The organism is Streptomyces sp. N35, assembly GCF_016464295.1.
In the GTDB taxonomy this organism is placed as follows: Bacteria; Actinomycetota; Actinomycetes; order Streptomycetales; family Streptomycetaceae; genus Streptomyces.
The window spans coordinates 77,576-126,918 of sequence record NZ_JAEIMH010000010.1 but is presented as its reverse complement, the minus strand read 5'-3'; the positions used below and the strand labels follow the sequence as shown (position 1 = coordinate 126,918).

53 protein-coding genes, 2 pseudogenes and 1 riboswitch are annotated in these 49,343 nt (G+C 70.6%); of the genes and pseudogenes, 26 read left to right on the top strand and 29 right to left on the bottom strand.

Annotated elements, in window-relative coordinates:
• Positions 1 to 60: 60 nt before the first annotated feature.
• Both JAO81_RS08495 and JAO81_RS08490 read right to left on the bottom strand, forming a co-directional pair.
• Positions 61 to 1,104, bottom strand: coding sequence for a hypothetical protein (locus JAO81_RS08495; protein ID WP_199547173.1), 1,044 nt, complete (start codon positions 1,102 to 1,104; stop codon positions 61 to 63).
• A gap of 116 nt (positions 1,105 to 1,220) precedes the next feature.
• The gene (locus JAO81_RS08490; protein ID WP_199547172.1) at positions 1,221 to 2,174 is read right to left on the bottom strand and encodes a triacylglycerol lipase; all 954 of its coding nucleotides are present in this window, start codon (positions 2,172 to 2,174) and stop codon (positions 1,221 to 1,223) included.
• A 177-nt stretch (positions 2,175 to 2,351) separates the two neighbouring features.
• Here JAO81_RS08490 and JAO81_RS08485 point away from each other — a divergent pair, with 177 nt between their 5' ends.
• On the top strand, positions 2,352 to 2,882 hold the full coding sequence (locus JAO81_RS08485) for a CchlQ (RefSeq protein WP_199547171.1): 531 nt from the start codon (positions 2,352 to 2,354) through the stop codon (positions 2,880 to 2,882).
• Positions 2,883 to 3,098: 216 nt separating this feature from the next.
• Entirely contained in the window at positions 3,099 to 3,332 is a 234-nt protein-coding gene (locus tag JAO81_RS08480) for a hypothetical protein (protein ID WP_199547170.1), read from the top strand.
• Between the two features lie 11 nt (positions 3,333 to 3,343).
• Here JAO81_RS08480 and JAO81_RS08475 read toward each other — a convergent pair whose 3' ends face one another.
• Complete coding sequence (locus JAO81_RS08475; protein WP_233415081.1) at positions 3,344 to 3,778, bottom strand: DUF2000 domain-containing protein; 435 nt, start codon at positions 3,776 to 3,778, stop codon at positions 3,344 to 3,346.
• Between the two features lie 49 nt (positions 3,779 to 3,827).
• Here JAO81_RS08475 and JAO81_RS08470 point away from each other — a divergent pair, with 49 nt between their 5' ends.
• Positions 3,828 to 4,685, top strand: a complete 858-nt coding sequence (locus JAO81_RS08470; RefSeq protein WP_199547168.1) for an AraC family transcriptional regulator — start codon at positions 3,828 to 3,830, stop codon at positions 4,683 to 4,685.
• A 16-nt stretch (positions 4,686 to 4,701) separates the two neighbouring features.
• Here JAO81_RS08470 and JAO81_RS08465 read toward each other — a convergent pair whose 3' ends face one another.
• Both JAO81_RS08465 and JAO81_RS08460 read right to left on the bottom strand, forming a co-directional pair.
• The gene (locus JAO81_RS08465; RefSeq protein ID WP_199547167.1) at positions 4,702 to 5,541 is read right to left on the bottom strand and encodes an SRPBCC family protein; all 840 of its coding nucleotides are present in this window, start codon (positions 5,539 to 5,541) and stop codon (positions 4,702 to 4,704) included.
• Complete coding sequence (locus JAO81_RS08460; RefSeq protein WP_199547166.1) at positions 5,538 to 5,855, bottom strand: helix-turn-helix transcriptional regulator; 318 nt, start codon at positions 5,853 to 5,855, stop codon at positions 5,538 to 5,540. Before JAO81_RS08460 ends, JAO81_RS08465 begins: the two co-directional genes overlap by 4 nt.
• A 198-nt stretch (positions 5,856 to 6,053) precedes the next feature.
• On the opposite strand from JAO81_RS08460, the gene JAO81_RS08455 reads away from it, so the two are divergent.
• Positions 6,054 to 7,268, top strand: a complete 1,215-nt coding sequence (locus JAO81_RS08455; protein ID WP_199547165.1) for a cytochrome P450 — start codon at positions 6,054 to 6,056, stop codon at positions 7,266 to 7,268.
• A 12-nt stretch (positions 7,269 to 7,280) separates the two neighbouring features.
• Positions 7,281 to 7,769 carry a nitroreductase family deazaflavin-dependent oxidoreductase gene (locus tag JAO81_RS08450; protein ID WP_199547164.1) on the top strand — a complete coding sequence of 163 codons (489 nt, stop codon included), beginning with the start codon at positions 7,281 to 7,283 and terminating at the stop codon, positions 7,767 to 7,769.
• A 10-nt stretch (positions 7,770 to 7,779) separates the two neighbouring features.
• Here JAO81_RS08450 and JAO81_RS08445 read toward each other — a convergent pair whose 3' ends face one another.
• A complete protein-coding gene (locus JAO81_RS08445) occupies positions 7,780 to 8,643 on the bottom strand; it encodes a hypothetical protein (protein ID WP_199547163.1) in 864 nt (287 codons plus the stop codon).
• A gap of 135 nt (positions 8,644 to 8,778) precedes the next feature.
• On the opposite strand from JAO81_RS08445, the gene JAO81_RS08440 reads away from it, so the two are divergent.
• Positions 8,779 to 9,666, top strand: a complete 888-nt coding sequence (locus JAO81_RS08440) for a helix-turn-helix domain-containing GNAT family N-acetyltransferase (RefSeq protein WP_199547162.1) — start codon at positions 8,779 to 8,781, stop codon at positions 9,664 to 9,666.
• 90 nt (positions 9,667 to 9,756) lie between these two features.
• Positions 9,757 to 10,824, top strand: coding sequence for a hypothetical protein (locus JAO81_RS08435; protein WP_199547161.1), 1,068 nt, complete (start codon positions 9,757 to 9,759; stop codon positions 10,822 to 10,824).
• A 67-nt stretch (positions 10,825 to 10,891) separates the two neighbouring features.
• Here JAO81_RS08435 and JAO81_RS08430 read toward each other — a convergent pair whose 3' ends face one another.
• Positions 10,892 to 12,955, bottom strand: a complete 2,064-nt coding sequence (locus JAO81_RS08430; protein WP_199547160.1) for an MDR family MFS transporter — start codon at positions 12,953 to 12,955, stop codon at positions 10,892 to 10,894.
• A gap of 177 nt (positions 12,956 to 13,132) precedes the next feature.
• Positions 13,133 to 15,376, bottom strand: coding sequence for an arylsulfatase (locus JAO81_RS08425; RefSeq protein WP_307813242.1), 2,244 nt, complete (start codon positions 15,374 to 15,376; stop codon positions 13,133 to 13,135).
• Between the two features lie 156 nt (positions 15,377 to 15,532).
• Here JAO81_RS08425 and JAO81_RS08420 point away from each other — a divergent pair, with 156 nt between their 5' ends.
• Genes JAO81_RS08420 through JAO81_RS08410 form a run of 3 tightly spaced genes read left to right on the top strand, consistent with a single transcriptional unit; the run spans position 15,533 to position 18,329 of the window.
• Positions 15,533 to 16,579, top strand: coding sequence for a type III polyketide synthase (locus JAO81_RS08420; RefSeq protein ID WP_199547158.1), 1,047 nt, complete (start codon positions 15,533 to 15,535; stop codon positions 16,577 to 16,579).
• On the top strand, positions 16,567 to 17,802 hold the full coding sequence (locus JAO81_RS08415) for a cytochrome P450 (protein WP_374194271.1): 1,236 nt from the start codon (positions 16,567 to 16,569) through the stop codon (positions 17,800 to 17,802). Before JAO81_RS08420 ends, JAO81_RS08415 begins: the two co-directional genes overlap by 13 nt.
• Positions 17,796 to 18,329 (top strand): cupin domain-containing protein, encoded by a 534-nt coding sequence (locus tag JAO81_RS08410; protein ID WP_233415096.1) that lies wholly within the window; start codon positions 17,796 to 17,798, stop codon positions 18,327 to 18,329. Before JAO81_RS08415 ends, JAO81_RS08410 begins: the two co-directional genes overlap by 7 nt.
• A 120-nt stretch (positions 18,330 to 18,449) precedes the next feature.
• On the opposite strand, the gene JAO81_RS08405 is transcribed toward JAO81_RS08410, so the two are convergent.
• The gene (locus JAO81_RS08405) at positions 18,450 to 19,418 is read right to left on the bottom strand and encodes an endonuclease/exonuclease/phosphatase family protein (RefSeq protein ID WP_199547157.1); all 969 of its coding nucleotides are present in this window, start codon (positions 19,416 to 19,418) and stop codon (positions 18,450 to 18,452) included.
• Between the two features lie 63 nt (positions 19,419 to 19,481).
• The gene (locus JAO81_RS08400; RefSeq protein WP_199547156.1) at positions 19,482 to 19,913 is read right to left on the bottom strand and encodes a nuclear transport factor 2 family protein; all 432 of its coding nucleotides are present in this window, start codon (positions 19,911 to 19,913) and stop codon (positions 19,482 to 19,484) included.
• Between the two features lie 98 nt (positions 19,914 to 20,011).
• Between JAO81_RS08400 and JAO81_RS08395 the strand changes: the two genes are divergently transcribed.
• Entirely contained in the window at positions 20,012 to 20,578 is a 567-nt protein-coding gene (locus JAO81_RS08395) for a PadR family transcriptional regulator (protein ID WP_199547155.1), read from the top strand.
• Positions 20,575 to 21,348: an SGNH/GDSL hydrolase family protein gene (locus tag JAO81_RS08390; RefSeq protein WP_199547154.1), complete on the top strand. Its 774-nt coding sequence runs from the start codon at positions 20,575 to 20,577 to the stop codon at positions 21,346 to 21,348. Before JAO81_RS08395 ends, JAO81_RS08390 begins: the two co-directional genes overlap by 4 nt.
• 35 nt (positions 21,349 to 21,383) lie before the next feature.
• Here the strand turns inward: JAO81_RS08390 and JAO81_RS08385 are convergent, their stop codons facing one another.
• Positions 21,384 to 21,812 (bottom strand): STAS domain-containing protein, encoded by a 429-nt coding sequence (locus JAO81_RS08385; protein ID WP_199547153.1) that lies wholly within the window; start codon positions 21,810 to 21,812, stop codon positions 21,384 to 21,386.
• A gap of 141 nt (positions 21,813 to 21,953) precedes the next feature.
• Here JAO81_RS08385 and JAO81_RS08380 point away from each other — a divergent pair, with 141 nt between their 5' ends.
• The 3 genes from JAO81_RS08380 (at position 21,954) to JAO81_RS08370 (ending at position 24,484) form a co-directional block, all read left to right on the top strand.
• Entirely contained in the window at positions 21,954 to 22,793 is an 840-nt protein-coding gene (locus tag JAO81_RS08380; protein ID WP_199547152.1) for an alpha/beta fold hydrolase, read from the top strand.
• Positions 22,794 to 22,807: 14 nt separating this feature from the next.
• The gene (locus tag JAO81_RS08375) at positions 22,808 to 23,629 is read left to right on the top strand and encodes an aminoglycoside 6-adenylyltransferase (RefSeq protein WP_199547151.1); all 822 of its coding nucleotides are present in this window, start codon (positions 22,808 to 22,810) and stop codon (positions 23,627 to 23,629) included.
• 108 nt (positions 23,630 to 23,737) lie between these two features.
• Positions 23,738 to 24,484: a maleylpyruvate isomerase family mycothiol-dependent enzyme gene (locus tag JAO81_RS08370; RefSeq protein ID WP_199547150.1), complete on the top strand. Its 747-nt coding sequence runs from the start codon at positions 23,738 to 23,740 to the stop codon at positions 24,482 to 24,484.
• 12 nt (positions 24,485 to 24,496) lie between these two features.
• On the opposite strand, the gene JAO81_RS08365 is transcribed toward JAO81_RS08370, so the two are convergent.
• The 4 genes from JAO81_RS08365 to JAO81_RS08350 all read right to left on the bottom strand — a co-directional run bounded on the left by JAO81_RS08365 (position 24,497) and on the right by JAO81_RS08350 (position 29,094).
• Positions 24,497 to 25,288, bottom strand: a complete 792-nt coding sequence (locus tag JAO81_RS08365) for a metalloregulator ArsR/SmtB family transcription factor (RefSeq protein WP_199547149.1) — start codon at positions 25,286 to 25,288, stop codon at positions 24,497 to 24,499.
• Between the two features lie 125 nt (positions 25,289 to 25,413).
• A complete protein-coding gene (locus JAO81_RS08360; protein WP_199547188.1) occupies positions 25,414 to 26,472 on the bottom strand; it encodes an enoyl-CoA hydratase/isomerase family protein in 1,059 nt (352 codons plus the stop codon).
• A 159-nt stretch (positions 26,473 to 26,631) separates the two neighbouring features.
• The gene (locus JAO81_RS08355) at positions 26,632 to 28,278 is read right to left on the bottom strand and encodes a GMC oxidoreductase (protein WP_199547148.1); all 1,647 of its coding nucleotides are present in this window, start codon (positions 28,276 to 28,278) and stop codon (positions 26,632 to 26,634) included.
• Between the two features lie 156 nt (positions 28,279 to 28,434).
• Entirely contained in the window at positions 28,435 to 29,094 is a 660-nt protein-coding gene (locus tag JAO81_RS08350) for a bifunctional 2-polyprenyl-6-hydroxyphenol methylase/3-demethylubiquinol 3-O-methyltransferase UbiG (protein WP_199547147.1), read from the bottom strand.
• Between the two features lie 244 nt (positions 29,095 to 29,338).
• Between JAO81_RS08350 and JAO81_RS08345 the strand changes: the two genes are divergently transcribed.
• Both JAO81_RS08345 and JAO81_RS43650 read left to right on the top strand, forming a co-directional pair.
• Positions 29,339 to 29,530: a hypothetical protein gene (locus JAO81_RS08345; RefSeq protein ID WP_199547146.1), complete on the top strand. Its 192-nt coding sequence runs from the start codon at positions 29,339 to 29,341 to the stop codon at positions 29,528 to 29,530.
• 70 nt (positions 29,531 to 29,600) lie between these two features.
• Positions 29,601 to 30,581, top strand: a complete 981-nt coding sequence (locus JAO81_RS43650) for a GNAT family N-acetyltransferase (protein ID WP_199547145.1) — start codon at positions 29,601 to 29,603, stop codon at positions 30,579 to 30,581.
• A gap of 84 nt (positions 30,582 to 30,665) precedes the next feature.
• Here JAO81_RS43650 and JAO81_RS08335 read toward each other — a convergent pair whose 3' ends face one another.
• A complete protein-coding gene (locus JAO81_RS08335) occupies positions 30,666 to 31,448 on the bottom strand; it encodes an alpha/beta fold hydrolase (protein ID WP_199547144.1) in 783 nt (260 codons plus the stop codon).
• A 191-nt stretch (positions 31,449 to 31,639) separates the two neighbouring features.
• On the opposite strand from JAO81_RS08335, the gene JAO81_RS08330 reads away from it, so the two are divergent.
• Entirely contained in the window at positions 31,640 to 32,212 is a 573-nt protein-coding gene (locus tag JAO81_RS08330) for a dihydrofolate reductase family protein (RefSeq protein ID WP_199547143.1), read from the top strand.
• Between the two features lie 17 nt (positions 32,213 to 32,229).
• Here the strand turns inward: JAO81_RS08330 and JAO81_RS08325 are convergent, their stop codons facing one another.
• The 4 genes and pseudogenes from JAO81_RS08325 to JAO81_RS42335 form a co-directional block, all read right to left on the bottom strand.
• The gene (locus JAO81_RS08325; protein WP_199547142.1) at positions 32,230 to 32,910 is read right to left on the bottom strand and encodes a GNAT family N-acetyltransferase; all 681 of its coding nucleotides are present in this window, start codon (positions 32,908 to 32,910) and stop codon (positions 32,230 to 32,232) included.
• 157 nt (positions 32,911 to 33,067) lie between these two features.
• Positions 33,068 to 33,382: a multidrug efflux SMR transporter gene (locus tag JAO81_RS08320; RefSeq protein WP_165331003.1), complete on the bottom strand. Its 315-nt coding sequence runs from the start codon at positions 33,380 to 33,382 to the stop codon at positions 33,068 to 33,070.
• A gap of 13 nt (positions 33,383 to 33,395) precedes the next feature.
• Positions 33,396 to 33,458, bottom strand: a riboswitch (guanidine-III (ykkC-III) riboswitch).
• A 137-nt stretch (positions 33,459 to 33,595) separates the two neighbouring features.
• Positions 33,596 to 34,140: pseudogene (locus JAO81_RS08315) on the bottom strand (NADP-dependent oxidoreductase); the annotation flags it as partial.
• Positions 34,141 to 34,177: 37 nt separating this feature from the next.
• Positions 34,178 to 34,306: pseudogene (locus JAO81_RS42335) on the bottom strand (short-chain dehydrogenase); the annotation flags it as partial.
• 43 nt (positions 34,307 to 34,349) lie between these two features.
• Between JAO81_RS42335 and JAO81_RS08310 the strand changes: the two are divergent.
• Complete coding sequence (locus tag JAO81_RS08310) at positions 34,350 to 34,910, top strand: TetR/AcrR family transcriptional regulator (RefSeq protein ID WP_199547141.1); 561 nt, start codon at positions 34,350 to 34,352, stop codon at positions 34,908 to 34,910.
• A gap of 205 nt (positions 34,911 to 35,115) precedes the next feature.
• Here JAO81_RS08310 and JAO81_RS08305 read toward each other — a convergent pair whose 3' ends face one another.
• Complete coding sequence (locus JAO81_RS08305; protein ID WP_199547140.1) at positions 35,116 to 35,562, bottom strand: MarR family winged helix-turn-helix transcriptional regulator; 447 nt, start codon at positions 35,560 to 35,562, stop codon at positions 35,116 to 35,118.
• A gap of 84 nt (positions 35,563 to 35,646) precedes the next feature.
• Here JAO81_RS08305 and JAO81_RS08300 point away from each other — a divergent pair, with 84 nt between their 5' ends.
• The 4 genes from JAO81_RS08300 to JAO81_RS08285 all read left to right on the top strand — a co-directional run bounded on the left by JAO81_RS08300 (position 35,647) and on the right by JAO81_RS08285 (position 38,642).
• Positions 35,647 to 36,792: a hypothetical protein gene (locus JAO81_RS08300; protein WP_374194270.1), complete on the top strand. Its 1,146-nt coding sequence runs from the start codon at positions 35,647 to 35,649 to the stop codon at positions 36,790 to 36,792.
• Positions 36,793 to 36,967: 175 nt separating this feature from the next.
• Positions 36,968 to 37,561 carry a DinB family protein gene (locus tag JAO81_RS08295; protein ID WP_199547139.1) on the top strand — a complete coding sequence of 198 codons (594 nt, stop codon included), beginning with the start codon at positions 36,968 to 36,970 and terminating at the stop codon, positions 37,559 to 37,561.
• 39 nt (positions 37,562 to 37,600) lie between these two features.
• Positions 37,601 to 38,128, top strand: coding sequence for a 2'-5' RNA ligase family protein (locus JAO81_RS08290; protein WP_199547138.1), 528 nt, complete (start codon positions 37,601 to 37,603; stop codon positions 38,126 to 38,128).
• Positions 38,129 to 38,162: 34 nt separating this feature from the next.
• Positions 38,163 to 38,642, top strand: a complete 480-nt coding sequence (locus tag JAO81_RS08285) for a GNAT family N-acetyltransferase (protein ID WP_199547137.1) — start codon at positions 38,163 to 38,165, stop codon at positions 38,640 to 38,642.
• A gap of 88 nt (positions 38,643 to 38,730) precedes the next feature.
• Here the strand turns inward: JAO81_RS08285 and JAO81_RS08280 are convergent, their stop codons facing one another.
• Genes JAO81_RS08280 through JAO81_RS08270 form a run of 3 tightly spaced genes read right to left on the bottom strand, consistent with a single transcriptional unit; the run spans position 38,731 to position 41,815 of the window.
• The gene (locus JAO81_RS08280) at positions 38,731 to 40,197 is read right to left on the bottom strand and encodes a serine/threonine-protein kinase (protein ID WP_307813238.1); all 1,467 of its coding nucleotides are present in this window, start codon (positions 40,195 to 40,197) and stop codon (positions 38,731 to 38,733) included.
• A gap of 59 nt (positions 40,198 to 40,256) precedes the next feature.
• Positions 40,257 to 40,739: a carboxymuconolactone decarboxylase family protein gene (locus tag JAO81_RS08275; protein WP_199547136.1), complete on the bottom strand. Its 483-nt coding sequence runs from the start codon at positions 40,737 to 40,739 to the stop codon at positions 40,257 to 40,259.
• Positions 40,736 to 41,815 (bottom strand): dihydrodipicolinate reductase, encoded by a 1,080-nt coding sequence (locus JAO81_RS08270; protein ID WP_199547135.1) that lies wholly within the window; start codon positions 41,813 to 41,815, stop codon positions 40,736 to 40,738. The genes JAO81_RS08275 and JAO81_RS08270 overlap by 4 nt, the downstream gene beginning before the upstream one ends.
• 193 nt (positions 41,816 to 42,008) lie before the next feature.
• Here JAO81_RS08270 and JAO81_RS08265 point away from each other — a divergent pair, with 193 nt between their 5' ends.
• Positions 42,009 to 43,316 (top strand): alpha/beta fold hydrolase, encoded by a 1,308-nt coding sequence (locus JAO81_RS08265; protein WP_199547134.1) that lies wholly within the window; start codon positions 42,009 to 42,011, stop codon positions 43,314 to 43,316.
• Between the two features lie 119 nt (positions 43,317 to 43,435).
• A complete protein-coding gene (locus JAO81_RS08260) occupies positions 43,436 to 45,025 on the top strand; it encodes an FMN-binding glutamate synthase family protein (protein WP_199547133.1) in 1,590 nt (529 codons plus the stop codon).
• Between the two features lie 56 nt (positions 45,026 to 45,081).
• On the opposite strand, the gene JAO81_RS08255 is transcribed toward JAO81_RS08260, so the two are convergent.
• From JAO81_RS08255 to JAO81_RS08240, 4 genes are all read right to left on the bottom strand, one after another.
• Positions 45,082 to 45,468, bottom strand: coding sequence for a VOC family protein (locus JAO81_RS08255; protein ID WP_199547132.1), 387 nt, complete (start codon positions 45,466 to 45,468; stop codon positions 45,082 to 45,084).
• Complete coding sequence (locus JAO81_RS08250; protein WP_199547131.1) at positions 45,465 to 46,202, bottom strand: class I SAM-dependent methyltransferase; 738 nt, start codon at positions 46,200 to 46,202, stop codon at positions 45,465 to 45,467. The genes JAO81_RS08255 and JAO81_RS08250 overlap by 4 nt, the downstream gene beginning before the upstream one ends.
• Before the next feature lie 279 nt (positions 46,203 to 46,481).
• Complete coding sequence (locus tag JAO81_RS08245) at positions 46,482 to 46,919, bottom strand: VOC family protein (protein ID WP_199547130.1); 438 nt, start codon at positions 46,917 to 46,919, stop codon at positions 46,482 to 46,484.
• Between the two features lie 94 nt (positions 46,920 to 47,013).
• A complete protein-coding gene (locus JAO81_RS08240) occupies positions 47,014 to 47,463 on the bottom strand; it encodes a hypothetical protein (RefSeq protein ID WP_199547129.1) in 450 nt (149 codons plus the stop codon).
• Between the two features lie 117 nt (positions 47,464 to 47,580).
• On the opposite strand from JAO81_RS08240, the gene JAO81_RS08235 reads away from it, so the two are divergent.
• Entirely contained in the window at positions 47,581 to 48,090 is a 510-nt protein-coding gene (locus JAO81_RS08235; protein ID WP_199547128.1) for an SRPBCC family protein, read from the top strand.
• 273 nt (positions 48,091 to 48,363) lie between these two features.
• Here JAO81_RS08235 and JAO81_RS08230 read toward each other — a convergent pair.
• Positions 48,364 to 49,343 (bottom strand): SMP-30/gluconolactonase/LRE family protein (locus tag JAO81_RS08230; RefSeq protein ID WP_199547127.1); only part of this gene is annotated, 980 nt, incomplete at its 5' end.

Sequence of the window (49,343 nt, the reverse complement as noted above, 5' to 3'; positions counted from 1 at the left end):
CGCCGCCCCCCGCACCCCCCCCACCCTTGCTGGGTCCGGGGGTCACGATCCGGCCGGGCCTCAGCCCGTCGGAGCCGCCTTGCGCAGCGCCTCGATGCACGCCGACAGGGCACCCTGCAGCTCCTCGAGCCGCTGCACCATGTCGTCCTCGTAGAACTCACCGGCGTCGGCGTCGTCGAAGGTCAGCTCCTCGAAGACCTTCGTCGCCTTGCTGAGGCTGGAGTAGAACTTCGTGCGCCGCTCGGCGACCCGCAGCTCCGGGTCCGCCTCGACGGTCTCCTGGATCAGCGTCTTCACCGTGCCGTACGCCTCGGCCGCCCACTCTCCGGCCTCGTCGCCCTCGTCCAGCTCGTCGAGCAGCGACAGATGGCGCTCGGCCTCCTGGCGGAGCTCGGCCGGGGCCTCGATGACCTGACCCGCGGGCGTCTTGACCTGACCGCCCTCGGCGACCTGGCGGACGAACTCGATCCGGTCGGACACCTTGGTCTCCCCGGCGACCGCCTTCTTCAGCTCCTCGCGCGCGGCCACATCACGGGCCAGGGCGCTGCGCAGCGCCTCGTCCTCCTCGATCCGGTCGAGCAGCGCCGAGCGGGCGGCCTGCGCGGTACTCGGGTCGGCGAGGATCGCGGCCCGCAGCGCGGTCGGGTTCTCGGCGACCTCGAGGGCCTTGGTCGGACGGATGCCCTCCGCCTCGGCGGCCGCGGTGATCGCGGTGCCGCGTACGGACGAGGCGCTGGAGCGGGAGCTGTAGTAGCTCAACCACACATCCGCTTCCGGGAGTTCCACGTCCACGCCCGGCTGGAGCGTCTCGAACTGCGGGACCAGACCGTCGTCGGCGGCGACGTCCCACGCCTTGTAGAACCGCATCACCCGCTCCGGCGAGCACCCCGCGAGCTCGGCGAAACGCTTCGCCGACACCTTGTCGCTGTCCTCGGCACTCTGCCCGCCGGGGCGCACGCTGCGCGCCACCTTCAGGGCGAAGGTCCAGCCGCCGGTCCGCGCATAGGCACCGAACTCCCGGGCGTCCTGCGCGATCGTCTCGGGTACGGGCGCGGCCTCGACCGTCTGGGCGGGCACTTCGGGGGCAGGAATGGCAAGGGTCACCGGTGCGTCTCCTGAGGGTCGCGGGGTTCGTGCACCCGCCGCCGCGGCGGGCAAACCCGCAGCATATCGGGCGCACGGGGCACGCCGCGCAGCCCGCGCCGCGTGCCCCGCTCCCGTCAGCAGCCGGGCTTCACCGCGTGCTCCGGATCCAGCGCGTTGAGTGCGAGCCGCAGGGCGAGGGGGTCCTCGTCGAGGTCGCTGTGCGACGCGAAGTTCCAGGGGCAGACGTTCTGCATCAGGATGTTGGAGACGCCCGGCCCCTTCAGGAACTGGCCGTTGTACGGGGTGACGCCCGTGTCGTAGCGTGAGGCGATCACCGTGTACTTGACGCCAGGCAGCGTGTCCCCGCCGGCGTTCAGCTTCTGCAGGAAGGGCGACCCGGCGATCTGGTCACCGCACGCCGGGCAGGTCACATCGGAGACCACACCGCCGATGAGATGGAGCAGCGCCGCCAGCCACGGCTGGTCCCTGAGGAGGCCCTCGACGACCGGCGACTGCGAACCGTGGTTGGACGGTCCGAGGCCGACCAGGGTGTGCACCTTCTGCTGACCGCCCTCGAACTTCATGTACTGGCGCGGCATCATCCCGCCCTGCGAGTGGCCCACGATGTCCACCTGCCGGGCCCCGGTGGCGGCGAGGACTCCGTCCACGAACACCGCGAGCTGCTTCGCGGACTTGGCGACGGGCGCGGTGCCGCCGCCGATGAGCTGGAGGAGGCCGCCGCCCTTGCCGTAGTCGAGGGAGAAGACGCAGTAGCCGGCCGCCTTGTACTGCGGGGCCGTCTTGGCCCACACGTGACCGTTCGCGAGCGTGCCGTGCGCGAGGATCAGCGGCCGCGGGTGCGCGGCGGAGGGTTTGCAGGCCCAGTCGTTGGCACCGGAGAGGCCGGACGTCGCGAGCTGCTTGGCATCGGCGATGGGGTCCAGCTGTCCACCGGCTGAGGACGAGGGCGAGGACGAGGACCAGGTGCCGGGGGCCGGCTCCAGGACCGATGCGGCGGCGGGCGCGGCGAGGGACAAGGACAGAGCGAGTGAGGTGGTGAGGACGGTGACGATCCGGGGGAGTCGCATCAGAGCTCCAGGGGCAGCGCGGGGACGGACGCGATCAGCCGTGGTCGGCGTGATCACCGCTCATCTATGTCCGCGTCGCTTCCCCGACCCGCACACTCCCCGCCCGGGCTGCTCCGACTGGCGGTAGATTCGCCCCCTGGATCACCGGCGGATCCGGGGTACGCGATCGGGGGACACGTGGACTGGGGCACGCTCATCGCCGCCGTCAGCGGCGGCTCGCTGGCCATGGCCGGCACCGTACTGGCCGACCATCTGCGTCACCGGCACGAGCAGGACCGGGGGTTGGGGGAGCGGCGCCGGGCCATCTACCTGGACTTCATCGCCGCCGCCGAGACCTGCCACTCGCGGCTGCGCGCTCTGCAGAGCACCGCGCGGGAGGAGCGTGCGGAGGAGTCGCGCGGAGCGCTCACCGCTTCAGGGATCTACGAGGCGCGCGAACGGCTCTTCATCGACGCGAGCACCCGAGTGGCCGGTGCGGGACAGGCCATGTTCGAGCAACTGCGCCGACTGCAGCGGACGGTGGGCGAGGGAGCCGAACCGGACTCGGCCGCGTACCACGACGCGTACCACTCCTACATCGGTTCCGTCTGGGACTACCGGGTGGCGGTCCGCGGCGAGTTGGACGGCAAGGCGCTCGCCCCGGCCGAGTTCGGCTGGCAGCGCTGGGACGGGCGCGACCGCTGCGAGCTGTGCACCTCGGCCACGTAGGCCCGGCCGCGCGCTTTGCGCTTTATTGCGTGGATATGCAAGTATAGGGATGTCGTCGAGCCCGAAGAAAGGGGGCGGTCATGGACTCCAGCAGTCCGAGTCGGCATCGACTCACCCATGTCACCCACACCCCGCTCCCGGCCGAGCAGCTCCCCTGAGCACCAGCACCTCCATGTGCGCCCGGCCGCGAGCCGCACGTACCACGGAGGTGCCGTCATGGCAGCTGTCTTCCACCACCCCGTACGCCTCAACTCCCTGCTCGCTCCCCGCGCTTGGCGGCGTGCCCTGGCCCGCGTCATCGCCCGTCTCGCCGACGCGCCGCTGGAGCAGAGCGTCGTCCGGTCGGTACCCGTCCGCCGCGGCTGCGGCAAGCCGGGGGCCCGCTGGCACACCGTCACCGGAGCCGACGGCCGCCCCCACCTCGTGGCCGAATGGCGCAGCCAGGACTGACGGGCCCGCCCTCAGGGGTGCATCTGAGCACCCTTGAGGGCCTTGTCCACCGCGTTGCGCGGGCCGTACACCGCGATCCCCACCAGATCGAGTTGGTCACGTGGCACGGCGCGCACGGCGGCGCGATTGTCGCGGTCGTTGCCGGTAGCGAACAGATCCGAGGTGAACACCGCGACCTTCAGGCCCCGGGCGAGCGCCTTGCCGTGTGCGGCGGTCATCGTCTCCTTGCCGCCCTCGAAGACCATGACCGGCTGACGGAACATGGGCAGATACGGGGTTGAGTCGCCGTCCTCGTACGGTTCGCCGATCACCTCGCCGGCCTCGCTGCCGAGCCCGCTCACCAGGAACGCGGTCACATTCAGCCGCTGCCAGGTCTCCAGGTCCTCCCGCAGCAGGACGGCGATCTTCGTGTCGAAACGCACGGGTGCGGTGGTGTCGTTGTCCATGCCATGAGACTGCCGAACGGCCCGCTGTCCGGTCTTGTACGTTCCTTGCATGGCGACCGGACCGCAGCCCTCGGCGCCGCCGCCGGCGGGACTCTCGCACCTGCCCCTTGACGCGGCGTCCGGACAGCACATCACCGCATGGCGCCCCCAGGTCGAGGGCGTGGTCGAGGTCTTCCACGCACGCTTCACCGAGCACGCGTATCCGATGCATGTGCACGACGCCTGGGCCCTGCTGATCGTCGACGAGGGCGCGGTCCGCTACGACCTGGACCGGCACGAGCACGGCATCCCCAGTGACACCGTCTCGCTGCTGCCCCCGGACGTGCCGCACAACGGCTCCGCCGCCACCCCGCAGGGCTTTCGCAAACGCGTCCTCTACCTGGACGAGTCCCACCTGGACCGCTCGCTGATCGGCGCCGCGGTGGACAGCCCTGATCTGCGCGACCCCGTGCTGCGCCGCCGCATCGGCCAGTTGCACATCGCACTCGGCCGCCCCGGCGACGAACTGGAAGCCGCGAGCCGGCTCGCCCTGATCGGTGAGCGGCTCCGCGGCCATCTGCGCCCCCACCTGCTCCCCGCCCCCCGTCCCGCCGACCGCACCCTCGCCCACCGGCTGCGCGAACTCCTCGACGCACGACATGTCCAGGGCATCGCCCTGGACGAAGCGGCGCGACAGTTCGGCGTCCATTCCACCCATCTCATACGGGCGTTCAGCGGCGCGTTCGGCATCGCCCCGCACCAGTACCTGATGTCCCGCCGCATCGACCACGCGCGCCGGCTGCTCCTCGCCGGCCACCCTCCGGGCGAGACCGCCGCGGCAGCCGGCTTCTACGATCAGCCCCATCTCACACGTCACTTCAAACGCGTGGTGGGGACGACCCCGGGCCGCTACGCACGGTCGCGCTGAACCAGGCGGACTCCGGTCAGGAAGCGGCGATGTCCAGCATCCGCGCCGCGAGCCGCTCGATCCGCTCATGCCAGGCGTCCCGAGCGCGCCGCGGATCCCCGGACCCGTCCACGGTGAGGGTCAGCCGAGCCCCGTGGCCGGTGCCCGCGCCGAACTTCCAGCGGACCAGCTCACCCGACGGCGTCCGGTAGGCGAGCACCTCCGGCTCCCGTACTTCGGTCACCTGACCTTGTTCGTACGCGGGCGCCGTGAAGCCCCGCGGAACGGCGGACCCTTCCGGCACCGGAGCCCCGCCGGCGAGCTCGGACCAGACGTCGTCCGCGGGCCGCAGCAGCTGACGCTCGAAGCGGACCGTCGTGCCGTCGATCTCCCCGCGGCCCAGATCGAACTGCTCCAGATACGCCTCGTGCAGCTCGCCCCGGTCCGGCTCGATGTCCACGGGCACTCCGTCGAGGACCTGGCCGAGCGCGGTGAGGCAGAGATGCCAGCCGGAGGCGAAGCTCGCGCCGCCGAAGCGGTCGCCGAAGGTATGGGTGAGCGTGAGCAGCGAACCCTCGCCCTCGGGTGTGATCTCCCAGCGCAGATGGTCCTCGCCCCAGGTGAACGCGAACACGTGCGGCTCGTCGGCGTCGGTGACCCGGCCCGTCATCCCGGGGCCGTCCTCGCCGGGGAAGTGGAATCCCACCGTGCCGCCGGGCTTCAGCTCGACGGAGACCTCGGACGGGAACCACTGCGCCAGCTGCTTCGGTTCGGTGACGGCCGCCCAGACCGCAGCCGGGGGATGGGCGAGCCTGCGCCGCATCACCAGGGCGTTGCGGCCGTCGGCGGTGGTGAGGGTGTCGGCTTCGGGGTTCATGACGGATCGTCCTTCAGCTGGTCGAGATGGCGTTCGAGGCGGTCGAAGCTCGCCGACCACAGGTGCCGGTAGTGAGCGAGCCATGCGTCGAGTTCGGCGAGCGGCTCGGGGCGCAGCTCGTACCAGCGGCGCTGCGCGTCCTGCCGTACGCGCACCAGACCGGCCTCGCGGAGCACCCGCAGGTGCTTGGAGGTGCCGGGCTGGCTCAGGCCGAGCTCGGCGGTCAGCTCGCCGACCAGGCGGGGGCGCTCCAGGAGCAGGTCCAGGATGCGTCGGCGCTGGGGTTCTGCGAGCACATCGAACGGTATGGGCATCTCTCGAAAATACCTCTTCGGTTATATAGCCGCAATGGCATGTACGGCATGTACGGCAGGGGGTCGTCTTCCGGTGGGCGGCCTCGTCTTCCGATGCCCGGGGATGTACTGCGGGCCCATCCGGCGTAACTCAGCGCGAGCCGCACCCCGGGCGCGCGGGAGCGTGAGGGGACCACGGATGAACGGACGGAACCCGCCATGATCGACGACGCCCCCGCAGCACCCCCGGTACGCGACTGGCCCGCGCAGCACCTCGACGGCATGGACTTCGACCCGGTCCTCGGTGAACTCATGGACGCCGGTCCTGTGCACCGCATCAAGCTGCCGCACGGTGAAGGCTGGGCGTGGCTCGTGACCCGGTACGAGGACGTGCGGATGGTCACCAACGACGCGCGGTTCGTCCGCGGGCCCGTGACCGAGCGTCAGATCACGCGGCTCGCCCCGCACTTCAAGCCCAAGCCCGGATCGCTCGCCTTCGCGGACGGCGCCGACCACCACCGGCTGCGGCGCATCGTGGCCCCCGCGTTCACGGCTGCGGGCGTCGAGCGCGTACGGGTCAAGGCGCAGCCGATGCTCGACGGCCTGATGGACGCGCTCGTCGACGAGGGCCCGCCCGCCGACCTCGTGGCACGGGTGCTCGCACCGTTCCCGGTCGCGGTGGTGTGCGAGGCGATGGGAGTCCCGCCGGCGGACCGGGCCCAACTCACTCAGTGGACCGACCGGATCGTGTTCCCGTCCGCCGACCCGCGCGCCACCGGCCAGGTCAAGGAGCAGCTCTACGCCTGGCTCGCCGAGGCGATCCGTATGCGCCAGGACTCCGAAGGTGAGGACATCCTGTCCCTGCTCGGCGCGGCCGTGGCCCGCGGTGAACTCACCGCCGAGGAGGCCGCCGGTGTGGCCGGGCCGCTGCAGATTGGCGGAGAGGCCGTCACCAACAACACCGGCCAGATGCTGTACCTGCTGATGACCCGCCCGGCACTGCTCGCCCGTCTCGCGGCCGACCCGTCCCTGCGTCCCCAGGCCCTCGATGAACTCCTGCGCTACATCCCGCACCGCAGCGCGGTCGGCCTCGCCCGGATCGCCACCGAGGACCTCGACCTGCGCGGCCACCGCATCCGGGCCGGCGAGCCCGTCTACGTCTCCTACCTCGCCGCCAACCGCGACCCCGACGTCTTCCCCGCCCCCGAGGAGATCGACTTCGACCGCAGCCCCAACCCCCACATCTCCTTCGGTTTCGGCACCCACTACTGCACCGGCGGGCTGCTGGCCCGCCTCCAGATCGACCTCCTGATGAACGCGGTCCTCGACCGCCTGCCCGGACTCCACCTGGCGGTCGCGCAGGAGGAAGTCACCTGGCGCCGCAACGCCCTGATCCGCGGCCCCGAGGCGCTGCCCGTCGCCTGGCGGGCGTAGGGTCCGGCCATCATGGAGATCAGCCGACGTCCCACACCGCCGACCGGGCTGCGCCGCGCGGCCTTCCGTGCCCCGATCCGCCTCTACCGCATGGGACTTGGCGCCCTGGTGCCCAGCCGTCTGCTGTTGCTCAACCACATCGGCCGCGTGTCGGGACAGCCGCGGCAGGTGGTGATCGAGGTGGTCGAGCACGAGCGCTCCAGCGGCTCGTACATCGTCTGCTCCGGATTCGGGCCGAACGCACAGTGGTACCGCAACCTGCTCGCCCACCCCGAGGTCACCATCCAGGTGGGCGCCCGGCGGCTGCCCGTCACGGCCGAGCCCCTGAACGCCGAGGAAGGAGGCGCCTTCATGGCCGGCTACGCGGCACGCCACCCTCGCGCGGCCCGCAAGCTGGTGAAGTTCATGGGTTTCACGGTGGACGGCACCCTCGCCGACTACCGCGCGGCAGGGCGGGAGCTGCCGTTCGTGCGGCTGGCACCGCGGGGCGCGCTCAGGTGACGCCGCGCGGTCACGCGCACGCCATTCCCTTGCGCACCGCCGGCCACTTCTCCACGCCGTCCGTAGTGCGCACGTACACGGCGGACTTGCTGCCGGTACGCCACAACTGCCAGTCGTCCAGGCGGTAGCCGCTGTCCTTCGCGTCTGCGGGCAGCTCGACGTCCTTCTCGTACGGGGAGGTCAGCATGGTGTCCGGAAGGATGGTGTGCGGGTCGCGGGCGTACAGGACACGTTTCACGCCCGAACCCATCTCCAGGAAGTGCGCCCGCTGCCAGTCGCAGTGGCCGGAGCCCTCGCTGCTGGTGATGATCGCTGTCGGTACGCGCCGTCCGTCGAGGTCGTGCCAGATGTCGTCGGCCAGGTCGTCGGTGAAGTTCTCCGGGAGTTCGGCGACATCGCAGTGTGCCGAGGTGTCAGGGCCCCAACCGGGCCGCCTCGGCTGGTCCTTGGCGACGATCACCGCGACCTTGGTGCGGCCCTGCACGTCGTACGAGAAGAGGACGCGTCCCTTCTCCTTGTGCTCGATCCGATAGCCGGACGTGGGGAGGCCGGGCTGGTAGATCTCGAAGTAGAGGCGGAGTCCGTCCTCGGGTGTGCTGCCGCCGTCGGACTTGCTCCACCGGTCGCCTCTGCCGCCGCTCATGACCTCCCAGTCGCACTCCAGGGCGCGGCCCGCGGACCCGAGTGACTCGACGGGGGTGTACGCGTCGTCCGCGTCCTCGTCCGGGACCTCCTTGACCGGCAGGTCCAGCGGCCCGTCGTACGGCGACTCCGGCGGCGAACCCTCGACCGTGAGGTCGTCCGGGCTCTCGCCGCACGAGGTGAGCGCCAGGACCAGGAACACCGTGGTGGCGCAAAGCAGTCGTCGTCCCATTCCCCACCCCGATCCGATGGAGGATCCACTCGATCCACTCGATCCACTCGATCTGCTCGATCCACTCGGCCAAGTGTGCCTCCGATTCCCGCAATTGGGCTGCGTTCCGCAAGAGTCTCTGACTAGAGTCAGAGAATGGATGCTGAGTCAATCGCCCAAGTCCGGCGCTTCAACCGCACCGTCGGCGAACGCATCGGAGTGCTGCACGACCACTTCCTCGGTACGGACCGTCCCGTCGGTGAGGCCCGGCTGCTGTGGGAGATCGGAGTCGAGGGGCGGGACGTGCGACGGCTGCGGGACCGGCTCGGGCTCGACTCCGGATACGTGAGCCGGCTGCTTCGGTCCCTCGAGCGGGACGGACTGGTGACCGTGGAGCCGCAGAAGCGCGACCGGCGGGTGCGCACTGTGCGGCTCACGGCGGCCGGGCGGAAGGAACGGGCCGTACTCGACGAACGCAGCGACGAACTGGCCGAGTTGATCCTCACCTCGCTCAACGAGCGGCAGCGCACCCGGCTCACCGCCGCCATGGCCGAGGTCGACCGGCTGCTCACCGCGGGGACGGTGAGCGTGGAGGAGCTGGATCCGGCGCATCCGGACTCCGTGGCCTGCCTGCGGGCGTACTTCGACGAGCTGCGCGGACGTTTCGAGGAGGGCTTCGACGCCGCGCTCAGCGCGGTGCCGGATGCCGGTGTCCTGGGGCCGCCGCACGGGGTGTTCGTGGTGGCGCGCCTGCACGGGGAGCCGGTCGGCTGCGGCGGCATCCACCTCGGCGGGGACGAGCCGCCGTACATCAAACGCATGTGGGTGGCGAAGTCCGCCCGCGGCCTCGGCCTCGGACGCCGGCTGCTGGCCGAACTCGAGGCGTACGCGGTGCGATCCGGTGCACGGTCGGTGCGTCTGGAGACCAACGGGGAGCTCCGTGAAGCGATCGCGCTCTACCGGTCGGCCGGTTACGAGGAGGTCCCGGCGTTCAACGACGAGTACTACGCGCACCATTGGTTCGAGAAGCGCCTCGACGGCTAGGGCCTGCTCTCCCGACGGGCAGCCGCGAGCGGAAGGCGGCGTCGCCCGAGCCCTGGGGAACTGTCAGTGGCGGGTGGCAAGATCGGCGACATGGTTTTCGTACGCACCACTCCACCACGGCCGTTGGATGTCGCCGCGGTCTTTCCGGAGCTCGCTCCGCTGGCGCGGACCGCGATACGGCTGCACCCGCGTGCCGGGACGCCGTCGGTACGGGACAGCTCGGTCGGAGGGCCGCTGCTGTGGCCCGCGGATGAGCCGTGGCCGCACTGTGAGAGCACCGGGCACTGGGACAGCGGCTCCCGCACGTATCCGGCGGCAGTCCGGCTCGAAAGGCGCAGGCTGGAGCGGCTGCACCGTGATCCCGATGGCCCGGAGTTCACACCGGAGGAATCGGCGATCAAGGAGCGCAACGACGCGGTGCTCAGGGAACGGCTCGACGCGGGTCCTCCGCCCGCGGAGTGCCCGGTACCGATGCTTCCCGTGGCTCAGCTGTACGTGCGTGATGTCCCGCTGTTGCGGCCGCCCGGACAGGCTGACCTGCTCCAGGTGTTGTGGTGCCCTTACGACCATGAACCGGATGCCAAGCCATCGACCGCGCTGTTCTGGCGGCGCGCTGCGGAGGTCGGTGAAGTCCTCGCCGCGCCGCCAGAGCCGTATGAGGCGGACTGGCGAGGCGACTACGTTCCGGAGCCGTGTCTGCTGGCACCGGAGCAGATCACGGAGTACCCCAGCACCTTCGATCTGAGCCCGGAGTTGAGGCAACAGGTCGAGGACTGGAGCAGATGGCAGGCGGCCGGCGACGCTGTGGACAGTTCGTACGCGGATGATCCGAAGGAGTTCTACGACGCCGAGCTGGCCGACGCGCCCGGCTGGAAGGTCGGCGGCTGGCCCCCGTGGGGCCGCACCGACTCGATTCCCCGTTTCTGCACGGTCTGCGAGGCACGGATGGTTCCCCAACTGGCCATCGCCACCTTCGAATGGGACGGCGAGTCGGGCAGCTGGATCCCATACGAGGACCAAGCCGCCGAGTCCGCGGGCAGCGCCGTCGGCCGGAGCCCCGAGCAGCCGACCGCGATCCAGGTCGGCAGCGCCGACACCATGCAGCTGTACGTCTGTCCGCAATCGCCGACCCCCCCCCAGCGGCCCCGAGCCCGGTGAGTTGGGGGGGGCGCCGCCCCCCGCTAGGCCGTACACCCCGCCGGAGCCTTCACTCCCCGGGCAGTGCCTAGCGCACCCCTGCCGGCTCCTGCTCCAGCAGGCTCTGCTGCAGATCCTCTGCCAGCATCCGCTTGGCGATCGTGTCGACGGCCGTGCGCAGTTCGGGGCCCGGGGGGCGCCCGTTGCCGGCTTCGCCTTGCCCGCCCAACCAGCCCGACCAGGCCTTGCCGATGGCCCCCGCCCCTCGCCCCCGGGCGGCGGTGAGCGAGAGGAGGCTGCCGTCGCGGGTCACGAATCCCTCGTCGACCATGCGGTCGAACACCGGCAGCAGCACCTCCGGTGGCACGTGCTTGGTCCGGCCGACCAGACCCAGGCTCGCGTGGCCGACCATCCGGTGCAGCAGCGACACCTGCATGACCGCCCAGGCACCCGCCATGTCAAGGCGGGTGTCCGAAGCGGCCACCACCTGGCGGGCGTCCGAGAGGCCCTTGGTCTTGAAGACCTTGCCGACGGCGAGTTCGAGGAGCCGCTGGGAGTCCGCGTTGGCGGCGGGGGAGGAGAAGCCCTCGCCCATGTCGGCGGAGGAGGAGCGTGCGGAGTCCCGCAGCCGGACCTCCTTGAGGAACAGGGCCACGAGGAAGCTGAGCACCGCGACCGGCACGGTCCACAGGAACACGGTCTGCACGGTGTCCGCGTACGCCTCGATGATCGGCGCGGCCTGTTCGGCGGGCAGCCGGTGCAGGCCCTGTGGACTCTCCGCTGCCTGCGCGGCCTGCGCCGGATCGGCGCCGAGCCGTGCGGCGGCCGCGATGCCTTCCTCGAGGTTGGGCTCCAGGGTGTTGGCGTAGATCGTGCCGAACACCGCCGTGCCGAAGGCGCTGCCGAGCGTACGGAAGAAGGTCACGCCCGATGTGGCGGTGCCCAGATCCGCGTACTCGACCGTGTTCTGCACGGCGATGGTCAGGACCTGCATGCACAGACCGATGCCGACGCCGAGCACGAACATGTACAGGGACTCCAGCCAGGCGCTGGTGTCGGCGGACATCCGCGACATCAGGAAGAGGCCGAGCGTCATCACCGCCGAGCCGACGATGGGGAAGATCCGGTACCGGCCGGATTTGCTGACCACGTTGCCGCTGAAGACCGACGCGATCAGCAGGCCGAGGACCATGGGCAGGGTGCGGACGCCCGACACGGTGGCCGAGTCCCCGTCCACGTACTGGAGATAGATCGGCAGGAACGTCATCGCGCCGAGCATCGCGAAGCCCACGATGAAGCTGAGCACCGAGCAGACCGTGAAGACGGGATTGCTGAACAGGCGCATGGGCAGCATCGGTTCGGCCGCGCGGGTCTCCACCACGGCGAACGCCGCGAGCGCCAGCGCACCGCCGACGAACAGGCCGATGATGATGCCCGAGCTCCACGCGTACTCGTTGCCGCCCCAGCTCGTCGCCAGGATCAGGGCGCTCGCTCCGGCCGCGACCAGGGCGATGCCGAGATAGTCGATCGCCGGTTTCGCGGCCGAGCGGACGCTGGGAATGGTGCGCGCGGCCGCGACGACCACGGCGATGGCGATCGGCACGTTCACGTAGAACGCCCAGCGCCACGACAGATGGTCCGTGAACAGGCCGCCGAGCAGCGGCCCGATGACCGTCGAGACGCCGAAGACCGCGCCGATCGCGCCCTGGTACTTGCCGCGTTCGCGCAGCGGGATCACATCGGCGATCAGGGCCATCGCGGTCACCATCAGACCGCCCGCGCCGATGCCCTGGATACCGCGGAAGAGCACCAGCATCAGCATGTTCCCGGCGAGGCCGCACAGGAACGAGCCGAGGATGAAGACGATCGCCGACACCTGGAAGACGATCTTCCGTCCGAAGAGGTCGCCGAACTTGCCGACCAGAACCGTCGAGACCGTCTCCGCGAGCAGATAGGCCGTGACCACCCACGACATGTGCGCACCGCCGCCGAGATCCGAGACGATCGTCGGCAGCGCGGTGCCCACGATGGTCTGGTCGAGTGCGGCGAGCAGTACGCCCAGCATGATCGTCACGAAGACGATGTTCTTCGTCCGGTTGTCGAGCACCGGGGGCGCGGACGCCGGAGCTGCGGAATCGGTGGCTGTGGTCACACCTGTCACTGTCGTGGGGGTGGCAGGCGGGTGCATGCGCGGTAGGCCGAACAGGCGACTCGGATGAGGTCGGCGCATACGGCTGCGGGGCCGGAGGGGGGATGACACTCCGGCCATTCCGTCGGGCGCCGCGGCCACGGGCGCGGGGGCGGGACGCCGGACGCGGTGAATGCCGCCTCAGTCCGCGTGGATCGCCGCCTCGATCTCGTCCTTGAGTGCGCGCCGAGCGGCACGCCGTCCATGAGGCGTCTCGATCACCACCTGATGCAGCACCCCGGTCCAGGGGTACGGCGGCCGATAGCCGTCTTCCACCGGCAGCCCCCGGTCCCGCCCGACGCACAGCCCCGTACCGCCGTGCTGGAAGGTGAACGGGAACGGGCCGCCGAGCGCGCGGCTCGCCACCTCCTTCTCGTCCACGAGGAGGGCATACGTGCCCGTGGCGACGTCGAAGCGCACGGCGAGTGACTGCCGGCCGGGCGTGAGCGGCTCGGGCGCGGCCACCCGGTCCAGGTCCCCGGCGCGAGAGCAGGCGAAGGTGAGCCGCCCCGCGTCATCGGCGTACAGGACGAAACCGCCGGTCAGATCGCCGAGCGCGCATAGCACCCCGCGCGCTCCGGCCGTCGGCACCTCGGCGTCGGCGCTGAGCGTGAACCCGCCGAAGAGCAGCGGCAGCGCCTCGTCGTGCACGGGCGAGCCGCCCGGCAGATACACCCCCCGGCCGGGCAGCGGCCAGGCAGGACCGATCATCGCGCTCAGCCGCTCCTGCATCCGGTCGTCCAGCGGAAGCACCTGGTTCGCGGCCGCCTCCGCGTCCCAGCGCGCCGCCAACTCCCGTACAACCTCCGGGTGTTCGTCGGCCATGTCGTGCGCCTCGGCGAAGTCCTCGGCGAAGCGGAACAGGGACCAGCGGTCCGCCGCGAAGTCCCGGCTGCCCGGCAGCAGCCGCTCCTCGTCCGCCACCCCGTGCGAGACATGGTCGGTCGTGGCCTTCCAGCCGCCGTGCACGATCGACCGGGACCCCAGCATCTCGAAGTACTGCGTGCCGCGCGGCGCGGGCGCCTCGGAATCGTCGAACACGCCCAGCAGACTCCGCCCGTCGAACGGCTCCTGCTCCACTCCGTCCACCTGCCCGGGCCGCTCCACCCCGCACGCGTCGAGAATCGTCGGCATCAGGTCCACGGCATGCGCGAACTGCCCCCGCAGCGCGCCCTGTTCAGCGATCCGGCGCGGCCAGTGCGCGATGAGTGGCGCACGGGTGCCGCCCAGCCAGGTGTAGCGCTTCCACAGCCGCAGCGGCGTATTGCCCGCCCAGGCCCAGCCCCACGCGTAGTGCGGATACGTGGCAGGGCCGCCCCAGTCGTCGTACGCGGCGAGATTGGCATCCACGGTGTCGCCCGAACGGGCCGTGAAGCGGTGCTCGTTGGGGGTGCCGAGCTGCCCGCCCTCCGCGCTCGCGCCGTTGTCGGAGAGCAGCAGCACCAGGGTGTTGTCCAGGCGCCCGATCCGCTCCAGGAAGTCCAGGAGCCGGCCGATCTGCGCGTCGGTGTGGCTGAGGAACCCCGCGTACACCTCCTGCATACGGGAGAACAGCCGCCGCTGGTCCGAAGGGAGTTCACGCCAGTCGGGGATCCACGGCGGACGCTCGGACAGAGTGGTTCCCGCAGGGACGACACCTGCTGCCACCTGCCGGGCGAAGGTCTCCTCGCGCCAGCGCTCCCAGCCCTGGTCGAAACGGCCGCGGTAGCGCTCGATCCACTCGGGCGCGACATGGTGCGGGGCATGCATCGCGCCGAGCGGGAAGTACAGGAAGAACGGCTTGTCGGGGGTCGCCTGATGCTGGTCGAGGACCATCCGCATCGCGCTGTCGGCCAGGTCCTCGCTCAGGTGGTAGCCCTCGTCGGGGCCCGCGGGCGGCTCGGTGTAGTGGTTGTCGCGGACCAGATGGGGCGCCCAGTGGTTCGTGTCGCCCTGCAGAAAGCCGTAGTACCGCTCGAAGCCGTAGCCCAGTGGCCAGCGGTCGAAGGGCCCCGAGGCCGTGCGCTCCCAGCGCGGGGTCAGATGCCATTTGCCGACGGCCAGCGTCGAGTACCCGGCGTCGCGCAGGACGCGGGGGAGCGGGGCCGCGGATTTCGGCAGCCGGGCCGTGTAGCCGGGATACGCGATCGGCAGGTCGACGAGGAAGCCCATGCCCACGGCATGGTGATTGCGGCCCGTCAACAGGCTCGCCCGGGTCGGGGAGCACATCGCGGTGACATGGAAGCGGTTGAACCGCAGCCCGCCCGAGGCCAGGCGGTCCATGTGCGGGGTCTCCATGTCGGATCCGTAGCTCCCCAGTTGGGCGAACCCGAGGTCGTCGAGGACGATCACCACGACGTCGGGGGAGCCGGGGGCGGGACGCGGGGCGCTCTCAGGCCGGTGCACGGCGGCAGTGTGGGCCGCAGGGGCGGACAAGGCAAGAGCCATGTGCGGCCGGGCGCGTCACCGGTTCGGCCCAGTTGAACTGGGGGCCGACCCGGGGCCGGGGGACATGGTGAGTGCACGCATCTCGCGCACCTCGGCGACACAGAAGGGCCCCCCATGGCGACGATCTGCAGACCGGCGGTCTCCGTACCCGAGCACGTGATCACCATGGAGCAGACTCTCGATCTGGCGCGTGAAGTGCACGCCGACCATCCCCAACTCGATCTCGCACTGCGCCTGATAGAGAACACCGGGGTCAAGGAGCGGCATATCGTCCAGCCGATCGAGGAGACGCTGCGCCACCCCGGTTTCGAGGCCCGCAACGCCGTCTACGAGGCCGAGGCCAAGCGGCGCGTGCCGGAAGTCATACGCAGGGCGCTCGCGGACGCCGAAATCCGCGCCCAGGACATCGACGTGATCATCTACGTGTCCTGCACCGGCTTCATGATGCCGTCGATGACGGCCTGGCTGATCAACCGCATGGGGTTCCGCAGCGACACCCGCCAGATCCCCATCGCCCAGCTCGGCTGCGCCGCGGGCGGTGCCGCCGTCAACCGGGCCCATGACTTCTGCACGGCCTACCCGAAGGCCAATGCGCTGATCGTCTCCTGCGAGTTCTGCTCGCTGTGCTACCAGCCCGCCGATCTCGGCGTCGGCAATCTGCTCTCCAACGGACTCTTCGGCGACGGCATCGCGGCCGCCGTCGTCCGCGGCACCGGAGGCACCGGCATCACCCTGGAGCGCAACGCGTCCTACCTGGTGCCCGACACCGAGGACTGGATCTCCTACCAGGTCCGCGCCACCGGCTTCCACTTCCAGCTCGACAAGCGCGTACCCGGCACCATGGAGCCGCTTGCCCCCGCGCTCAAGGAGGTCGCCGGTCAACACGGCTGGGACGCGGCGCAGTTGGACTTCTACATCATCCACGCCGGCGGTCCGCGGATCCTCGACGACCTCAGCAAGTTCCTCGGCGTCGCCCCCGAAGCGTTCCGCTTCAGCCGGGCCACGCTCACCGAGTACGGCAACATCGCCAGCGCCGTCGTCCTGGACGCGCTGCGCCGGCTCTTCGACGAGGGCGGCGCCCACGAGGCGGCCACCGGAATGCTCGCCGGATTCGGCCCCGGCATCACCGCCGAGATGTCCCTGGGGAGGTGGTCGCGGTGACCACGGTCACGGGGCTGCCGGCGGCCTCGGACAAGGGCGGACTCTCTCCCGTACGGGAGTGGCCGGCGCCCGAGCTCAACGGCACCGAATTCGACCCGGTGCTCGCCGAGTTGATGCAGGAGGGCCCGGTCACCCGGATCCGGCTCCCGCACGGTGCGGGCTGGGCCTGGCTGGTCACCCGGCACCAGGACGTCAAGGCGGTCACCAACGACCCGCGGTTCAGCCGCGCCGCCGTCATGGACCGTGATGTCACCCGGCTCGCGCCGCACTTCATCCCGAGCAAGGAGGCCGTCGGGGTCCAGGACCCGCCGCACCACACCACGCTGCGCCGCACTGTCGCCCCGGCGTTCACCAGCAGGGGAGTGGAGCGCCTGCGCGCCCGCGCCCAGGCGATGCTCGACGAGCTGATCGAGCCGCTGCTCGACGAGGGCCCGCCGGCGGACCTCACCGAGCGGGTCCTCGCACCGTTCCCGCTGGCCGTGGTGTGCGAGGTGATGGGCGTCCCCGAGGCGGACCGGCCGCGGATGCACGAGTGGACCGTGCGCATCCTGTCCTCCGCCGAGGGCGCGGAGCGCAGCGAAGAGGCCAAGCGCGCCATGTGCGGGTACTTCGCCGAACGACTGCGCGCACAGCCCGCCGGCGAGGACGTCACCAGCCTGCTCGCCGCCGCCGTCGCACGCGACGAGATCAGCGAGTCCGAGGCCGTGGGCCTCGCCCTCCTGATCCAGATCGGCGGCGAAGCAGTCACCAACAACACCGGAAACATGGTCTATCTGCTGCTCAGCCGCCCCGAGCTGTGGGACCGGCTGCGCACGGACCCCGGCCTGCGCCCTGGCGCCATCGACGAGCTGCTCCGCTACATCCCGCACCGCAACTCCGTGGGCCTGTCCCGTATCGCCCTGGAGGACGTCACCGTCAGCGGTGTGGACATCGCGGCGGGCGACGCGGTCTACGTCTCCTACCTGGCGGCGAACCGGGACCCCGAGGTCTTCCCCGACCCCGACACCATCGACTTCACGCGCTCACCCAACCCGCACGTGGCCTTCGGACACGGACCGCACTACTGCGTGGGCGGCATGCTCGCCCGCCTGGAGTGCGAACTGCTCGTCTCCACCCTGCTCGACCGTCTCCCGGACCTGACGCTCGCGGTCCCCGTGGACGAACTGCGCTGGCGCCCCGGCGCGTTGATCCGCGGCCCCGAGGGATTGCCGGTGACCTGGTGACGGCGGCGATCCCACGCGACGGTCTCCTCGTTCCCGCCGGCCAGGGGCGCACCCTGCAGGTCCCGGCGCACGAGGTCACCTTCAAGGTCACCGGTGAGCACTCCAGCGTCGCGTCCAGCTTCGAGGTGGTCGTACCGCCCGGGTTCGATGTGGGCGCGCATCGGCACACTCGCAGCGAGGAGCTGTTCTACGTCCTGGAAGGCGAACTGGACATCCTGGCCTTCGAACCCCTCGTCCGTACGCCCGACGACTGGCGCGACTGGCGCTCGCTCAGCGGCGCCGGCACGGTACGGGCCACGCCGGGCACGGTCATCGTCGTTCCGCCGGGCTGCCCGCACGCCTTCGCCAACCGCACGGACACCCCGGCGAAGATGTTCTTCCAGGCGTCCCCACCGCCCGACCACGAGCGTTACTTCGAGGAACTCCTCGAACTCCTGCGCTCGGGCGCACCGGTGGACGACACGGCGATCGCCGAGCTGCGGGCGCGCTACGACATCGAGCAGCTGACACCGCTGCGGCACGCGTGATCCGAGGGCGCGCAACCTGATGCGCGCCGTCGGAGTCCGATGCGCGCCCTCGGAGTCCGATGCGCGTCCGCGGACTCGGCATCTGATCGTCGTGCGTCGTGCGTCGTGCGTCGTAGGTCGTCAGAATCTGATGCGTGCCGCGATCGGCAGATGGTCGCTCCCGGTGTCGGGCAGGGTCCGTACGCCGACCACGCGCGCGCCCTTGGCGAGCACCTGGTCGATCCGGGCCACGGGCAGGGAGCTCGGCCAGCTGAACGCGAACCGCTCGTCGAGGGCGTCGAGCCGCCCGAGCACGGGATCGAGACCGCGGTCGTCCGTGGTGCTGTTGAGGTCCCCGAGCAGCAGCACGCGCTCCAGCGGTTCGCTGTCGAGCGCCTCGCCGAGCAGCCGGGCGCTCGCGTCCCGCAGGTCCGTCCCGAAGCCGGTGGCCCGGAACCGTACGGACGGCAGATGGGCGACGTACACGGCCGTCTCGCCCTGCGGCAGCCGGGCCGTCGCGCGCAGCCCCCGCTCCCAGCCCGCCGGGATCCCCGGCGGCCGCAGATCCACCCGGCGCACATCGCTCAGCGGGTGGCGGGAGAAGAGGTCGACGGTGCCGATGTGGGCGTGGTGCGGATAGGTGTCGTCCAGGACGCCGACGAAGGCCTCGCGTGCGGTCGGTGTGACTTCCTCCAGGGCGATCAACTCGGCCCGGCTGTCGAGGAGATGACGGGCGAGGCGGGCCGGATCGGCGTGCGTGTCGCTCACGTTGTGCTGCACGACTTCGATGTCGTACGAGTCCTCGCCTGACCACCCGGCGAAGACCTCCAGCCAGACCAGGACCAGTACGAGGGCCGACGCGGCCACGGCGGGAGAGCGGCGGATCAGGGCGAAGAGCAGCACCGGCAGGACCGCGAGCCCGAGCCACGGGCGGAAGGTCTCGACGAAGCTCCCCAGCCGCGGCCCGGCGTTGGGCAGCACCGCGGGAACGGCGATGACCAGTGCGGTGAGCAGGCAGAACAGCGTGAGCAGCAGGGTGGTGCGGGCCGGGCGGCGCACGGGGGCGCGCCAGTCGATCCGGCGGGCACGCGCTATGACGCTGGAATCCATCGCGTGATCCTATGCGTCGTGGCCGCCCGGCCCTCAGTCAATTACGCGCGGGGCCGGACCCGTTCAACCCTGCGCGGGCGCCGGCGCCAGACCCGCCTCGACCAGGCCCGCGTACACCGCCTGCTGCACGGCCTGCGCCGCCGACTGCGGCCGCACCATCACCGTGAACTCCATGATCTTCCCGTCCTCGTCGAACTGCAGCAGATCCATCCCGTGCACCTGCTTGCCGTCGACGACCGTACGGAACAACAGGGCCTCGGCCGGGGCGGTTTCGTCGTCGGAGTTCGTACGGGCGGCGCCTTCGAGCTCGCCCACGTAGTGGAAGTCCTCGAAGGTGCGCAGCAGCACGCCGAAGAGTCCGAGCACCATCTCGCGGCCTTCGAACGGCCGGAACTTCACCGGGCTGTACAGCCTGACGTCCTCGGTGAACAGCGCTTCCAGAGCGGCGAGATCGCCCGCCTCGACGGCGGCGCGGAACGGGGTCGACTGGGTCATGGGGTCCTCCATGCTCGCGTGCATAATCACGTATAGGAATAGTCAGATTCTTGAGTATCATGGCGAGCGCTGACTGCAACAGAGGGAGAGGGAGCGAAATGGCTCTGCGCCATGCGGTGCTCGCGGCGCTGCTCGACGAGGAGCTGAGCGGCTACCAGCTCGCCAAGTCCTTCGACCTGGGCGTGGCCAACTTCTGGCACGCGCTGCCGCAGCAGCTCTACGCCGAACTCGCGAAGCTGGAGGCGGACGGGCTCGTGGCCGGCCGGGAAGTGGTGCAGGAATCCCGGCCCAACAAGCGCCTGTTCAAGGTCACCGACGACGGTCTCGCCGAACTGGAGCGTTTTGCCGCAGCGTCCGCGAAGCCGTCGATGCTCCGCGACGACCTCGCGGTCAAGGTGCAGTCGAGCGATCTCGTGGACACGGCGCCCGTGATAGCCCAGCTGCGCGAGCGGGCGACGTTCGCCCGGGCCAAGATCGAGCTCTTCGAATCGCTGCTGCTCAAGTTCCGCAGGGGGCTCGGCGAGGAGGAGTTCCTTCGGGGCGGCGAGCGTATCGGCCCGTATCTGACCTGCCTCGGCGGTCTGGTCTTCGAGCAGGGCTATCTGGAGTGGTGCGAGCGCATCGCCGGAATTCTGGAGGCGCGCAGGAGTGGGGGGGCGGCATGAGTGACGGTGACCTCGTGTACGGGCGGTACGTGGCGCTCGGTGACAGTCAGACCGAGGGGGTGGGCGACGGTGACGACACCGGTGGACTGCGGGGCTTCGCGGACCGGCTCGCCGAGCAGCTCGCGGGACTCAACTCCGAGTTCCTGTACGCCAATCTGGCCGTACGGGGACGTCTGGCCGGACAGGTCCGTGCCCTGCAGCTCGATGCGGCGCTGGCGCTGAAGCCCGATGTCGCGACGGTGGTGGCCGGCGTGAACGATCTGCTGCGGCCGAAGTTCGACGCCGATGAGGTGGTCGGCCATCTCGACGCGATGTTCGCCGCACTCACCGCTCAGGGCGCCCGGGTGGCGACCGTGACCTATCCGGACATCACCCGGATCGTCCCGCTGGCCAAGCCCTTGGGCGGCCGGGTCGTGGCGCTGAACGCGGGCATTCGGGAAGCGGCCCGGCGGCACGGCGTGAGCCTCGCCGAGACCAACGTGCACGAGGTCGTCACGGACGCCCGGCTGTGGTGCGCGGACCGGCTGCACGCCAGTCCGCTCGGCCATGAACGGATCGCCGCGTCGCTCGCCCAGGCACTCGCGCTCCCCGGCAGCAGTGACGCGTGGACGCAGCCGCTGCCGCCCGCGGTCGGTCCGGTGGGCGGCTGGGGTGCGGAGCTGCGCTGGGCGGGCGGCTTCCTCGGTCCGTGGCTCGGCCGCCGGCTGCGCGGCAGGTCCTCGGGAGACGGCCGGGTGGCCAAGCGGCCGGAGCTGTTGCCGGTGCTCTGAGCGACTCGCTGTCCGGGTTCGTTGCGGAACGACCGTCAGCCGGCGTCCAGTTGGTGTTCCTCGCCCGGCCGCAGCGGGGGCCAGGGCGGACGGTGGCGCGGCGGCAGTGTTTCCAGCGCGCGGCCCACCGAGGGGTGCATCGGCAGCATCTCGGCGCTGCCCGTGCCGGCGAGCAGCAGGGCGAGACGGCGCCCGACGCCCGCGAGCAGCAGGACTCCCTGGCGGCGCTGCAGCAGCCAGCTGATCGCGAGCAGGCAGTTGAGGCCCCGGGAGTCGCAGAACACCAGCGCGGTCACATCGAGTACCACATGCTGGCGCCCGGATTCGATCACGGAACCGAGGGTGCGCAGGAAGAAGTCCTCGCCGGAGTGATCGAGTTCGCCGCTCACGCGCAGCACGGCGCTGTCCTCGCCCCAGGCGAGTTCGGTGATGGTCAGGTGGGGTGGTTCGGATGGTGTGTGCATCGCACCTCGCTCCGGGGCGCGGACCGGGTGAGCTGCGGGTTCCCCGTCCGAGGGGAAGCATTCCCCGCGGAGCGGGGGTGCGTACCGCCGTGCGGAAAACCCGTTTGCCCGCACCGATCAAGGTTGAGAGGCTCGGAGCCTATGACTGTCACCTTCACCGCGTACGACGGCAGCAAGCTCGCCTTTCACACCCAGGGAAGCGGCCGTCCGCTGATCTGTCTGCCCGGCGGCATGCAGGCCTCCGCCTATCTGGGCGACCTCGGCGGCCTCACCCGGCACCGTCAGCTGATCACCCTGGATCTGCGGGGCACCGGCGACTCGGCGGTTCCGCAGGACCCGGCCACGTACCGCTGCGACCGGCTCGTCGACGATGTCGAGGCGCTACGAGAGCACCTGGGCCTGGAGACGGTCGAGCTTCTCGGCCACTCGGGCGGGGCGAACCTCGCGAGCCTGTACGCGGCGCGGCACCCCGAGCGCATCGCGCGGCTGCTGCTCATCACTCCGGGCATGTTCGCCGTGGGACTGCCGCCCAGCGGCGATGAGCGCCGGGCTTGCGTACTGCGACGCCGCGACGAGCCGTGGTTCGCCGAGGCGTACGCGGCCTTCCAGGCCATCGCTGCGGGCAAGGCGGAGCCGGAGCACTGGGAGGCCATCGCCCCGTTCCATTACGGGCGTTGGGACGAGACGGCCCGTGCGCACCACGCTCGCGAGGCCACTCAGCGCAACGTGGAGGCGATGGCCGTCTACGGCGGCGAGGGTGCTTTCCAGCCGGACGCCACCCGTGCGGCACTGAGCGCCCTGCACGCACCGGTGCTGCTGCTCGCCGGCGAGGTCGACCCGGGCGCTCCGCCGGCCGCGGTGCGGACCTTCGCCGACCTCTTCCCGGCCGCCGCCTACGTGGAGCAGCCCGGAGCCGCCCACTTCCCCTGGCTCGACGATCCGGAGCTGTTCGTCGCCGCCGTATCCGACTTCCTCGCGTAAGGAACCACTCGCTGATGCCCCAGCACGCGGCGCTCGACGAGCGCATCGCCCGTCTCCGCGAGCTCGCCGAGGCCGACGAACGCCTCGAAGGAGTCCTGCTCTACGGGTCGTGGACCCTCGGCGAGGCGGACGAGCACTCGGACATCGAGGCGTATCTGTACGTCCGCGACGAACACCTCGACACCTTCGACGGCGAAGCCTTCCTCGGCCGGCTCGCGCCGCTGGAACTCGCGTACACGAACATGTTCGGCATCCTCGCGGTGGTCTTCGACGACCTGATGCGCGGCGAGTTCCATCTGACAGCGGCCGGCACCGGGATCGACGAAGTCCCCGGCTGGGCGGGCCTGGTCCACCTGCCGCGCCCCGAGGCGGCCGTCCTGCTCGACCGCACCGGCCGCCTCACCGAGGCCGCCCGCGTCCTGGCCGAACGCCGGGAACCGGAGGCCGCGGTCACCGCGCAGCAGCGGATCGACGAACTCACCAACTGGACCCTGGCCCTCGCCCACATCCTCGCCCGCGGCGAACTGGCCCGCGCGCACAACCTGTTGACCGCGATGATCGCGCCCCAGCAGCTCCAGTTGCTGCGTGTCCTTCGGCAGAGCACCACCCACTGGCTCACCCCCAGCCGCGCCCTGGAACAGGACCTGCCGGCCGAGGACATCGCCCGCTACGCGAGGACAACGGCCCCGCTGGAGGAAGAAGCCCTGCGCGACGCGGCCCGCAACAGCTGGACCTGGACGCGGGAGTTGGCCGCCGAAGCGGCACGGCGGTGGGACTGCCAGGTGTCCGAGCGGCTCCATGACAAGATCGCTGATCGGTTGAACGTGCAGGGCTGATCGGCTGATCGCGCAGAACTGACCGGTTGAGCGTGCGGAACTGACGGGCTGATCGCGCAGAGCGGATCGGCCGAACGTGCAAAGGCGATACGGAAGACGGGGGCCGGGATGCTGAGCACCGAGCAGGCGATCGATCTGGCGGAGGGCGCGGCCGAACGATTCGTCGCGGCCGTGAGTCCGCTCGGCGAGCAGGAGCTGCGAGCCCCGGCGTCGCTCCCGGGATGGACGCGGGCCTACGGGGTCGCGCATGTGGCACAGGCCCTCGGTGCGTACATCCGCATCCTGAGCGGTGCGGCGCGCTCCGACCGGGATGCGGGGGCTTGCGACCCGACCACCGCCGCGTACAGCCGCCCCGTCGAGGAGACGGCCGCGTTGCCGGGGCCCGCCCTCGTGCGCGAACTGAGCGAGGGCGCCGAGGAGTTCATCGCCCGGGCGCGGTCGCTGACCGCCCGGGACTGGGAGCGCGAGGTCACGTCGGGAGGCGGCTGGCAGCACACTGCCCGCTACACGCTGCTGCGCTGTCTGCGCGAACTGGAGACCCATCACACGGACCTGGGCATCGGCTATGACAGCGACAAGTGGCCAGCCCCGTACGTGCGATGGGCATTGGACGACACGCTGCACACCCTGCGGTCCCGGAACTTCCCGGTCACGGCCGTCGAGGCAACCGACCTCTGCGTACGGTGGGAGATCTTCTCGCACGGACCGGTCGTGGCCGGCCCGTCCCGGCTGCTCCTCGGCTGGCTCGCGGGCCGTGTCCCGGCGCAGAGCCTGTCCTCGGTGGCGCAGGTCCTGTCGTCGGCGCCCGTGCCCGAACCGCCGCCCTGGCCCCAGCCGCCCGTGAAGGGCTGGTAGCCGCCCCGTCGTTCACTGCTCGCGCGGCAGCGTCTCGCCGGTCTCCAGGAGTGTCTTGAGGTCGGAGATCAGATGCGGCCAGCCGCCGGAGATCATCTGCTGCAGGGTACTGCCCGGCTCGAAACCGTCGTGGACGACGGTCAGTTGGACGATCTCACCCTGCTGCTCGAGGTCGAAGGCCACCTTGGAGCGCGGCTCGGCCGCCAGCTTCTCGTAGGTGCCCTCGTCGACCCCCACCGCCTCGGCCCACTCGGGCGTGAAGGTGTGCCAGGTGTACGAGAGCCGGCGGTACGGATCCGCCTCGAGGACCACCTGGGCCGGGTCCGCCCCCGACAGGCCCTCGCCCTCCCAGACGACCGGGGAACCGGGCGTCCAGTCGGTGCGCAGCGAGATGCCCCAGTAGCGGCTGGTGAACGCCGGGTCGGTCAGGCCCTGCCAGAGCTTCTCGGGCGTCGTACGGATGTAGGTCGTGTAGACGAACGCGTTGCTGTCCATGGGGGAGTGCTCCAGTGCTGTCTTGAGGTCGGCGAGTGCCTGCACCCGCGCGCGGTCGTAACGGCTGATCCAGCGGTCGGCGATGGCGTTGATCGGCTCGGCGTTGAGGTAGTGGAGCTTCTCGCGGCCCTGCTTCACCGAGGTGACGAGATGGGCCGCTTCGAGCAGGGCGAGGTGCTTGCTCACCGACTGGCGGGCCATGTCGAGCCCCGCACACAGCTCGCGCAGGCTCTGCCCGCCTCGCTCATTGAGACGGTCGAGCAGCCGGCGCCTGCTCGGATCCGCCAGCGCCTTGAAGACCTCGTCCATCGCCTGCTCCGACCCCCGAGCCAATACGCAGGCTTTTGGCTGCCTAAAAACGATAGGCAGCCAAAAGGCTGCATGTCAAGGTGACCGCCGCCCCGCAGGGGGCGGCGGGGGTTCCGGCTAGAAGGTCAGCTCTTCGCGTACGGCGGTTCTGGCCGGAAAGTCAGCTCTTCTCGTACGGGAGCGAAGAACCGCTCCACATCAGCCGCCGTCACCGAGGCCAGATCGGCAGGGGACCACTTCGGCGACCGGTCCTTGTCGATGACCTGGGCGCGCACGCCCTCCACGAGATCGGGCATCGTCACGGCGGCGCACGAGACGCGGAACTCCTGGACGAGGACTTCCTCCAGCGAGCCCAGCCCGCTTGCCCGCCGGACCGCTTCGAGGGTCACCTTGAGCGAGGTGGGCGACTTCGACTGGAGCGTGACCGCCGCCTCCTTCGCGGCCGGCACGCCCCTGTCGAGCAGGCGCTCCAGGATCTCCTCGACGGTGTCCGCGGCGTAGCACGCGTCGATCCACTCACGGGCCTCGGCCAGCTCTCCCTCGGGTGCGGGCCGCGCCCACCGGGCGAGCGCCTCGTGCGCGGGCAGCCGCGCGAGATCCGCCTGGAGCCCGGGCAGCAGCTCGGAGGGAACGAAGTGATCGGCGAGCCCGCACAGCCGCGCATCCGCCGCCCCGACCGCCGCACCGGTCAGCGCCAGATGTGTGCCGAGCAGGCCGGGAGTACGGGAGAGCAGATACGTACCGCCCACATCCGGTACGAAGCCGATGGTCGTCTCCGGCATCGCGACCCGCGAGCGCTCGGTGACGACACGCAGCGCACCATGCGCGGACAAGCCGACACCGCCGCCCATCACGATGCCGTCCATGAGGGCCACGTACGGCTTGGGGAAGCGGGCGATGCGCGCGTTGAGCCGGTACTCGTCGCGCCAGAAGGCGGCGGAGGCGCCGCCGCCCGCCTTGGCGTCGTCGTGGATGGCCCGGATGTCCCCGCCCGCGCAGAGCCCGCGCTCGCCGGCGCCGGACAGGACGACGGTCTCGATCGAGGGGTCCGACTCCGCGGCGGTCAGTGCGGAGTCGATGGCGCCGACCATCGCGTGGGTGAGGGCGTTGAGCGCACGCGGCCGGTTGAGCATGATCTGGGCGGCGTGGCCCTCGGTCCGTACCAGAACGTCGTCGGTCACCAGGGTGCCTTTCCTGCGGTGGAAGATCCGCTTCCACCGTACGCCGGTGGCCCGGCACTATGGCCGGGCCACCGGGGTGGATCCGTTGAGCGGCGGAGCATGCGGTTCAGCGGAGCGGCGGAGCGTGTCGATCAGCAGAGCAGCAGTTCAGCAGTACGGGCCTCACAGGTCGGTCGCGATGATCCTTTCGATGTTGCGCTCGGCGAGCGCGGTGATCGTGACGAAGGGGTTCACGGCCGTGTTGCCCGGGATGAGGGCGCCGTCGATGACGTACAGGCCCGGATAGCCGTGCAGGCGGCCGTAGTTGTCGGTGGCCTTGTTCAGGACCGCGCCGCCCAGCGGGTGGTAGGTGAGGTGGTCGCCCCAGACCTTGTTGGAGCCGAACAGGTCGGTCCGGTAGATCGTCCCTTCCTTGCTGTTGATCTTGTCGAAGATGGTCTTCGCCATGTTGATCGAGTCCTGCTTCCAGGCGCGCTGCCAGGACAGATCGACCTTCTGCGTGGCCGGGTTGTACGTGAACTCGGCCCGCCGTGTGTTCTTCGTGATCGACAGATAGAACGAGGCGAAGGTCTCGATCCCCGTCGGCAGCGGCGCGACCTCGGCGAAGGCGCCGCCGCCGTCCCAGTTGTCGATGCCCGAGCACGGGATCGTCGACTGCACGTCGCCGGTCGGGTCCCACAGATGGTTCGCGCGGCCGACCATCACGTTGCCGTTCTCGCCCCAGCCCTTGCCGACCTCGGCGTTGAGCTGGGGGAGCGCGCCGGTGGCCTTCAGTTTCACCAGGAGCTTGCTGGTGCCGACGCTGCCGGCCGCGAAGAACACCTTGCCCGCCTTGACCGTCTTGGTGGCCACGGTGGCGCCGCTGGTGTCGATCTGCCGGATGGCGACCGCGTAGTCCCCGCCCGTCGCCGGAGTGACCGAAGTGACCTCGTGCAGCGGCGAGATAGTGACCTTGCCGGTGGCCTTGGCCTGGGCGAGATAGGTCTTCGGCAGGGTCCGCTTGCCGTAGTTGTTGCCGTAGAGGATCTCCTGGCCGAGCGCGGACTTGGGCACCGAGCCGTTGTCCTCCGCCTCCATGTACGCCCAGTCGTATACGTCCGGGACGAACGTCCAGGCGAAGCCGGAGCGCTGGGCGTGCTTGCGGCCTACCCGCGAGTACTGGTAGTACGACGTCCGCTCGAACCATGCGGGGTTGATGAGACCCACGCCGAGGCCGGAGTTGGCCCTCGGGTAGTACGTCGCGTACATCTCGTCGGCGTTCACTGACGGCAGCACCGAGGCGAAGTGCTGGCGGCGCGGGGTCACGGCCATACCGCCGTTGACCAGCGAACCGCCGCCGACTCCGCGGCCCTGGTAGACGGAGATCCCGGCGAAGTCCTCGGCGTCCAGGATGCCGGCGAACTTCGGCACGTCCTTGTCGATCGGGAATCCGAGGAAGTTGCTGATCGGCGCTTTGGTTCTGGTGCGCATCCAGAACGAGCGGTAGTCGGGGCTGGTGACCTTCGGGTGGATCTTCCCGTCCGGGCCGGCGGGGGCGGCTCCCCAGTCCTGGCCCATCTCGACCATGTGGACGTCGATGCCGGCCTGGGCCAGGCGCAGTGCCGCCACCGAACCGCCGTATCCGGTGCCGATCACCAGGACCGGAACCCGTCCTCCGTCGGGTATGTCCGCTGCAGCCAGGGGGCGGGCGTGCGCCGCGGTGGCCTGGGAGGTCAGGGTCACGGCGCCGAGAATAGAACCTGTTCCAGCGAGGAGTCTTCGACGGGAGATCCCATCAGAACCGTTGGCACGCTTGGGAGTTGAGTGCATGTGATCTTCCTCACCTTCTGTGGGGTGAGGACAGGTTCTACTGTTACCGGGTCGTAAAGTCACGCTAAACCGATAGGTAACTTCTGCCCGATCTTGTTACAGGGGCGGTCCGCTGCCCCGTACGCCCGGGACAAACCGGAACGCCCCTGCCGCCTGTCAGGCGCTCAGCCGGCGCACCTTGAGGATGTTGTTGGCCCGGGTCATCACCCGGCCGTCGACGAGCGTCACCTCGTGTGTGTAGAGCCGTTCGGTGCGCACCTCCCACTGGCAGTGGTTCAACTGCAGCCCCGCAAGGACCTCTTGCGTGCTCGGGAAGTGCACGTCGGGGTGCGGACCCGGCTCCCAGGAGGGGAAGCCGGCGTGATCGACGACGAGCAGCGTGCCGCCGGGGGCGACGGCCGCGGCGGCGGTGCGCAGGATGGCGTCGCGGGGCAGCGCGATGAGCGACTGCAGGAAGTGCGCGGAGATCAGGTCGAACACGCCGGACGGGAAACTGGTCGCGAGGTCGTGGCGCTCGAAACCGATCCGCTCGGCCACACCCGCCTCCTCGGCGTGCCGCGCGGCACGCTCGAGTGCCACGGGGGAGACATCGCTCGCCGTCACCTGCCAGCCCTGCCGCGCCAGCCAGATCGCGTCGCCGCCTTCGCCGCAGCCCAGATCCAGGGCGCGGCCCGGCGTGAGGCTCTCGGTCTCCTCGACCAGTTCGAGATTGGGCCGGCCGCTGAAGAGCTTCTCGCTCTGCCGATAGCGCCCGTCCCAGAACTCCTGGGCGCTCGGCGACGCTTCGCCGGTCGTGGTGCTCTGTGTCTCGGTCATCGTGTGGCCCTTCCGCTCGCGGTGCACGGGGGGCCAGCGTGTGCCCGCTGGGCGCACAGGGGCAAAGCCTGTTGCCGAAGCGGCAATCTCACCCGGTCGCGCCCTCTGCGGTACAGGACTTTGGACCCTGCCGGTGCGGGACCTTTGCGGGCCCGAAGGACCCGGTTGCCTCCATAACCTGGCGGCACAAGCAGCGTCCCGCTTCCGGGGCGCCACAGAGCATGCGAAGGGGGAGAAGGCGCCCGTGCGTTTTCATTTCGGGCTGCGCGTCGTGAGCTACCGGCCCGACGAGGAGGGCCCGCTGTGCGGTGAGCGCATCGAATCCGTCCCGAACGGCCCGTACTACTGCGGCGAGCGCAAGATGGCCATCCGCTGCCCGGCCCACACGGGCCAGACCGCGCGCAGACCCGCACGCCAGGCGCACGCGTCCCGCTGAGCACCGCGGGGAAACGGGGCGGGCCCGGGCTGCAGGGGCGAGATCCGGCCATCCGTATGACGATGGTGCGGTGAACGAAGCGCACACGGGCGCCCGTACCGAGCGCCCCCTCGACAAGAGCGATGTCCCCGCCTGGCTGCGCCTGCGCGACGATATCGAGGCGGTCGACCGCACCGGGCACCACCGGGACGCCGACGATCTCGCCGAGGAGCTGTCCGATCCCAAGCTCGACCTGGCCACGGACACCCTGGCCGTGTTCGACCACGATCAGCTCATCGCGTACGCCATCCTCCACACGCCCGAGGGCGCCGTGGACGCGGCCCGTTTCGACGGTGACGCGGGTGTGCATCCGGCATGGCGGCGCGAGGGCGTCGGCGCCCGGCTCGTGGACTTCCTCGACCAGCGGGCCAAGGCCCTGCACGCCGAACGATTCGCGCCACTGGAAGGCCGGTTGATGATCACCGGCAAGTCCGGTGACGAGAACCTCGAGGCGCTCACCGCGGCGCTCGGCTTCGAGCCCGAGCGCTACTGGTTCGAGATGGCCCACCCGCTGCAGCACGGCAGGCCCGCACAGGTTCCCGCCCCCGAGGGCCTCGAGATCGTTCCGTACGACAAGGCCCTGGACGAGGCGACGCGGCTCGCGCACAACGACGCCTTCCGCGACCACTGGAACTTCACGGTCATGGACGAGACGGACTGGCGTACCTGGGTCACCGGCTCACGCTCCTTCCGGCCCGAGATGACGCGGCTCCTCGCCGACGGCGACCAGGTGGCCGCCTATCTGATCGCCGAGGAATCGGACGCCGACACCGAGGCCTTCGGCGTCCGCGACTGCCACGTCGGCTATCTGGCCACGCGCCGTGCCTACCGGGGCCGGGGTGCGGCGCCCGCGCTGATGGCGGCCGCTCTCGAGGCCGCGTACGAGGCCGGGTACGACACGGCATCGCTCACCGTGGACACGGTGAATCCGTCTGGTGCGCTCGGGCTGTACGAGCGGCTCGGGTACACGGTGGCGCGGGAGTTCGTGACGTATGGGCGGGCGCTGGGCTGAGTCCGCGACGGGTGGTTCGGCGCTGGGCCGAGTGCTCGCACGCGTCGACAGGGCCCGGCCAAGTGCCGGGCCCTGTCGGTGCGTTCAGGACGCCGGGACCAGCCGATGGCCGTCACCCGCAGCGGCTCGGACCAGTACCTCGGCAAGCTCGCCGGGCGCCGACAGCATCGGCCAGTGGCCGGTCGGCAGGTCGTGGAGGGTGACCTGCGGGTCCAGGAGGCGCTGGGCGCGGCGGTCACCGGCCGCCACGACGGCCTCGACCAGGGCGATACTCATCCCGTTCGCGGTGCAGAAGACACCGGACGCGGGCAGTTCGAGGGCCTTGCCCGTCAGCCGCAGCGGCTGGGTCAGGGTGCCGATGGGCTGCGGTGCGGCCAGGCGGGCGAGACGTTCGAGACCTGCCTCGTCGATCCCTTCCAGGCTGCCCCACGTCATCGTGTCAGTGAACGGCGGCGGCTCGAGGGTATGGCCGTCCTCGCTCCGCGCGATGCGCCCGGTGACGTGGTCCGACGCCTCGGCGGGTGCGATATCGAGCACCGATTCGCCGTCCTCGGGCATCCCGGTGTCCATGTACACGATCCGCTCGACACGTTCGGGCCTGCGGTCCGCGGCGCCGAGCACCGGGAAGATGCCGTAGCAGTGACCGACGAGGACGAGTTTCGGGGCGTCCGCATGCTCGATCAGCTGCACCACGTCCTCGACATGGGTCTCCAAGTCGGTGGCCGGACCGGCGAGATGGCGACGGTCCCCGTAGCCCGTGAGGGTCGCCGGATGCACCTCCGCGCCCCCGCCGCGCAGCTGCGCCGCCACATCCCGCCAGATCCAGCCGCCCGTGTAACCGCCCGAGACCAGGACGTATCCCGTCATGACCGTGCTCCTTTCCCGCGGCGCCCGGTCCGTCGGGCCGGCCGCGTTCCTCCGTACCGTAGGAACTCCACCTGGGGGAGGTTCAAGGCCGCGCGCCGGGAGTGCGCGCTGCCGTGTGGGTGCCGGGCGTTGTCACAGGCGGCGGGTAGCGTCGAACGGGACGATCTGCCCCCAGCGACGAGGAGTCCGCGATGCGGAGGATCATCCTGTCCCTGTCGGTGTCCCTCGACGGCTACTTCGAGGGACCGGACGGCAGCCTCGACTGGCATCTGGTCGACGACGAGCTGCACCAGCACTTCAACGACGAGCTGCGCACCATGAGCGCCTTTCTCGACGGCCGGGTCTCCCACGAGCTGATGTCCGCGTACTGGCCGACGGCCGACGCGAACCCCGAAGCGTCGCCCGCCGAGGCCGAGTTCGCCGGAATCTGGCGCGACATGCCCAAGTACGTGTTCTCGCGCACCCTCACCAAGGCCGACTGGAACACGACGATCCTGCGTGAGGTCGACCCGGACGAGATCAACGCGCTCAAGGCCCGGCCGGGCGGCGACATGGTCATCGGCGGCGCGACCATCGCCGACGAGTTCCGCCGCCTGGGCCTCATCGACGCCTACCGCCTCTACGTCATGCCCGTCGTCCTCGGCGCCGGCCGCCCCCTGTTCCCGCCGTCCGGCGTGCGCAGCGATCTGCGCCTGGTGCGGACACGGAGCTTCTCGAACGGTGTGGCGCTGCTCGGCTATGAGGCGGGGACGGCGCGCGAGTAGTCCCGCCGGCGGCTCCCTCAGGCGAGGGTGACCGGATCGGGGTGGGGCGAGGAGCCCTGGCCCTGGCCATCATGGTGACCGGGGCCGCGAGCGATGCGCCGTTCGAGCTCCGACCGGCAGGCCGGCCACTCCGCCGCGGTGATCGAAAAGATCGCCGAGTCGCGGAGCCGGCCGTCCTCGCCCGGCGCCCAGGACCGCGACCAGTTGCGCAGCACACCTTCGAAACGTGCGCCCGCTTTCTCGATCGCGGCCCGCGAACGGATGTTGCGCGCGTCCGTCTTCAAGTCGACGCGTGCCACGCCCCAGTTCTCGAACGCGTGCCGGAACAACAAGTACTTGGACTCGGTGTTGAGGCCCGAACCCTGGGCCGATGCCGCGAGCCAGGTGAAACCGACCTCGATCGCGCACAATCCGTCTCCTGTCGGCCACAGCCGCGGATCCCAGTAGGCCGTGGCCCCGACCGCCTTGCCCGAGGCCCGCTCCACTTGCGCGTACGGGGCCATCTTCCCGGCAGCCGCGCGGGCGAGTTGAGTATCGATGTACTGCTCGACCTCGGACTCCTGAGGGACCCAGGTGAACCGGTACGAACCGCGGTCCTCTTCCGCCGCGACAGCCAGATCCGCCGCATGCCGTCGGCCGAGTGGCTCCAGGCGTACATGGGAGCCCTGCAGAACCGGTCCCTCCAGAATGAAGCTCATCGACCACCAATCAAGTGCCGGTGCCAGCTGCCGTATCCGGGCCACAGGCCCAGTACGCGCAGCGTTCCAGAGGCGTCGCGTCGTGTCGCGCGAATTACGCTGCCGGCTCCACTGGGGAGGTGTCCCGGCACCGGCACTCGGGGCTGGCGGCGAGAGCTCAGTGCAGCGCCTTGAGGCCGATCACGCAGCCCACGATGCCGGCCAGGAAGAGCAGCTTCAGGGCGGAGACGGGCTCGCCGTCGAAGATCATCGCGTAGGTGACGGTGAGGACCGCGCCGATGCCGACCCAGACCGCGTAGCCGGTGCCCACCGGCAGTGTGCGCAGGGCGAAGGCCAGACCGGCCATGCTCGCCACGAGGCCGACGCCGAAGACGACGGTGGGTAGGACGCGGGAGAACCCCTCGGATTTGCCCAGTGCGGTGGCCCAGACGGCCTCGAGCATCCCGGAAACGATCAGAACGATCCATGCCATGACGACGACTCCCTCAGCACCGTCGTCGAAAATCCGGGTACGGTGCGCCTCGTCCGGGAGCCGGTTGGGGCTCTGCCCTCATGATCGCACAAGCGGTCGTACGGGAGCCGTGCCGAATCCGGTGAGGTCGGCCACCAGCGCCCGGCCCATGGCCCACCGTCCTCAGGTCATCGAGACGACGACCTTGCCGGCCTTGGCGCGGCCCTGTTCGGCGCTCGCGGTGGTGGCCACGTGCGCGCCCAGGTGCCTGGCCAGCTGGAGGGCGATGGTGCCCACTCCGGCGGAGCCCGCGTGGATCAGGGCATTCTGGCCCAGCCGGACCCGGCCGCGCGCGACCAGTGCCTGCCAGGTGGTGAGCGCGACCGGCGGGAGCGAGGCCGCCTGCTCCATGGTGAGGCCGGTGGGCTTGGGGGCCAGGTCGTTCTCTTGGACGGCGATCGAGTCGACTCGACTCGACTCGGCGAAGGTGCCGATGCGGTCCTTGTCCGGGTGGGCGTAGACCTCGTCGCCACCGCGAACTGGGTGACGGCGGAGCCGACTTGGGCCACGGCACCAGCGAGGTCGTTGCCCAGGATGAGCGGGAGTCGGTACGGCAGGATCGCCTTGAGCGTGCCGTCGTGGATCTTGAAGTCCAGCGGGCTGACGCTCGCGGCGTGGATCTCGACCAGAACGTCCTGGGGGCCCGGTGGCGGATCGGGCGACTCCGCGGCGCGTACCGCGGACTGGTCTGCGTACTTCTCGATCTGGGAGGTCTTCATCGACTCTCCGTGTCTCGTCCGTGGGCGGCTGGGGGCTTCACGCCACGCTCGGCGCGGCGGCGAGCTGCTGCTTCACGTAGCGGGTGGTGTCGTCGGCGAGGATCTCCGGCAGACCGGTCTCGATGCCGGACAGGGCCTGGGCGGCGACATACGCCGGGTCGGCCTTCTAGAATAGATTCCGACCGACATCCAAATGGGAGGTGTGACCGATGGGCCGCGTATCGCAGGCGCAGGCACAGGAGAACCGCCGACGCGTCGTGGAAACCGCCTCCCGGCTGATCCGGGAGCAGGGGACGCAGGTCAGCGTCGCCGACCTCATGAAGGCGGCCGGGCTGACCCACGGCGGCTTCTACAAGCAGTTCGCCTCCAAGGAGCAACTCGTCGGCGAAGCCACCGCGCACGCGTTCGCCGAGCTCGGCCGGCAGTACGAGGGCGGGCTCGACCGGCACGCCGGGGGGCGCGAGGCCGCCCAGCGGGCGTTGATCGACACCTACCTCTCCGTCGAGCACCGCGACAGCCCGGCCGACGGCTGCCCCGTGGCCGCACTCGCCACCGACGTCGCCCGTGACGGCGCGGGCGAGGAGGCGCGCCGCGTCTACGCCCAGGGGGTGGGGGAGTTCGCCGACTTTCTCGCCACCGAGGACCAGGACGGCACCACCCGGCTGTGCACCTTGCTCGGCGCACTCGTCCTGTCCCGGGCCACCAAGGGGTCCCCGCTCTCCGAGGAGATCCTCGCTGCCGCGCGCGCGGCGCTGACGGCCACTGACTGACCGGGGGCGTGCTCCGCCGGCGCCGGCGATGGCGCTCGGCCTCGCCGACGTCCGTGAGTTCCGCAACGGTGCGCCGCCGCATCCGTGACAGTGCGCGGGCCGGACGGACCCCCGCCCAGGCTCCAGGCGCAGCCACCGCCACCACCACCCGCCGCTTCGGCCTCGATGGCCGCGGCCGCATCAACGACCCTGCGCGCACATACGGCTAACCCGCCTCGTCGTTGTACCGCGTCAAGTACGCAGCGAACCGCTCCAGTTCGGCCGGCTCCCAGTCGCCAAGGCGTGCCTGGAAGGCCTGGCTGCGACGGTCCGCGGCCCGTGCGAGCACCTGCTCGCCCTGCTCGGTCAGATGCAGCAGCCGCATGCGGTGGTCGTCCGGATCGCCGCGCCGCTCGACGTGCCCGGCCCGCTCGAGGGCGGCCACCTGCCGGCTCACCGTCGACTTGTCGAGCAGGAGGTGCGCCGCCAGATCGGGGGCCCGGCACCCGCCGCTGTCCTCGAGGTGCGCCAGCAGCGTGAACGACACCAGGGACAGCTCCGGGTGCATCTGTGCCGCCGCGGCGCGGGCGCGGCGCGCGAAGGCGGTGAGCTCGCGCTGAATGGTGGCGATCGCTGCCTCCCGTTCGCCCGCGGCGCCTGCCGTACCGCTCATGGTTGCTCCCTCGGAAGAAGTGGTTGTAGAGTACATCTATCAAGCAGTTGTAAAAGGCAACTATCAGTTCTGAGGAACGCAGTCGTGAGCGGAACACACCGGCAGAACCACGGAAACACGCACACGGCCGAAGCGGCGCCCGCCTCGCGCCTGCTCGGCTCCGCACCGCCCGGCACCCTGCGCCACGTCGTGACGCACCTGCTCACTCCGCTCCTCATGTGCCTCGGCATGGGCCTCGCCTACCTCGGCGCCTTCGCCCACCCCGAACCCCACCAGCTCCCCGTGGCGGTCGTCGGCAGCGGCGCCCAGGTCCAGGTCCTCGCCCAGGAGCTGCACGACAAGACCGGCGACGCCCTCGACGTACGCACGCTGCCGGACCGCGCCGCCGCCGAACAGGCGCTGAAGACGCGCGACATCACCGGCGCCTATCTCCCCGGCAGCTCCACCCTGCTGGTGGCGACCGCCGGATCCGACACCAGCGCCACCGCCACGGAGAAGGTCTTCACGCCCGTCGCCGAGCAGCAGGGTGAACCCCTGCACGTGACCGACGTGGTGCCGCCCGCCGCGGGCGACCCCACCGGACAGGGCGTCTTCTTCCTTCTCGTCGCGCTGAGCATCGGCGCCTACGCCTCCGTCGCCGCGCTCGGCGCCGCCGGCAGCGCACTGCCGATGCGGATACGGGCCCTGTTCGTCGCCGGCACCTCCTTCGTCGTCAGCCTCATCGGCACCGCGTTCGCCGGCCCGGTCTTCCACCTCGTCGACGGCCACCTGTGGGGCCTGTGGGGGATGGCCTGGATGTACGCGGCAGGGATCCTGTTCCTCGGCATCGGGCTGCACACCTTCCTCAAGCGCTGGACGACGCTCGGCGTGATGGTGCTGTTCGTGATGCTCAACTTCACGAGCTCGGGCGGGATCTTCCGGCCGGAGCTGCAGAACGGCTTCTTCGGCTCACTGCACGCCTTCTGGAACGGCGCCGGCTTCATCGAGGGCGTCCGCTCGCTGGTCTACTTCGGCGGCCACGACTTGGCGCGCAGCGTGGGGACGCTGGTGATCTGGCTGGCGGCGGGACTGGCCGCGGTGACGGTCGCGGGGTTCGTCGAGCGGCGCAGGAAGACCACCGAGGCCGTCGCGGCGTCCCGGACTCCGCTCGCGTCCGGTCCCGCGCGGGCGCAGGACGCCGGTGAACTGGCCGCGGAGGAAGAGGAGATGGAGGAGGCGGTCGCCGTCTGAGCGGCAGCCGCCCGAGCCCTGCCGGCGAGGAGGCCGTGAGCTTCGACCACCGAAGCGCGCGCCCTCCTCACCTGCTTGTTCTCCCCGACGCGTGCCCGTCTCCTGCGCGTCCCCGTCTCCTGCACGCGTACGGAATCCGGGCGACGTTGTCAGTCCCGGATGCCACACTGCGCGCATGACGACTGATGCCCAGGCCAAGGCCCACCTCCACCGCTATCTGCAGTCCGCCCGCGAGGCGCTGCTCTGGAAGCTCGAAGGGCTCTCCGAGTACGAGGTGCGCCGCCCGCTCACGCCCACCGGCACCAATCTGCTCGGCCTGGTCAAGCACGTGGCCGGCACGGAGGCGGGTTATCTGGGCGATGTGTTCGGCCGGCCGTTTCCCGAGCCGCTGCCGTGGATGGCGGAGGACGCCGAGGCCAATGCCGACATGTGGGCCGGGCCCGATGAATCCCGCGAGGACATCGTGGGGCTCTATCACCGCGTGTGGGAGCACTCCGACGCGACCGTCGAGGCCCTGGAGCTGGGCGCCACGGGTGAGGTGCCGTGGTGGCACCCGGACCGGCGGCAGGTCACGCTGGAGCAGATCCTCATCCACATGATCGCCGAGGCCCACCGCCATGCCGGACATGCCGACATCGTGCGTGAACTGGTCGACGGCGCGGCCGGGATGAAGCAGGGCAACGAGAATCTGCCCTCGACGGACACCGAGTGGTGGAAGGCGCACTACGAGCGCCTGGAGGCCGCGGCGAAGGAAGCCGGTCAAGGCTGACCAGCTGCCGGGGGAGCCCGGCGAGGCTACGGTGCGGCCATGAGACGACGACACCTGTGCGTGGCCCTGGCCGGGGTCGAGAGGATCGAGCGGTGGCGAGGCGAGTGGGACCCGGTGATGGCCGCCGCGGTCCCGGCTCATGTGACCGTCGTCTACCCGGAGGAGACCACGGATGAAGCGCTTCTGATCGGGCGCGCCGAGCAGTACTGCGCCACGTCCGCACCGTTCCGGCTCGGCCTCGGCGAAGTGCGCGCGGTGGACGACGGGCGGGGCGGGGTGTTCGTCGCGGTGGACGATGTGGAGGGCGGGTGGGCGCGCCTGCGTGCCCAGTTGCTCGCTCCGCCGCTGCGTCCCCTCGGCATCCCCGCCCATGTCACGCTGGCCCACCCTCGTACGAGCGAACGCGGCCCTTTGTGCTGGGCCGAGCTGGCCGGGCGGTATGCGGGAGGCGCGGTGCAGGTGGCGGAGTTGCTCCAGACCGAGACCGTGTACCGGCAGGGGCGCCCACCGGAGTTCGGCGTGCTGCGGCGCATCCCGCTGAACGGTGGTGCGGGCGACGGCCGGTGAGGTGCTCGAGCCGCACGTCACGTACTGTCTGCCCATGCCCGCACTGCAGCGCCTGAGCCCCGCGCACGCACCGGCCCTGCTCGCCTTCGAGCAGGAGAACCGGGCGTACTTCGCCGCCTTCGTGCCCGACCGGGGCGACGCCTTCTTCACCGAGTTCGACGCGCGCCTCCAGGAGCGCCTGGACGAACAGGCCACGGGGGACTGCCACTTCCATGTACTCGTGGACACCGAGGGCGCCATTCTCGGCCGCGTCAATCTGATCGATGTCACCGACGGCGAGGCCGAGTTGGGCTACCGCATCGCGAAGTCGGCGAGCGGGCGCGGTCTTGCCACTGCGGCGGTACGGCAGGTGTGCGCGCTCGCCGCGGAGCAGTACGGCCTGCGTGCGCTGCGCGCCGTGACCACCACCGACAATGCCGCCTCGCAGGCCGTGCTCACCCGGACCGGCTTCACGGTGACCGGCGAGATCGTCATCGCAGACGCGCCGGGCTTCGCGTACCGCAGGGAACTCTGAGCGACTCGGCGGCACACCACGAACACGCGGGCCGCCGGCACGAGGGCGCGTCACCCCCGCAGGCGCGCCTCGTCCAGCGCGATCGCGGTCAACGGCCGAAGTCGACTTCGAGGACATACCGGCCGCCGAGCGGCTTCCGGGCGCTTCCGGCCGTCACGGTCAGGCGGAGGACGGCACGTCGGACCGCTGGTTGGTCATGCGGGGCGGTGGGAGTGACCTGTATGGCGCAGCCCTCGTCGGCGCCGAGGCAATCGCCGCCCTGGCTGAAGTCGACCGCAGCCACGCCGGGGAGCGTGGTGAGCCACTGTTGTGCGCTGTCGACACGGGCGTCGCATTCCTCGTTCCCGGCGCACTCTGCCGTGTAGGTCATCCGCGCCCTGTCCTCGGCGACAGGAGCCTCGGACTCTTGGCGGTAACCGGTGGGCGACCCGGACCCTTCCGCCGTGCGGAGGTTGGCCTTGTACGCGGCACTGAAGTCATCGGAGTTCATCAGCACATAGCCGGTCACCGACGCGGCCACCACGACCAGAACCGCGACCGCACCCAGCACGATCCGTCGTGTGGACCAGCGGCGCCGTGCTGCGGTGGAGCTGGGCGGGGTGGCCGTCGCCCCTGCGGCCGGGCGTGCGGGCCGGCTGCCGGGAGGCGGCGCCATCGCGGTGACGGTGCGGGGCTGCGGCACCGGGGAAGGCGACTGCGGTGGTGGACCGGAGGGAGCGGGAGGCGCCGCCGTCCATACGGTGACGGGCTGCGCCAACCGTGCCTGAAGCTGATCCGTCGTCAGCCGCTCGGCCGGGTCCCTGCGGAGCAGCCCCGCGAGGGCGGGAGCCAGGGGACCCGCGTGCACGGCCGGCGCGGGATCCTCCGTCGCCACCGCGACCAGCACGGCGCTCGGGGTCGTGGCCGTGAACGGCGCGCGGCCCTCCACGGCGGCGTAGAGCGTGGCCCCCAAGGACCACAGATCCGACTCGGCTGTCGCCGGCAGGCCTCGGACCTGCTCGGGAGCCATGAAGGCCGGCGTTCCCATGATCATGCCGGTGGCCGTGAGGGTGGCATCCCCCTCGACAGCCGCGATCCCGAAGTCGGTCAGCACGGCCCGGCCCCCTTCGAGCAGGATGTTGGCGGGCTTGATGTCCCGATGCGTGATCCCCATCCGGTGTGCCGCGCCCAGCGCCACAGCCACCTGCCGTCCGATGTCGGCGACCTCCTGAGGCGGGAGGGGCCCCCGTGCCTCGATGAGGTCGGCGAGGGATCCGCCGGTCACCCACTCCATGACGATCCATGGCCGTCCGTCCGCACCGGTTATCCGGTCGTGGACGGTGACGATCCCCGGATGCTTCAGGCGCGCCGCGGCGCGGGCTTCCCGGTCGAGCCGTGCGATCCAGTTCGCGCGCTCGCCGTCCCCCAGGTGCCCGGGCAGCCGCAGCTCCTTGACGGCCACGTCCCGCGCCAGCTGTATGTCATGGGCCCGCCAGACCGCGCCCATACCGCCCTGGCCCAGGAGGTGCGTCAACTGGTAACGGCCCGCGAGGAGTTGACCTTCATCTTCGTCCACGGGCGAATACTAGGAGCTCGATGGGTGATCTTGTGGTGACGGGCCACGTGGCGAACGCGTCACCTCGCCGGCAGCTTGCACACCGCGTCGATGCCGAGCACATGGTTGAGCCGTCCGAACGCCAGCCAGGACCCGATGCTCATGCTGAGCTCGACGATCTCCTTCTGTGAGTAATGGGCGGTCATCCGGTCCCAGAATTCCTCGTCGAGGTTGTGATGGTCGACCGCATAGCGTTCGGCGTACTCGGCCGCCAGGCGCGTCCGGTCGTCGAACGCGTCGGTCGTGCGCCACTGCTCCACGGCGTCGAGGAAGGAGTCCTCGACCGTCTCCTCGCCGTCGCGTTCGGTGCGCCAGTCCAGGCAGAGCGTGCAGCCGTTGATCTGCGCGATCCGCAGGCGCGCGGCCTCGAACTCGCGCAGCCCCAGGTTCGAGTGGGCGTACACGGCCAGGGAGAACCCGGCCGCGGCCCGGCCGATGTGCGGGACCATGTCGTCCCAGACGTACCCGATGGGTTCCTGTCCCTCGGGGATATCGATGATCATGACTGCTTCCTTCCGAGTCGGCCGACCGCGGGCCGGAGCGGGACGTCGAGTGCGTCGTAGAGTCCTGGCTGTTGCCCGGCGAGCCAGTCGATGGCGTTGACCAGGCGGCCGACCGCGGTGGCGTTGCCGCCCGCGGAACGGTTCTCGCCCTCGTCGCTCGCCTCGACCGTGACCTCGATATGCGGCCGGCCCTCGATGATCACGCGATGGGCGCCGGTGCCGTTCGCCGGCTGCGGCCAGTCGGGGGCGCACGAGGGGTGGATCCGGGTGACATGCTCGATGACCAGGCGCGGTTCACCGTCCACGATGCCCTGCACCTCGAAGCGGATCGCGCCCTGCGTACCGGCCTCGAACTCGCCCATGGACGGGGTGGTCACGGTCTCTTCGAGCGGGCGGCGCTCCATCGTCTCGCGGATGTCCTCGAGTTCGACGCCGAGCGCACGCGCCATCAGGCGCAGCTGACCGCCCCAGATCATCGAGGGGACCGTTTCGATGAGCATGGGCGCCATGTAGTCCATGGGCTGACCGAAGCCCACCGAGTAGCGGACGGCTTCGGGTTGTTCGTACGTGGAGTAGTCGAAGATCTCCTGGCAGCGGACCGCGTCGATCCGCGAGCCGAGCCCGCTGATCAGGGCCGGCAGCACATCGTTGCCCCAGCCCGGGTCCACGCCGGAGACAAAGAGTGAACCGCCGCCCTCCTCGACCGCTTCGAGCAGCGGGGCGCGCAGTTCGTCCGGGGTGTTGCGGATGTCGTACAGGCCGTAGAGGGCGCAGGTGACTACCACCGCGCCGGCCCGCAGGGCGCGGCCGATGTCCTCGAGCGCCTCGTCGGGACGCAGGTCGCCGGATGCCGCGTACACGACGGCCCGGGGTTTCCTGGCGAGGACCGCGTCGATGTCATCGGTCGCCGCGACGTCCAACCGGTTCTCGAACCCGGCGAGTTCGCCCGCATCCCGGCCCACCTTGTCCGGGCTGTGCACGATCACGTCCGTGAGCTCGAGCTCCGGGTGCGCGTCGACAGCGCGCAGGGCCAGGCGGCCGACATTTCCGGTACCCCAGACAACCGTGGAAATCATGCGCGGAGGGTAGCTCTCGGCCCTTTCGGTTGGTAGAGCCTTGACCGAAGCATTTGACGGGCCGTCAGGAATTGGTGTCCGGGGCCGGCCCGCGGGCCGCACCCGCGGTCGGCCGGGCGGGAAGGGCGGATCCTGGCGGGAGTGCGCGCTGTGATGGACTGGGTCGTGCACCCGCACAGCTCAGGAGCCCCGTATGACCCTCTCGAACCGTCAGCCCGGCGTCGTCCTCACCGACCGTGTGTTCACCGTCCCGCTCGACCATGAGCGGCCGGACGGCGAGACCATCGAGGTGTACGGACGCGAGGTGGTCGCCGCGGGCAAAGCGGGCGAGAACCTGCCGTGGCTGGTGTATCTGGAGGGCGGTCCGGGCTGCCAGGCCCGGCGGCTGATCGGTGCGCAGGCCTGGCTGGAGCGGGCGCTCGAGGACTTCCGGGTGCTGCTGCTCGACCAGCGCGGCACGGGCCGTTCCACGCCCGCCAATCGGCAGACCCTTCCGCTGCGCGGCGGCCCGGGTGAACAGGCCGACTATCTCGCCCACTTCCGCGCCGACGCGATCGTCCGCGACTGCGAGCTGATCCGCCGCGAGCTGACCGGCGGCGCGCCCTGGACCGTACTCGGTCAGAGCTTCGGCGGCTTCTGCGCCGTGAACTATCTGTCGACGGCGCCCGAAGGTCTCGCGGCGGTCCTCATCACCGGCGGTCTGCCCTCCCTCGACGCGACGGCCGAGGAGGTCTACCGCGCCGGCTACCCGCGCGTCGAGCGCAAGGTGGCCGCGCATTACGCCCGCTACCCGCAGGACGTGGCGCGCGCCCGGGCCATCGCCGGCCACCTGGCGGAGCAGGGACCGGTCACCCTGAACGGCGGCTACCGCCTGAGCGTCGAGGCCTTCCAGTCCCTTGGCATCCTGCTCGGCGTCGGCGACGGCAGCCACAAGTTGCACTACCTCCTGGAGAACGCCTTCGTCCGCACCCCGAACGGCCTCGCCCTGTCGGACACCTTCCAAGAAGAGGCCCAGGCCGCGCTCTCGTACGCCGCCCGCCCGCTGTACGCGGTCCTCCACGAAGCGATCTACGCACAGCCCGGGCTTGCCACGCGCTGGGCGGCCGAGCGCGTGCGCGGCGAGTTCCCGCAGTTCGACGCGGAGCAGGCCCTCGCGGACGAGGCACCGCTGCTGTTCACCGGCGAGTCCATCCACCCGTGGATGTTCGACGCCGACCCCGCCCTCGTCCCCCTGCGCGAGACGGCCGACCTGCTCGCCGCCCGCACCGACTGGCCGGGACAGCTGTACGCCCCCGAGGTCCTCGCGCGTAACGAGGTCCCTGTGGCAGCAGCGGTCTTTCACGACGACATGTACGTCGACACCGCCCACTCGCTCGGGACCGCCCGCGCCATCCGGGGCCTGCGCACCTGGGTGACGGACGAATACGAGCACGACGGCGTACGGGCGGACGGCCCGCGCGTGTTCGACCGGCTGCTCGGCTTGGTGCGCGGCGAGCTCTGACGGGCTTACGGGCTTACGGGCCTGCTCGGCGGGCACCCGTGGCCGAGTCGCCGTAGCGTCGAATCGCCCTGTCGACGCATCGACGCATCGACCCAGAGGCCGGGCCGGAAGGAGCCGTCGTGCTGCGCAGAGGACTCGTGGCGGCGCTCGCCGTCGTGGCGCTCGGCTGCACGGCCCTGGCCGTGACCGGCTCCGCCTGGTGGTGGCTGTTCGCCTGGCCCCTGCTCGCAGCCGCCGCCGTCGGCACGTACGACGTGACCCAGCGCCGCCATGCGGTCCTGCGGAACTACCCGGTCATCGGCCATCTGCGCTACCTCATGGAGATGATCAGGCCCGAGGTCCAGCAGTACTTCATCGAGCGCGACTACGACGGCCGGCCCTTCGACCGCGACACCCGCGAGACCGTCTACGAACGCGCCAAGGGCGTCTTCGGCGACGACCCCTTCGGCACCGAGCTCTCCGTGTACGAGCCGGGCTACGAGTTCTTCACCCACTCAGTGATGCCGGTGCGCGTGCCCGAAGAGCCGCCGACCGTACGCCTGGGCGAGGGCACCTGCTCGCAGCCGTACGACATGGCACTGCTCAATGTGTCGGCGATGAGCTTCGGCTCGCTCTCGGCCCAGGCGATCCTCGCGCTCAACCGGGGAGCGGCCGAAGGCGGCTTCGCCCATGACACCGGAGAGGGCGGAATCTCCGAGTACCACGTGCGCCACGGCGGCGATCTGGTGTGGGAGGTCGGCACCGGCTACTTCGGCTGCCGCACGGAGGACGGCGGCTTCGACGAACGGAAGTTCGCGGACAAGGCGGCGCAGGACGTGGTGCGCTGCGTGGCGCTGAAACTGTCCCAGGGCGCCAAGCCGGGCATGGGCGGGCTGCTGCCCGGAGCCAAGGTCAACGCCGAGATCGCGCGCGTACGCGATGTGCCCGAGGGCGTGACCGTGCACTCGCCCGGATACCACCAGGTCTTCTCCACACCCCGCGAACTGATCCGCTTCATGGGCCGCATGCGCGAGCTCGCGGGCGGCAAACCGGCCGGGTTCAAGCTCTGCGTGGGCAGCCGGCGCGATGTCCTCGCGATCTGCAAAGCCATGCTCGAAGAACGGATGTGGCCGGACTTCATCGTGGTCGACGGCGCGGAAGGCGGCACCGGGGCGGCGCCGATGGAGTTCGTCGACCACGTCGGCACCCCGCTCACAGAGGGCCTGAACATCGTGCACAACGCGCTCGTCGGCACCGGCCTGCGCGAGCACGTACGGATCGGCGCCAGCGGCAAGGTCGCCACCGGCGCCGACATCGTCAAGCGTCTGATCCAGGGCGCCGACTACACCAACTCGGCGCGCGCGATGATGTTCGCGGTCGGCTGCATCCAGTCCCAGCGCTGCCACACCAACACGTGCCCGGTCGGCGTCGCCACACAGGACCCGGGCCGTGCGCAGGCACTCGACGTCGAGGACAAGTACCGGCGCGTGTACCGCTTCCAGAGGGCCACCGTGAACAGCGCCCTGCAGATCATGGCCTCCATGGGCGTCGACGATCCATCCCTGCTGCGCCCGCACATGCTGCGCCGGCGGCTCTCCTACGAGCAGGTGACCTCGTACGCCGACCTGTTCACCTGGCTGGAGCCCGGCGCTCTGCTGGGCGGCAAGGGACTGCCGGACGAATGGGCGCGGGCGTGGGACCAGGCGGACCCGGACAAGTTCGCGCCCTGAGCGCCTGTTCCCGGGTCAGGCTGCCCTTGACCCTGAGGTCGGGCCGTCCTCGACTGCTAGGCCCGGCGGCCCTCGACGCAGAAGCGATTGCCCTCCGTGTCGGCCAGCACCACGTACGGCTTGGCGCCGGGCTCAGGGTCCTCGGGGTAGTACGGCCAGTCGACCCGCTCGGCGCCGAGGGCGACCAGCCGCTCCACCTCCTCGTCCAAGTCCCGTGTCCCCGCGTCGAGATCGAGGTGGACGCGGGGGAACTCCTCGGCGGGGCCGTCGCTCACATCCAGCGCGATCGCCATCCCCCTGTCCCCGGCGGGCGGTGCGGGACCAACCCAGCCGCCCCCCCCGACCCGCGGCGCCCGGCGTACGTAACCGAGCGCACGCCCCCAGAACGCGGCCGCCCGCTTGTCGTCCTGCACGCCGAGGGACAGTTGCCTGATCTGCGTCATGCAGTCAGCGTGGGCCTGCGGAACAGGCCCGTCCACAGGAAGTTCTCGCCGAAGTGCGGCGATTCGGCAGCCTGCGCCCGCATGAGGCGCAGCTCGACCTCCTCGTAGTCGCAGAAGACCGTGCGCAGGGAGTCGTCCGTGTACGCGAGACCGCCGTGCAGGGAGCGGTCGCGGTACAGGTCGGCGTCGGGGAGCTCGCAGCCCATGCCGCCGGAGGCGAAGCAGGTGAGCGCGAAGTGCCCGCCCGGGGCGAGCAGCCGGTCGAGGAGCGCGAGATAGCTGATGCGGCGGTGCGGCGGCAGATGGTGGAAGCAGCCCGAGTCGTAGATCAGGTCGAACGGTTCCTGGTCGGCGAGCACAGGACCGAAGATGTCCCCGAGGTGGAAGCGGACCTCTGCTCCCGTCTCGCGGGCCCGTTCCCGCGCCCAGTCGAGCGCGGCCGGCGACAGGTCGACGCCGTCCACCTCGAATCCCCGCGACGCGAGATAGAGGGCGTTGCGGCCGGGGCCGCAGCCGAGTTCGAGCACACGGCCCGGCTTGAGCAGTCCGTTCTCGACGTGCCCGGCGAGGTTTTCATCCGGTTTGGGCACGAAGAACGGAACCGGCCTGGACCGGTCCGCGTAGAAGCCGTCCCACCAGGCCGCTCCCTCGTCGGTCCAGCGGTCGGCGCCGTCGGAGAACAGTCCGTCGAGCATCGTCATGACGTCGTCCACGGTACGTATGTCGCGGGTCATTCCCACCCCTTCGTCAGAGCCTCGATTCTAGTGCTCGAAACAGGAAAAGCCCAGGTCAGAGGTGGTGCATGGGAGTGCTGGACGCGCCCTGGAGGGGCCACGGGCCCGTCGTTCGACCGCCCCCTTCAGGGGTGCCTCGTGCAGGCGCTCAGAGGGCCTTGGAAGGCCGTCACGGGGGTCCTGAGTGATCACCTGGCGAGGGTTTCTCGACCGGCCTCTCAGTCCTCCCGCGGAGAGGGTAAACGGCAGCACACGGGCCTGCCCGGCGAGAAGCTGGCGTCAGACCACGCAAAACTCGTTACCTTCCGGGTCTGCCATCACCACGTGATCCGGCCTGCCCTGCAACTCGTCCTCGCGGACCACGGTCGCGCCCGCAGCGGTCAACCGCTCCACCGCCTCGACCACGCGGGGCCAGCGCACCTCCCACGGGGTTTCACGGCCGCCACCCACTCGCACGTCGATATGCAGCCGGTTCTTCGCCACCTTCGGTTCCGGCACCTTCAGGAAGGACAAGGTGGGGCGCACTCCGTCCGGATCCGAGAGGTACGCCCCGTCATCCCACTCGTCCTCCGGCACCTCATGATGCGAGAACCACTCCTCCCAGCTCCCGAACCCTGCGGGCGCGGGCTTCTCCTCGTAGCCCAACGCCAGCGCCCAGAACGCGGCCAGTTTCCCCGGGTACGCGCAGTCGATCGTCAAGCTCCACTCGGTCCCCATGAGCCCTCCCCAGTCGGATGAACGGACTGTACCGCGCACCTCCGACACCTCCTGCCCGCCGCCTCAAGCGTGCGCCGCGGCTTGACGAACGGCATCAGGAATCGATGAGCCCTCGCCCGGGGTGGGCGGTGAGCCCGGCCTGGTACAGCGTCGGCGAGCAACCCTCCCCGTTGGGCTGCGACTTGCGCAGCTTCACGTCGGCTCGCTCGTCGTAGAGTTCACGGTCACCCGAAACGACCGTGAACCGCACCGGGACCGTCACCGCGCCGATGTTCTCGTCGAGCTGCACGAAGACCCTCGACATGCCGCCGTGGTCACGCTTGGCGACGGTGCCTTCCTTGCAGACTCCGTCGGCGCAGAGCCGCAACAGGATCGAGGCGTCGGCATCACGTACCTGCTCGGTGAAGTCCGCCGCGTCGAGCTGCACGGTGACCCCTGAGTCACCGCCGATCAGGGTGCAGGGACGCCCTCCGCTGCCAGGGACGACACCACAGCCCGCGATCACCAGCGCCGGCAGCGCAAGCAGCGCTCTCCACGTCTTCACGGCATCCCCCCGAGGTCGCGTGCGCCCACCGTACGGCCTCTGTACAGGCTTTGGACGCTGCGGGCAGCATGCCCCGTACGGCGTGCGGCGCGCACGCCGCGGATGAAGGGGCACACCGTGGAAGACGCCGTCACCGGCGCACGCACCGAACTCACCCGCACCGTCGACCTGTCGCAGGAGCGACTGTGGGAACTGATCACCGACGTCACGCGGTTCGGCGAGTGGAGCCCCGAGTGCATCTACGGCGCCTGGCTCGATATCGCGTCACCCGGCCCTCCGGTGGGCGCCCGCTTCGAGGGGCGCAGCCGCTACCCGGACGGGTTCGTCAGCAAGGTCGTCTGTCAGGTCACCGCCGCGCAGCCACCGGATGTCTTCGCATGGATCGTCCTCGACGACACCGAGGACCCCGAACGCCCCGGCTCCCTTTGGCGATACGAGCTCACGCCGGCCGGGACGCCGGGCCGCACCCGGCTGATGCACAGCTTCGAGCACGGCCCCGGCACCACCGGCACCCGACTCGCCGCGGAACGCGATCCGTCGTCCCTGCCCCAGCGACTGCAGGCGATGAACGACAACATGGCCGCGACGATCGAGGCGATGGTGCGGTACGCCATCGAAAGGGGGTGACAAGAAGGGTTCCACTGCGGGGAGTTGCAGGTACGGGCGGTGGCGCCGCCGGGCCGACGGGTCCGGTCTCGCGCTCCTTTTCGACGTAGGGCCGCAGCGCGCTCCACACCTGCGGAACTCTGGTCATGCGGCGCCCTGCATCGCCGGGCTCAGGGTGCCGGACGGAGGCGAAAGCGGCGACGGGGTGCAGCGAAGCGGGGGGCGTATTTTGGCTATGGATGGAATTCGTGGGGGCGCACTGGACGCTTGTGCCTGCGCAGTCAGGCCCGCCCCTCACACGGGCTCGGCGTCGGCCAGCGGGATGCTGGAGACCGTGAACGGCAGCACCTCCGGCGGTAGCCCGGCGATCCAGCGGTTGTACTGGCTGTTGACCACGATGATCCGGTCTCGGGCGATGGACGCCGAGCTGGGGTGGTGGAAGCCGCCGGGAGGGATGATGCGGGCGGAGTAGCGGCCCGCGGTCAGGTCGGCGGACATCCGGACGACGGCCACCTGCGGGGTGAGCCCCGGGGTGGCGTTGATGTTGCCCTGGACCACGTGGAGGCGGCCGTCATGCCAGACGAGTCCGTCGCCGTTGCGGAGCAGGTGACCACCGAGGTCGACTTCGCGTACGCCGCCGGTGTGGCGGTCGATGCGCCACAGTTGGCCGGTGTTGCTGTTGACGGTCAGCAGGTGGCGGCCCACGCAGACGATGCCGTTGAGGTTGTGCTGCCCGTCGACCCAGTCGATGGGCGTGTGGGCGACATCGAGCCAGCGCTCGATGCTCCAGCGGGCACCGGAGCGGGTCAGGCGGTAGATGACCGGGCGGAAGGAGTCGGTGGCGTAGGCGGTGCCATCGGATGCGACGGTGATCTCGTTGACGAACCCGCCCTCCACACCGTGCAGCAGGGCGAGCAGGGTTCCACTGGTCGTGTCGTACACGCGCAGCGTGCCGGTGTCCGCGCCCCCCACGAAGAGCCGGCCGGCACCGTCGACGGCCAGGCCGGAGGTGATGCTGCGCCCGTCGGTGCCATCGGGCGACCAGGGGCGCAGCTGAGGCTGGGTGAGGTGGCCTCGGTAGAGGGTGCCGTCCTCGGCGCTGCCGACATAGAGGTGACCGGTGCGTGGATCGTTGGTGCTGCCGGTGGGGAAGGCGCGGTCTCCAGGTACGACATAGCGGTCCGGGAGTACCGCGCCGCGGTCCCGGGCGGGCGGGGGCGCGCGCGCGGGGGGCGGGGGGGGGGCGGCGGGGGCCGCCGGGGGGGGGCGGGGGG

Coding starts and splice junctions, on each gene's coding strand:
- JAO81_RS08490 (WP_199547172.1), bottom strand. CDS start 2,174: ATGCGACTCCCCCGGATCGTCACCGTCCTCACCACCTCACTCGCTCTG.
- JAO81_RS08480 (WP_199547170.1), top strand. CDS start 3,099: ATGGCAGCTGTCTTCCACCACCCCGTACGCCTCAACTCCCTGCTCGCT.
- JAO81_RS08475 (WP_233415081.1), bottom strand. CDS start 3,778: ATGGACAACGACACCACCGCACCCGTGCGTTTCGACACGAAGATCGCC.
- JAO81_RS08470 (WP_199547168.1), top strand. CDS start 3,828: ATGGCGACCGGACCGCAGCCCTCGGCGCCGCCGCCGGCGGGACTCTCG.
- JAO81_RS08465 (WP_199547167.1), bottom strand. CDS start 5,541: ATGAACCCCGAAGCCGACACCCTCACCACCGCCGACGGCCGCAACGCC.
- JAO81_RS08460 (WP_199547166.1), bottom strand. CDS start 5,855: ATGCCCATACCGTTCGATGTGCTCGCAGAACCCCAGCGCCGACGCATC.
- JAO81_RS08455 (WP_199547165.1), top strand. CDS start 6,054: ATGATCGACGACGCCCCCGCAGCACCCCCGGTACGCGACTGGCCCGCG.
- JAO81_RS08450 (WP_199547164.1), top strand. CDS start 7,281: ATGGAGATCAGCCGACGTCCCACACCGCCGACCGGGCTGCGCCGCGCG.
- JAO81_RS08445 (WP_199547163.1), bottom strand. CDS start 8,643: ATGGGACGACGACTGCTTTGCGCCACCACGGTGTTCCTGGTCCTGGCG.
- JAO81_RS08440 (WP_199547162.1), top strand. CDS start 8,779: ATGGATGCTGAGTCAATCGCCCAAGTCCGGCGCTTCAACCGCACCGTC.
- JAO81_RS08435 (WP_199547161.1), top strand. CDS start 9,757: ATGGTTTTCGTACGCACCACTCCACCACGGCCGTTGGATGTCGCCGCG.
- JAO81_RS08420 (WP_199547158.1), top strand. CDS start 15,533: ATGGCGACGATCTGCAGACCGGCGGTCTCCGTACCCGAGCACGTGATC.
- JAO81_RS08405 (WP_199547157.1), bottom strand. CDS start 19,418: ATGGATTCCAGCGTCATAGCGCGTGCCCGCCGGATCGACTGGCGCGCC.
- JAO81_RS08400 (WP_199547156.1), bottom strand. CDS start 19,913: ATGACCCAGTCGACCCCGTTCCGCGCCGCCGTCGAGGCGGGCGATCTC.
- JAO81_RS08395 (WP_199547155.1), top strand. CDS start 20,012: ATGGCTCTGCGCCATGCGGTGCTCGCGGCGCTGCTCGACGAGGAGCTG.
- JAO81_RS08390 (WP_199547154.1), top strand. CDS start 20,575: ATGAGTGACGGTGACCTCGTGTACGGGCGGTACGTGGCGCTCGGTGAC.
- JAO81_RS08385 (WP_199547153.1), bottom strand. CDS start 21,812: ATGCACACACCATCCGAACCACCCCACCTGACCATCACCGAACTCGCC.
- JAO81_RS08380 (WP_199547152.1), top strand. CDS start 21,954: ATGACTGTCACCTTCACCGCGTACGACGGCAGCAAGCTCGCCTTTCAC.
- JAO81_RS08375 (WP_199547151.1), top strand. CDS start 22,808: ATGCCCCAGCACGCGGCGCTCGACGAGCGCATCGCCCGTCTCCGCGAG.
- JAO81_RS08370 (WP_199547150.1), top strand. CDS start 23,738: ATGCTGAGCACCGAGCAGGCGATCGATCTGGCGGAGGGCGCGGCCGAA.
- JAO81_RS08365 (WP_199547149.1), bottom strand. CDS start 25,288: ATGGACGAGGTCTTCAAGGCGCTGGCGGATCCGAGCAGGCGCCGGCTG.
- JAO81_RS08355 (WP_199547148.1), bottom strand. CDS start 28,278: ATGCACTCAACTCCCAAGCGTGCCAACGGTTCTGATGGGATCTCCCGT.
- JAO81_RS08350 (WP_199547147.1), bottom strand. CDS start 29,094: ATGACCGAGACACAGAGCACCACGACCGGCGAAGCGTCGCCGAGCGCC.
- JAO81_RS08335 (WP_199547144.1), bottom strand. CDS start 31,448: ATGACGGGATACGTCCTGGTCTCGGGCGGTTACACGGGCGGCTGGATC.
- JAO81_RS08330 (WP_199547143.1), top strand. CDS start 31,640: ATGCGGAGGATCATCCTGTCCCTGTCGGTGTCCCTCGACGGCTACTTC.
- JAO81_RS08325 (WP_199547142.1), bottom strand. CDS start 32,910: ATGAGCTTCATTCTGGAGGGACCGGTTCTGCAGGGCTCCCATGTACGC.
- JAO81_RS08320 (WP_165331003.1), bottom strand. CDS start 33,382: ATGGCATGGATCGTTCTGATCGTTTCCGGGATGCTCGAGGCCGTCTGG.
- JAO81_RS08310 (WP_199547141.1), top strand. CDS start 34,350: ATGGGCCGCGTATCGCAGGCGCAGGCACAGGAGAACCGCCGACGCGTC.
- JAO81_RS08305 (WP_199547140.1), bottom strand. CDS start 35,562: ATGAGCGGTACGGCAGGCGCCGCGGGCGAACGGGAGGCAGCGATCGCC.
- JAO81_RS08295 (WP_199547139.1), top strand. CDS start 36,968: ATGACGACTGATGCCCAGGCCAAGGCCCACCTCCACCGCTATCTGCAG.
- JAO81_RS08290 (WP_199547138.1), top strand. CDS start 37,601: ATGAGACGACGACACCTGTGCGTGGCCCTGGCCGGGGTCGAGAGGATC.
- JAO81_RS08285 (WP_199547137.1), top strand. CDS start 38,163: ATGCCCGCACTGCAGCGCCTGAGCCCCGCGCACGCACCGGCCCTGCTC.
- JAO81_RS08275 (WP_199547136.1), bottom strand. CDS start 40,739: ATGATCATCGATATCCCCGAGGGACAGGAACCCATCGGGTACGTCTGG.
- JAO81_RS08270 (WP_199547135.1), bottom strand. CDS start 41,815: ATGATTTCCACGGTTGTCTGGGGTACCGGAAATGTCGGCCGCCTGGCC.
- JAO81_RS08265 (WP_199547134.1), top strand. CDS start 42,009: ATGACCCTCTCGAACCGTCAGCCCGGCGTCGTCCTCACCGACCGTGTG.
- JAO81_RS08255 (WP_199547132.1), bottom strand. CDS start 45,468: ATGACGCAGATCAGGCAACTGTCCCTCGGCGTGCAGGACGACAAGCGG.
- JAO81_RS08250 (WP_199547131.1), bottom strand. CDS start 46,202: ATGACCCGCGACATACGTACCGTGGACGACGTCATGACGATGCTCGAC.
- JAO81_RS08245 (WP_199547130.1), bottom strand. CDS start 46,919: ATGGGGACCGAGTGGAGCTTGACGATCGACTGCGCGTACCCGGGGAAA.